Raw genomic sequence first — 44,219 nt, 5'->3', positions numbered from 1 at the left:
TGCACTCGACGCTGGGCTACCTGCCGCCCACGGCCTATGAACGGAAAACCGCAGTACAGCACCCTATCGAGGTGTCCGGTATTACTTGACCACTACATGAGGTCCAATGCTGCACCTAAAAGGTGCAAGCGTGGGCCTTGGCGGTCCGACCTTGCGGGTCTGAGCTGCATGTGTGCAGGTCTGAGGTTCGGCATCGAACCTCCAGGGTGCAGGCGTGCCCAAAAAAGATGCACGCCTGCACCTCAGCGGTCCGACCTCGGATGTCCGAGGTCCGTGCATGCGGGTCTGAGGTCCGGCGCTGCACCTTTGAGGGGCATGGTCGGACCTCCGAGGAGCACGCGCGCCCCTTCGGTCAGTGTTGCAGGATCTTCGCCAGGAACTGCTGGGCGCGTTCGGAGCGCGGGTTGGCGAAGAAGGCTTCCTTGGTGTCGTCCTCGACGATGTGGCCGCGGTCCATGAAGATCACCCGGTTGGCCACCTTGCGCGCAAAGCCCATCTCGTGGGTGACGCACATCATGGTCATGCCTTCCTGGGCGAGCTCGACCATCACGTCGAGCACCTCGTTGATCATCTCTGGGTCCAGCGCCGAGGTGGGCTCGTCGAAGAGCATGCAGATCGGGTCCATCGACAGGGCGCGGGCAATCGCCACGCGCTGCTGCTGGCCGCCCGAGAGCTGGCCGGGGAACTTGTCGGCGTGGGCCTTGAGGCCGACCCGGTCGAGCAGCCCCACGCCCTTGGCGCGGGCTTCTTCCTTGCTGCGGCCGAGCACCTTCTCCTGGGCGATGGTGAGGTTCTCGGTGATGCTCATGTGCGGGAAGAGCTCGAAGTGCTGGAACACCATGCCCACCCGGCTGCGCAGCTTGGGCAGGTTGGTCTTCGGGTCGCCCACCGAGATGCCGTCCACGTGGATGGTGCCGGACTGGAAGGGCTCGAGGCCATTGACGCACTTGATGAGGGTGGATTTGCCCGAGCCGGACGGCCCGCAGACGACCACCACCTCGCCCTTGGCGACCCGGGTGCTGCAGTCGGTGAGCACCTGGAAGCTGCCGTAGTGCTTGGAAACCTTGTCGATCGTGATCATCTGGATTGAGTCCTAAACCGTCGCCATCCGCTTCTGCAGCCGCCGCACCACCTGCGACAGGGAGAAGCACAACACGAAATACACCGCGCCCGCAAAGAGCAGCAGCTCCACCAGCCGGCCGTCCCGGTCGCCCACCTTGTAGGCCGCGCCGAAGAAGTCGGCCAGCGCCGACACATACACCAGCGAGGTGTCCTGGAACAGCACGATGGCCTGGGTGAGTAGCAGCGGCACCATGTTGCGGAAGGCCTGGGGCAGCACCACCAGGCGCATCGCCTGGGCGTAGGTCATGCCCAGCGCCGACGCCGCCGACACCTGGCCCTTGGGCACGCTCTGGATGCCGGCGCGGATGATCTCGGAGTAATAGGCCGACTCGAACAGCGCGAAGCCCACCATCGCCGAGGTGAGCCGCACGTCGGTGTTGGGGGCGAGGTTGAGGAAACCCTTGAGCAGCTGCGGCACGATCAGGAAGAACCACAGCAGCACCATCACCAGCGGGATCGCCCGGAACAGGTTGACGTAGCCGGCGGCGAACCACGCCAGCGGCTTGATGGTGCCCAGGCGCATCAGCGCCAGCAGGGTGCCCCACACGATGCCGACGATCACCGCAGTGACGGTGATCTCCAGCGACACCTTCATGCCCTCCCATAGGAAGGGCAGCGCGCCGGGGATGGAGGACCAGTCGAATTCGTAGTTCATCGCATGCGTCTCCTCATTTGCCGCCGATGTAGCCCGGCACCCGGGTCCGCGCCTCGACCACCCGCATCAGGCTCATCACCACCACGTTGATGAGGAGGTAGAGCACCGTGACGGCGATGAAGGATTCGTAGGGCTGGGCGGTGTAATCCACCAGCTGGCGGCCCTGGGCGGCGAGCTCGAGCAGGCCGATGGTGGAGCACACCGCGGAGTTCTTGAAGATGTTGAGGAACTCGGAGGTGAGCGGCGGCACGATCAGCCGGAAGGCCATCGGCAGCAGCACGTGGCGGTAGGTCTGGCCGAGGGTGAAGCCCAGCGCGAGGCCGGCGCTCTTCTGGCCGCGGGGCAGGGCGTCGATGCCGGAGCGCACCTGCTCGCACACCCGCGCGCTGGTGAAGAAGGCCAGGCACACCATCGCCGCCACGAACTGCTGGGTGAGCGGATTGAGCTTCTGCTTGAAGGCGTCGCCCAGCCCGAAGGGCAGCAGCTCGGGCAGCACGAAATACCAGATGAACAACTGCACCAGCAGCGGAATGTTGCGGAAGATCTCCACATAGGCGCCGGCGAGCCGCGACAGGCCCTTGTGGGGCACGGTGCGCAGCACGCCCATCAGGCTGCCCAGCAAAAGGGCGATCACCCACGCCGAGAGGGACAGGGCCACGGTGGTCTGCAGCCCGGCCAGCATCCACCCCAGATAGGTGGTCTCGCCGGTCGGTACCGGGCTCGAGAAGATGCTCCAGTTCCAGTTGTAGCTCATGGCTTGGTGGGAAGTGGGAGGTGGGTAATGGGTAATGGGGAGTGGGGAGTGGGCGGGAGGGGACTGCAGGGTGTGGCGCCACCCCATTCCTTATTCCCTGCTACCCAGATGAATGAGTGGGCAATGGGAAATGGGAAATGGGGAGTGGGTGCTGGGAGGCCGGGAAAGGGGCTCCGCCCCCACTCCCTACTCCCCATTTCCCATCACTCGAACGGCTTGTCGTTGGGCGCCTTGTAGAGCTTGAGCATCGCGTCGGAGAGCGGGAAGTTGAGGTTCAGGCCCTTGGGCGGGATGGGCTGGGTGAACCACTTCTTGTAGATGGCTTCGGCTTCGCCGGAGGTCATGGCCTTGGACAGCGCGGCGTCGACCACTTTCTTGAAGCCTGGATCGTCCTTGCGCATCATGCAGCCGTAGGCTTCGAAGCTCTGGGGCATGCCGACCACGGCCCAGTCGGCGGGCTTCTTGGCCTTGGCGAGTTCGCCGTAGAGCAGGGCGTCGTCCATCATGAAGGCGACGGCGCGGCCCGTTTCCAGCGTGAGGAAGGCTTCGCCGTGATCCTTGGCGGAGATGATGTTCATGCCGAGCTTCTTGTCCTCGTTCATCTTGCGGATGAGGCGCTCGGAGGTGGTGCCGGCGGTGGTCACCACGTTCTTGCCGGCGAGATCGGGGAAGTCCTTCACGCCGGAATCCTTCTTGGTCATCAGGCGCGTGCCGATGATGAAGATGGTGTTGGAGAAGGCGACCTGGCGGGCCCGTTCGGTGTTGTGGGTGGTGGAGCCGCACTCGATGTCGATGGTGCCGTTCTGGACGAGGGGGATGCGGTTCTGGGAGGTGACCGGGGTGAGCTTGGTCTGGATGCTGGCGAGCTTGAGCTCGGCCTTCACCGCGTCGACCACCTTCAGCATCAGCTCCTGGCTATAGCCCACCACCTGCTGCTTGTCGTCGTAGTACGAGAAGGGGATCGAGGATTCCCGGTGGCCGAGGGCGATGGTGCCGGTTTCCTTGATCTTCTTGAGGGTCGGCGACTCCTGGGCCAGCACCGGTTGGGCCAGCAGGACTGCGGTGGTGACAAGGGCGAGTTTGGAAAGACGGGACATGGGCAGTTCCTCCGGTTCGGGATCGAGGGTTCGACAGGCTCGTTCGCACCGATTGTGCCCCAGCCGGCGCCGGCTGTGGGCGTCAATTGCAGGCCGGGCGCGGCTCTCAGTGGGCGACGAAGCGGGCCACCGGCACGCCGTCGGCGAGCAGCTCGAGCCGGTCGGCGGCCTGGATGCGGTGGGTGGCCCGGGAGAGCGCCTGGAGGAAGGCCGATTCGACCGCCATCTCCGGGCAGGCCATGCGGGTGGTGGCCAGCGGCAGGATGCTGAGGCCGGTGCCGCCCCAGCTGCGGTATTCGCCGCTCATGCGGTTGCAGCCGGTGGTGCCGGTGACCCGGCGCCGCTCGGCGTCGAACTGGATTGATGGGGCGCGCGGGCCGGCGGGCAGCGTGACGCTGCTGCCGGGCAGGCTATCGAGGGTCCAGCGCGTGGTGGGCAGGTCGGCCGCGTTGGGGCAGCCCTGGCCGGGCAGGGCGGGGTCGAAGCGGCCGACGATCAGCATCTCGATGCGGCCGGCTTCGGGGCCGGGGCGGGTTTCGAGGTGGCCGGCGAGGCTCACCGCCAGCGGGGCGGCGGGCTGGCTGCGGTGGGCGGCATAGGCCCGTTCCAGCGCCAGGTTGGCGCCTTCCTGGGCCACCGGCAGCCGGCGGCCGTCGCTGCAGCGGGTGAACAGGCCGGCATCGGCGAAGTACACGAAGATGCCGGTCTGCACGCCGGCCGGCTTCGCGTGGCTGTCGGGGGCCGCCAGCGCGGGGGCGCTGGCGGCGAGGCTGGCAAGCAGGGCGATGAAGACAGTGGGGCGCATGGCGGGCTCCGGAAGCGGCAAAGCCCCGATTATGCCGCCGTCACCCGCGCGTGGATCGCCTTGAGGTCGGCTTCGTCGAGGGTTTCGCGGGCCAGCAGGTCGCGGGCGGTGTCTTCGAGGATGGCCTGGCGCTCGGTGAGGATCGCCACGCTGCGCTCGAAGGCCCGGGCGACGATCTCGCGCACCGCGCAGTCGATCTCCCGGGCGGTCTCCTCGGAGTAGCTGCGCTCCTGGGGCGGGTTGGCGTTCTGGCCGAGGAAGTTGCTCTTCTCGGTGTCGTAGGCCACGTTGCCGAGCCCGGCGTGCATGCCGAAGCGCATCACGATGGAGCGGGCGATGCTGGTGACCTTCTGCAGGTCGTCGGAGGCGCCGGTGGAGACTTCGCCGAAGACGATCTGCTCGGCGGCGCGGCCGCCCAGCAGCACGGCCATCTTGTTCTCCAGCTCGGCGCGGGTCATCAGGAAGCGATCCTCGGTGGGGCGCTGGATGGTGTAGCCGAGGGCGCCCACGCCCCGCGGGATGATGCTGATCTTGTGCACCGGGTCGGTGCCGGGCAGGCCCATCGCCACCAGGGCGTGGCCCATCTCGTGGTAGGCGACGACGGTGCGCTCGTGTTCGTTGAGCACGCGGTTCTTCTTCTCGAGGCCGGCGACGATGCGCTCGACCGCCACGGTGAAGTCCTCCACCGTCACGCCCGTGCCATTGCGGCGGGTGGCCACCAGCGCGGCCTCGTTGCACAGGTTGGCGAGGTCGGCGCCGGAGAAGCCCGGGGTGAGGGCGGCGACCTTCTCGGCGTCCACGTCCGGTGACAGGGTGATCTTCTTCATGTGCACCGCGAGGATGGCGATGCGGCCCTTCTTGTCGGGGCGATCCACCAGCACCTGGCGGTCGAAGCGGCCGGCGCGCAGCAGGGCCGGGTCGAGCACTTCGGGGCGGTTGGTGGCGGCCAGCAGCACGAGGCCCGAGGACGAGTCGAAACCGTCGAGCTCGACCAGCAGCTGGTTGAGGGTCTGCTCCTTCTCGTCGTGGCCGCCCATCGCGAAGGCGCCGCGGGCGCGGCCCATGGCGTCGAGCTCGTCGATGAAGATGATCGCCGGGGCCTTGGCGCGGGCCTGCTCGAAGAGGTCGCGCACGCGGGCGGCGCCCACGCCGACGAACATCTCGACGAACTCGGAGCCGGAGATCGAGAAGAAGGGCACGCCGGCCTCACCGGCCACGGCCTTGGCGAGCAGCGTCTTGCCGGTGCCCGGCGGGCCGACCAGCAGCACGCCCTTGGGCACGCGGCCGCCCAGCCGGCCGTAGGATTTCGGGTCCTTCAGGAAGCCGACGACTTCCTTCAGCTCGTCCTTGGCCTCATCCACGCCGGCTACATCGTCGAAGGTGACGCCGGTGTTGGCTTCCACGTACACCTTGGCCTTGCTCTTGCCGAGGTTCATGAAGCCGCCACCGCCCATGCCCTGCTTGTCGGCGAACTTGCGCATGGCGAACATCCAGATGCCCACGAAGATCACCGCCGGCAGCACCCAGCCGATCACGTCCTTCAGCAGGGTGTTTTCCACCACGCCGGTGAACTTCACGTCGTACTGGGCGAGATCCTTGGCCAGCGCCGGGTCGACCCGGGTGGTCACGAACTTCTGGCGGCCGTCCTGCAGCGGGGTCTTGAGGCTGCCCTGGATGGTGTTGTCGGCGATGCTGATCTCGGTGACTTCGCCGGCCTTCACCAGCCGCTGAAACTCGCTGTAGGGCAGGGGTTCGACGGTGCGCACCTGCACCCACAGGTCGTGCAGGGTGAACACGGCAAACAGGGCGAACACGAAGTACCAGAGGCTGAACTGGGTTTTCTTTTCCATGGCAGGGCCGGATGAGACAGGTTTCGATTAGATGAGGCCGGTTCGGCCGGGTTCAAGGCGCGTTGCCGGCCGATGGGGCGTCAAAAAGGAAAAAGGCACCGCGAGGGTGCCTTTTTCTGGGTGCCGAGGGCGGCGATCAGCGGTTGTTGCCGCCGTTGCCACCGCCGCGGGGGCTGGTGAACAGCGCGGGCGGCTTCACCTCGCCGGGCTTGCGGCCGGTGAGGGTGACCGGCGAGCGACGGGCTTCGTCCAGCGCGGCGGGGGTGCCGCGGTTGGGGTTGCCGCCGTTGCCCTTGCCGCCAAAGCCGTTGCCGTGGCGGTGACCGCCCATGTTGGCTTCGGGGTCGCGGTAGTTGTTGCGGGCGCGGGGCTGGTAGTCGACGCGGTTGCCGAAATCGTCGTCCACCTGCGAGCCGCCCTCCTTGCGGGCGGGGCGCGGGGCCTGCTGGTTGCCGAGGCCTTCGCCCTGAGCCTGGGCCGGGCGGGCGCGCTGGCCCTGGCCCTGGGGCTTGGCGCCCTGGCGGGGCTGGCCGTCGCCCTGCTTCGGGCCACGGGCCTGGCCCTGGCCTTGAGCCTGGGCTTGTCCCTGAGCCTTGGGCTTGGCCTGTCCTTGCCCTTGTCCCTGGCGCGGGCCTTCGCCCTGCTTGGCGCCCTGGCCTTGCGGCTGGCCCTGGCGGTCGCCGCGGCTGCCACCGCGCTTGCCCTGGCCCTGACGGGGGCCCTGGGGTTCGCGGGGCGGACGCTCGTCGGATTCGGCCGGCGCGGCGGAGGGCACGAAGTCGGGCACCTCGACCTTGTCGATGAGGCGCTTCATGAGGCGCTCGATGTCCTTCAGGAGCGGCAGCTCGTCGCGATCGACCAGCGACACCGCGGCGCCACTGGAGCCGGCGCGGCCGGTGCGGCCGATGCGGTGGACGTAGTCTTCAGGCACGTTGGGCAGCTCGAAGTTGACCACCTGGGGCAGCTGGTCGATGTCGAGGCCGCGGGCGGCGATGTCGGTGGCGACCAGCACCTGCAGCTTGGCGTCCTTGAAGTCGGCCAGCGCGCGGGTGCGGGCCGACTGGCTCTTGTTGCCGTGGATGGCGGCGGACGGGATGTCGTGCTTGGCGAGGTATTCGGCCAGCTTGTTGGCGCCGTGCTTGGTGCGGGTGAACACCAGCACCTGGAACCACTGGTGCTTCTTGATGAGGAAGGCCAGCAGCTCGCGCTTCTGCTTCTGCGGGCACAGGTGCACCGACTGCTGGACGAGCTCGGACGCGGTGTTGCGGCGGGCGACCTCGACGAAGCCGGGGTTGTGCAGCAGGCCGTCGGCCAGGGCCTTGATCTCGTCGGAGAAGGTGGCCGAGAACAGCAGGTTCTGGCGCTTCTTGGGCAGCAGGGCGAGGATCTTCTTGATGTCGCGGATGAAGCCCATGTCGAGCATGCGGTCGGCTTCGTCCAGCACCAGGATCTCGACGCCGGAGAGGTCGATGGTGCCCTGGGTGTTGTGGTCGAGCAGGCGGCCGGGCGTGGCGACGAGGATGTCGATGCGCTTCTTGAGGCGGGTGATCTGCGGGTTGATGGCCACGCCGCCGAACATCACCATCGAGGTGAGGGGCAGGTGCTTGCCGTAGGTCTGGACCGATTCCTCGACTTGGGCGGCGAGTTCGCGCGTCGGGGTGAGGATCAGGCAGCGGGGGCGGCCGGGTTTCTGGTTATGGGCGTGGGCTTCGGAGAGCAGGTGCAGGATCGGCAGCGTGAAGCCGGCGGTCTTGCCGGTGCCGGTTTGCGCGGCAGCCATCAGGTCACCGCCGGCGAGCACTTGCGGAATCGCCTGGGCCTGGATCGGGGTGGGGGTGGTGTAGCCGGTTTCGGCGATGGCTTGCTGAATGGGGGCGCTGAGGGCCAGATCGGCAAAGCCGATCGTCCCTGCCGCTTGCGCGGCGGGCTGGGGTTGGGTCATTGGATTGTGTGCTCCTGCGACGGCCTGACCGCTTGAGATGAGCGGCACCAATCGGGGCGGGCGCAACGAGTGTTCGTGATCGCGTTTGGATCGGACGAAACGAATGATGGGAGGCCGGTACGCTGATTGGTTGGCGTACGGACGGCGGATTGTACGGCTTTGGCGGGGCTTGTGTTGACTTTTTTTGCGGTTTGATATGGCGCGGCGTGGAGTTCGTCCTCCCCGCCGCGCCATCCGCGCGGCCGGCTGGTCAGACCGGCAGGCTGTCGTCGAAGACCTGGTTCCAGAGGGCGCGCACGCCGGCGGCCATGTCGGCGACGAGGTCGGGGTCGACCCGCGAGGCCTGGTTGTTGAGGCGCAGGCCGTGCTGCAGGCGGCGGTACTCGCGGTAGCTGTCGGCGGCGACGGCGGCTTGATCTGCAGGGATCAGGCCCAGCTCGCCGGCCATCCCGAGCAGCGCGATGTTGCCCAGGTTGCCGGTGAGGCTGGGGTGGGCGTGGGAATAGCCGAGCACCAGATACTGGACGATGAACTCCACATCCACCAGCCCGCCGCGGTCGTGCTTGAGGTCGAAGAGGCTGGTCTTGTTGGGGTGGCCATCGAACATCTTCAGGCGCATGGCCATGACCTCTTCGCGCAGCTTGGCGAGATCCCGCTGCTGGCTGAGCACCTCGATGCGGATGGCCTCGAACTTGCGGCCGATGGCCGGATCGCCGGCGCAGAAGCGGGCGCGGGTGAGGGCCTGGTGTTCCCACACCCAGGCGTTCTCGAGCTGGTACTGGCGGAAGGCGTCGAGGGACACCACCATCAGCCCCGAGTCGCCGTTGGGGCGCAGGCGCAGGTCGGTCTCGAAGAGCTGGCCGGCGGGGGTCTGGGTGGATAGCCAGGTGTTGGTGCGCTGGCCGAGGCGGGTGTAGATCTCGGCGGCTTCGGGGGCATCGTCGTCATGGACGAAGACCATGTCGAGGTCGGAGGCGTAGCCGAGCTCCTTGCCGCCCAGCTTGCCGTAGGCGAGCACCGCAAACTGAGGCGCGTCCCGGTGGCGGTTCTTGATCTTGCGCCAGGAGCAGGTGACGGCCAGGTCCACCATGATGTCGGCCAGCGCCGAGAGGAAGTCGGCGTGGCGTTCGACGGTGAGCTTGCCGGCGATGTCCTTGGTGAGCAGGCGGAAGACCTGGGCGTGGTGCTGCTCGCGCATCAGGTCCATCTGGCGTTCCATGTCCGGCTCGAGCTCGTCGAGCTGGCGGGCCAGATCGGTGCGGAAGGCGGGCAGGTCGAGTTCCTCTTCGAGCATCCGCGGGTCGATGGCTTCGTCGAGCAGGATCGGGTGCTGGTTGAGGAACTGGGCGGCCCAGGCCGAGGCGCTCACCAGCTCGGCGATCTTGTGCACGGTTTGCGGATACTGCTGGAGCAGCGCCAGGTAGGCGCCCCGGCGGCTGATGGCGTCGAGCAGGTCGAGCAGGCGCTCGAAGGTGGCGTTGGGATGGGCGGTTTCGGCGGCTGCCTCGATGACCCGCGGGATCAGCGGGTCGAAGCGCTGCTTGATGGACGGCGGCATCTGCTGGTAGCGGTTGCCGCTGCGCAGGGTGGCGAGGCGCCGGGCGGCGGCGGCCGGGTCGGGGTAGCCGAGGCGCTGGAATTCCTCGGTGCCGCGGGCTTCGTCGCAGGCGGAGGCCCACAGGGTGTCGAGGTTGTGGCCGGCTTCGGTGGGGTTGCCGAAGACGCTGTTGAAGTGGCGGCCGACGGCCTCCCGGTGGTCGTCGAGTTCGGTGAGCAGGGCCTCGTAGGAGGCAAAGCTCATCGAGCGGGCGAGGATCGCCTGGTCGGCCGGGTTGGTGGGCAGGTTGTGGGTCTGGGCGTCGTCCATGTACTGCAGGCGGTGCTCGACCCGGCGCAGGAAGTCATAGGCGACGGCCAGCTCGCGCTCGGCCTCGGGCGTGACGATGCCGCGCTCGGCGAGCCGCGCCAGCACCTTGAGGGTGGGCTTGATCTGCAGCGCGGTGTCGCGGCCGCCGCGGATGAGCTGGAACACCTGGGCCAGGAACTCGATCTCGCGGATGCCGCCGGGGCCCAGCTTGACGTTGTTGGCCATGTCCTTGCGGGCCACTTCGCGGCGGATCTGGGCGTGCAGGTCGCGCATGGCGTTGATGGCGCCGAAATCCAGGTACTTGCGGAAGATGAAGGGGCGGGCGATGGCGTTGAGCTCGGCGCCGCGGATGCCGGTCATCACGCGGGCCTTGATCCAGGCGTAGCGCTCCCACTCGCGGCCCTGGGTGATGAAGTAGTTTTCGAGCATGTCGAAGCTCGCCACCAGCGGGCCGGAATCGCCGTTGGGGCGCAGGCGCATGTCGACTCGGAACACCTGGCCGTCGCCGGTGAGGTCGTTGAGGGCCTGGATGATGCCGCGGCCGAGCTTGGTGAAGAACTCGAAGTTGTCGATGATCTTGGGGCCGGCGGTGCTGCCGTCCTCGGGGTAGACGTAGATCAGGTCGATGTCCGACGAGACGTTGAGCTCGCGGCCGCCGAGCTTGCCCATCCCGATGATGATGAACTCCTGCTCCCGGCCGTCGGCCGACAGGGGTACGCCGTGGCGGGCGACGAGCTGTTCGCGCAGGATGTCGTGGGCGGCCTCGACGGCGATGTCGGCCAGCAGCGTCATCGTCTCGGTGACCTCGGTGAGATCGGCCAGGCGGGCGATGTCGCGCACCAGCACGTGGCAGATCACCCAGGCCCGCAGCCGGCGCAGGACGGGCTTGAGGGTGTTGTCGTCCACCTTCTCTTCGCGCAGGAAATCCCGCAGGGCTGCGGCGTCGAGGGGCTGGCCGATGCTGGCGGCGAGGCGCGGGCCGAGCCAGCTGCGGCTGTCGAGCTGGCGGCGCAGGAAACGCGAGCAGGCGAGGGCGTCTTCGATGGGCTTGGGCAGGCTGGCTGCCGGATCTTTGGGCTGTTCGGACATGGCGTGGGCCGATTGGTAGAATGGGCGATTGTCTATGTTCGCCCCGAGTTATGTCTGCCGGACTGATTTTCGTCAAGCCTGATGCCGGATGCGTCGGTGCGCCGCGGTGCGCTGTTGATCCCACCTGCGGCCCGCGCCTGCCTTCCGAGTGACCGAACGGCGATTCTCCCTGTCGTCCCTGCTGCACCTGCCGCGCTTCTGCCTGCATCGCCTGGCGGTGCTGGCGCTGGTGGCGTATTTCGTCGGCGGTGTGGCCTTCCTGGCCGTCCGTCACGGCGTGCTGCCCAACGTGCCGGCCTACCGGGGCGAGGTGGCCGATCTGCTGTCCCGCTCCCTCGGCCGACCGGTGGAGATCGCCAGCCTCACCGCCGACTGGGTCGGCCTGCATCCCACCTTCCGCATCGGCGGGCTCACCATCAAGGATGCCGCCGGCCAGCCTGCCCTGACCCTCGACCACGTGGAGGCGGAGCCGGCCTGGGTGTCGCTCCTGCTGATGCGGCTGCGCCTCAACCGGCTGGAGATCGATTCCCCCGATCTGGCCATCCGCCGCGACGCCGACGGGCAGATCTTCGTCGCAGGGCTGGCCGTGAAGACCGATGGCGAGAAGGGCGACTTCGCCCAATGGCTGTTCGACCAGCGCCGCATCCAGATCCGCAACGCTCGCCTCAGCTGGCGCGACGCCCTGCGCGGGGCTGACGAGCTGGTGCTCGACAAGCTGGAGTTCCGCCTCGACAACAGCGGCAGCCACCACCGGTTCGGCCTCACCGCCCAGCCGCCCAGTCGTCTGGCGGCCACCCTCGACCTGCGCGGCGACCTGCGCGGGCGCGATCCGGCCAAGCCCGCCGAATGGCGTGGCGAGCTCTACGCCGGGCTCGATTACGCCGATCTGGGCGCGTGGCGCCAGTGGGTGGATTACCCGCTGGCGGTCGAAGGCGCCGGCGGGCTGCGGGTGTGGTTCGAGTTCGCCGACGGCCGCGCCACCGGCGTCACCGCCGACTTCGCCCTCAGCAACGCCCGCGCCCGGCTGGCGAACGAGCTGGAGCCCATCCCGCTGGTGCGGGCGTCCGGGCGGCTGCGCTATCACGACGAGGGCGGTGTCACCGAAGCCAGCGGCCGCCAGCTCAGTCTCGAGAGCAAGGACGGCCTGAGCCTCGCGCCCACCGATTTCTTCCTCTCCCTGCGCGACAAATCCGGCGCCACGCCGGCCCGCGGCGAGTTCGTCGCCAACCGGCTCGACCTGGGCGTGCTGTCGCGGCTGGCGGAGCGTCTGCCCCTCGACCCTGCCGTCCGTGCCCGGCTCGCCAGTCTCGCGCCCCAGGGCAGCGTCGCGCCGGTTAACCTCAAGTGGAGCAATGACGCCGGGCGGCTGCTCAGCTACGCGGTGGATGCGCGCTTCGCCGGGCTCGGCATCGAGCCGGTGGGCGCGTGGCCGGGGTTCTCCGGGCTGTCGGGGCGGGTGGATGGCAACGAGCGGGGGGGGCGCTTCAACCTCACCGGCCGCGACGCCACGCTTGAGCTGCCGCAGATCTTCCCCCAGCCGCAGCTGGCCCTGGCCGAGATCTCGGCCGAAGGCAGCTGGAGCCATCCGGACGGGCGGCTGGAGGTGAGCCTCGCCAGCGCCAACTTTGCCAACCGCGACACCCGCGGTTCTGCCGCCGGGCGCTACCGCGCCCACGCCGACACGCCGGGCGAGATCGACCTGCAGGCGCGCCTCTCCGAGGCCGATGCTCGCGCCGTGTGGCGCTACATGCCGACGGTGGTGGGCAGCGCCGCCCGCGACTGGCTGCAGCACAGCCTCGTCGGCGGCAAGGCGCAGGACGCGCGGCTGGTGCTCAAGGGCGATCTGGCGAAATTCCCCTTCCGCAACCCGAAGGACGGCACCTTCCGTGTCACTGCCCGGGTGACCGACGGCCAGCTCGATTACGCCCAGGGCTGGCCGAAGATCGACGGCATCTCCGGCGAACTCCTCTTCGAGGGCGCGGGGATGAACATCAAGGCCCACCGCGGTCGCATCTTCGGCGCCGAGCTGAAGGACGTGAGCGTGGCGCTGCCGGATTTCGAGCACGACGCGGTGCTCACCATCAACGGCGCGGCGAGCGGCCCGAGCCAGGATTTCCTGCGCTTCATCGCCCAGAGCCCGGTGGGCGACAGCATCAACCACTTCACCGACCCCTTCCGGGTCGATGGCGCCGGCAACCTGAGCCTGCAGCTGGTGTTGCCGCTGCACCGGATGACCGAGTCGAAGGTGCGCGGCGAGTACGTCTTTGCCCGCAACCGGCTGCAGGTTGATCCGGCCTTGCCGGTCTTTGCCGATGCGGGCGGGCGGATCGGCTTCACCGAGAGCCAGCTCACGGTGAAGAACGGTGTCGCGAAGGTGCTGGGCGACGCGGTGAGCGTGGCCGGCGGCACCCGCCCGGACGGCAGCGTGGTGCTCAACGCCCAGGGCAGCCTGAGCGTTGCCGCGCTGCGCCAGGAGCTCGACCTGCCGCTCCTCGACCACCTTTCCGGCAGCGCCGCCTGGAAGGGCGCGGTGACGGTGCCCAAGAAGGGCGGCGTCGAGTTCGTGCTCGACAGCAACCTGCAGGGCGTGGTGTCCAGCCTGCCCGACCCGCTCAACAAGTCGGCCGCCGGCAGCCTGCCCTTCCGCTTCGAGATCAGCGTGCCGCCGGGTAGCGGCGGGGTGACGGGCGACGTGCTCAAGCTGGCCGCCGGGCCGGTCTTCCAGGCCCAGTTCCAGCGGCGCTTCGAGCACGGCAAGGCGATCATCACCCGCGGCGGGATCGCCCTCAACGAGCCGGTGCGGCTGGCCGACAAGGGCGTGCTGGTGGCCGCCACCGCCGACCGGCTGGATGCCGACGCCTGGCGCAAGGCGCTGGAGGGCAACCCCGAGCGGCAGCAGCGCCCGGCCGACCCGACGGGCACCGGCGATGCGGGTTTTCCGCTTTCCGGGCTGGCGCTCCGGGCCGGCGAACTTCGCATCCTCGGTCAGCGTCTCAGCGATGTGAATCTTCGGGCGGTGATGGAGGAAGGCGGCTGGCAGGCGCGGATGTCGAGCAAGGAGGCCACCGGCGACATCATGTGGCGCGACCAGGGCCGTGGCCGGCTCCAGGCCCGTTTCCGCCAGCTGGCGCTGGGAAGCGGCGCCAAGGATGGCGCGGCCGACACTTCCCGGCCCGACGAGGAACGCCTGTCCGAGCTGCCCGGGCTCGACGTGACCGCCGACAGCTTCGTGCTGCGTGGCCACCAGCTCGGCCGGCTCGAACTCAAGGCCGCCAACCGGGGCGACCTGTGGCGGCTCGACCAGCTCACCATCACCAACCCGGACGGCAGCCTGGCCGGCAAGGGCGTGTGGCGCCCGGGCGCCCGGGAGGAAACCCGGCTCGGCTTCAAGCTCGACGTGAGCAATGTGGAAAGGATGCTCGCCCGTCTCGGCTACCCCGAGGCCGTGCGGCGCGGCAAGGGCGAACTCGAAGGCGAAGTGGTGTGGCACGGCCCGCCGACCGCGCTGCACATCGCCAGTCTCGGAGGCAAGATGCGCGTGCAGGCAGAAAACGGACAGTTCGCCCAGCTCGAACCGGGCGTCGGGCGCCTGCTCGGCGTGCTCAGCCTGCAGGCGCTGCCGCGACGCATCACCCTGGACTTCCGCGACGTGTTTTCCGAAGGATTCGCCTTCGACCGCATTTCCGGTAGCATCCAGATGAACCAGGGCGTGCTCCGGACTGACGACCTCGAGATCCTCGGTCCCGCGGCGCGGGTGTTCATGAGCGGCGAGGCCGACGCCGGCCGCGAAACCCAGAACCTGCGGGTGCGCGTCCAGCCGACGCTGTCCGAGTCCGTCGCCTTCGGTTCTGCCATTGCGACCACCGGGGTGATCAATCCGGCGGTCGGTCTTGCGGCCTACCTTGTCCAGAAGGTGCTGCGCGACCCGGTGGAAAAACTGTTCAGCTTCGAATACGCCGTGACCGGGGGATGGTCCGATCCCAAGGTTGAAAAGATCTCCGCCGCGCCCGCCCCGGTGCCGCGCCGGGCCCCGGACCGCGCCGATCCATCCCGTGAGGATAAACAATGAGCGACCGCCCTTCCTGCCGTATCGCCGCCGTCCAGATGGTGTCGGGCCCCGATGTGGACGCCAACCTCGCCGAGGCCGACCGGCTGATCGGCGAGGCTGCCGCTGCCGGCGCGCGCCTCGTCGTGCTGCCCGAATACTTTCCGCTCATCACCCCTGACGAAACCGCCAAGGTGCGCATCCGCGAACGGGACAGCGACGGCCCGATCCAGGCCTTCATGAAAGACGCCGCGCGCCGCCACAAGGTGTGGCTGGTGGGCGGCTCCTGCCCGCTCGAAGCCGATGTGCCGGACAAGGTGCGCAACACCACCATGGTCTTCGACGACACCGGCCGGCGCGTGGCCCGCTACGACAAGGTGCATCTCTTTGGCTTTGTGCGGGGCGGCGAGCGCTATGACGAATCCGCCACCATCGAGCCGGGCAGCGATGTGGTCACCTTCGACGGCCCGTGCGGCACGGTCGGTTTGTCGATCTGCTACGACCTGCGTTTTCCCGAACTCTTCCGGGCGATGGGCGAGGTCGATCTGATCGTCCTGCCCGCCGCCTTCACCTACACCACCGGCCGCGCCCACTGGGAAGTCCTGCTGCGCGCCAGGGCCATCGAGAACCAGTGCTACGTGCTCGCCAGCGCCCAGGGTGGTGTCCACCCGGGCGGCCGGCGCACCTGGGGCGACAGCCTCATCATCGACCCCTGGGGCGAAATCGTCGCGCGACTGCCGGAAGGCCCCGGCGTGGTCGTCGCCGACCTGGACCCCGCCCGCATCGCCGAAGTCCGCGCCAGCCTGCCGGCCCTCAAACACCGAAAGATCAGCTGAAAGCCGCACCCGAACATGAGCAAGAATCCCCCGCAGAACCCCCTGAAGATCGCCAGCAAGCTGCTGCTCAAGCCCTACGACCTCGACTTCGAGGATCTCGACAAGGTCTTCGGCAAGCTCTTCCGGCACAAGCTCGACTACGCCGACCTGTACTTCCAGTACCACCGCTCCGAGGCCTGGAGCCTGGAGGAGGGCATCGTCAAGTCGGGCAGCTTCAACATCGAGCAGGGCGTCGGCGTGCGCGCCATCACCGGCGAGAAGACCGCCTTCGCCTACTCCGACGACATCAGCCTGAAGGCCCTGAAGGATGCCGCCGCGGCCACCCGCGCGATCGCCGACAGTGGCCGCCGCAAGGCCCACAAGATCGAGGCCGTCAAGAAAGGTCCGCCGGCCCTGTACCGCGCCGACAACCCCCACGGCTCGCTGGACGACGTGGCCAAGGTCAAGCTGCTGGAGCGCCTCGAAGCCATGGCCCGGGCCGAAGACCCGCGCGTCAAGGAGGTGATGGCGAGCCTGGTCGGCTCGTGGGAAGTCGTGCTGGTGGCGCGCAGCGACGGCCATCTGGCGGCCGACGTGCGCCCGCTGGTGCGGGTGTCGGTGAGCGTCATCATGGAAGAGAACGGCCGCCGCGAGCAGGGTTCCGGCGGCGGCGGCGGGCGCTACGACTACGGCTATTTCAGCGACGACGTGCTGGCGGGCTTCGCCAAGGCGGCGGTGCATCAGGCGCGGGTCAACCTGGGCGCCGGCCCGGCCCCGGCCGGCCTGATGACCGTGGTGCTCGGCAACGGCTGGCCCGGCATCCTGCTCCACGAGGCCATCGGCCACGGGCTGGAGGGCGACTTCAACCGCAAGGAAAGCTCGGCTTTCTGCGGCCGCATCGGCCAGCAGGTGGCCGCCAAGGGCGTGACGGTGGTGGACGACGGCACCCTGCCGGACCGCCGCGGCTCGCTCACCATCGACGACGAGGGCAACCCCTCCCAGCGCACCGTGCTGATCGAGGACGGCATCCTCACCGGTTACATGCAGGACATGCTCAACGCCCGCCTGATGGGCGTCGCGCCCACCGGCAACGGCCGCCGCGAATCCTTCGCCCATCTGCCCCTGCCGCGCATGACCAACACCATCATGCTGGCCGGCCAGCACGAGCCGGCGGAGATCATCGCGTCGGTGAAGAACGGCCTTTACGCCGCCAACTTCGGTGGCGGGCAGGTGGATATCACCTCCGGCAAGTTCGTGTTCTCCACGTCCGAGTGCTATCTCATCGAGGACGGCAAGGTCACCCGCCCGGTGAAGGGCGCCACGCTCATCGGCAACGGCCCGGACTGCCTCACCCGCGTCTCGATGATCGGCAACGACCTGGCGCTGGACCCGGGCGTCGGCACCTGCGGCAAGGACGGCCAGAGCGTGCCGGTGGGCGTCGGCCAGCCGACCCTGCGCATCGACGGGCTGACTGTGGGTGGAACTGGAGGTTGAAATGAAGCGCCGTGAGTTTCTTGCTGCTGCCACCCTCGTGCCGCTGGCGTCGGCACTTCAGGCTGCGCCGACGCCCCCCGCGCCTGCGGGCCTGTCGCTGCCAGGTGCGATCAACCGCGCCGGCCGCCAGCGGATGCTGTCCCAGCGCAGCGCCAAGGCGTGGCTGATGCTGGTCGAGGGCGTGCTGCCCGATCGGGCTAAGAGCATCCTCGACCACTCGGTGCGGCTCTTCGATCAGCAGCTTGTCGAGCTGCGTGGCCTGCAGCCCAACGACGAAGTCCGCTCCGCGTATTTGCTCCTCGAGTCCGAGTGGAACCGTTATCGGCCGCTGCTGGCGGACATCCGCTCCGACGCCAAGCTGGTGTGGGGCGGCAGCGACGCGGTGCTCGGCGCGGCGCAGAAACTCACCGTCGCCTATGAAAGAGTGGCAGGCACGCCGGCCGGCCGGCTGGTCAACCTCTCGGGCCGGCAGCGCATGCTGTCCCAGCGGATGGCCAAGGCTTATTTCTTCCGGCAGGTGGGCGTCAATCCCGAGCCAGCCCGGGAGATGCTTGACGGGGCGATGAAGGAGTTCGCCAAGGCCCTGGACGAGCTCAAGACTGCGCCCCAGAACACCGCTCAGATCAAGTCCGAGCTGGGGCTGGTGGAGCAGCAGTGGTTCTTCTTCCAGAATGCCCTGAGCCTGCGCGCATCCGGTGATCTGAAGAAAGCCGCGGCCGATGTGGCGACCACCAGCGAGCGCATCCTGGAGCAGATGGACGCGGTCGTGTCGCTCTATGAAAAGATCGCCAGCTGAGCCCATGAAGCGTCTTGGATGGCTTGCGGCGGCTGCGGTATCGGTGGCGGTGCTGGCCGGGTGTGCGGCTCCGCGGGTGGCGCCGTCCGCCGATCGATTGAGCCCGGGCGAGCTGGAGGCCATCGCCGCCGCAAGACGTGCCGGGCCGCTGACGGTCGAGCAGATCATCCAGCGCTCCAGGGCGGGCGAAGCGCCCGCCGCGCTGATCGAGGACATCCGCCGCACCGGCACCCATCTTGCGGTGACGCCCGAAGAGCGTGCCCGTCTCGCCGGCCAGGGCGTGGCTCCGGCGGTGCTGGACGAGCTCGCCGCCGCCCAGGCGCGCTGGGCGCAGGATCAGGCCACCGCCGACAAGGTGCGTGCCGACACCGCCCGGATCGAAGCGGCAGACCGCGCCCGGGCCGAAGAGGAGCGCCGCCGTCGCGCCTACTACGGCCCGGCGTACGCTCCCTACTATTCGCCCTACGCCGACCCCATGTGGCCCTATGGCTACCCTGGGCGCCGTGGCTACGGCGGCGGCTTCGGGTGGGGCGTGCAGATCCGCCGCTGAAGGTTGTTGCTCGGGCTGTTTGACGCGCTGATCAGAACAGCGCGAGTTGACCGTCGCCTCGCCCCGGCGGCCGGAAGGCCGTAGTGACCAGCTGACGGCGGTTGCGATTGAGCCCGAGCCGCTCGCAGCAACGCCGCAGGCGCTGGCTGTACAGATCGGCAAACACGCCCTCGCCGCGCATCCGGTGGCCGAAGCGGCTGTCGTTGAGTTCCCCACCCCGAAGCTGGCGCAGCAGGCTCAGCACATGGCCCGCCCGGTCGGGGTAATGGGTGACGAGCCAGTCCTCGAACAATTCCCGCAGCTCCCGTGGCAGGCGCAGCAGCACGTAGCCGGCCGTCTCGGCGCCGGCGGCCTGTGCCGCTTCGAGCACCTTTTCCATCTCATGATCGTTGATCGCCGGGATCAGCGGCGCGAAGAGCACGCCCACCGGCACGCCGGCGCCGTGCAGCCGGGCCATGGCGGCCAGACGCCGGGCCGGGCTGGCGGCGCGGGGTTCGAGCTGGCGGGCGAGGCGCGGATCGAGGGTGGTGACCGAAAACATCACCTGCACCAGCCCGTCCCGGGCGAGATCGGCGAGGAGGTCGATGTCCCGCTCGATCAGCGCCGACTTGGTGACGATGGACACCGGGTGGCGGGTTTCGGCGAGGATCGCCAGCAGCTGGCGGGTCAGGCCCAGGCGCCGCTCGACAGGCTGCCAGCCGTCGGTGTTGATGCCCAGCGCGACGGGCTGGCAGCGGTAGCCGGGGGCGGCGAGCTCCCGCCGCAGCACAGCCGGCGCGTCCGGTTTCCAGGCGATCTTCGTCTCGAAATCCAGCCCCGGCGAGAGGCCGAGGTAGGCGTGGCCCGGGCGCGCAAAGCAGTAGGCGCAGCCGTGCTCGCAACCCTTGTAGGGGTTGATCGACTGGGCGAAAGGCACGTCGGGGGAGGCGTTGCGGACGATCACCGACTTCGCCTTGTCGAGCAGCAGCGTGGTGGCCGGGCCGCGATCGGGCTCATCCGCCGCGTCGTCGGCCCAGTCGTCGTCGAAGGCGGCGCGCTGCCAGTCGGCAAAGCGGTCGCCCGGATTGAGGCGGCTGCCGCGGCCGCGGGGCAGGCTGGGGGGCTTCATCCTGCCAAGATTAAGCTATATAAAAATACAGTTCAAGCCTGCGCGTCGGTGACAGATGCGCCGCAAGTCATGCCGACGGGAAGGGCGTCGTGTTACGGGCCGGGCGCATCGGCTAGAATTGCCGATTCCCTCAAGCAAAGCCGACAGGATTCACCATGCACGCCTCCTCGAAAATCCACATCGACGACGTCCGTATCAAGGCCATCAAGGAGCTCGCCCCGCCGGCCCACGTGCTGCGCGAGTTTCCGGCATCGCCCAAGGCCGCGGCGACCACTTTCGAGGCGCGCACGGCGATCCACCGCATCCTGTTTGGTGCCGACGACCGCCTGCTGGTGGTGATTGGCCCGTGCTCGATCCACGACTACGCCGCGGCGATGGAATACGCCCGCCGCCTGAAGGTCGAGGCCGAGCGCCTGAAGGACGACCTGCTGATCGTGATGCGGGTGTACTTCGAGAAGCCGCGGACCACCGTCGGCTGGAAGGGCCTGATCAACGATCCGCACCTGGATGGCAGCTTCGCGATCAACGAAGGCCTGCGTCTGGCGCGCCAGCTGCTGGCCGAGATCAACGAGCTGGGGCTGTCGGCCGCCACCGAGTTCCTCGACATGATCACGCCCCAGTACATCGCCGACCTGATCGCCTGGGGCGCCATCGGTGCCCGCACCACCGAAAGCCAGGTGCACCGCGAGCTGGCGTCCGGCCTGTCGTGCCCGGTGGGTTTCAAGAACGGCACCGATGGCAACGTGCGCATCGCTGTGGATGCGATCAAGGCCGCCCAGGCGCCGCATCACTTCCTGTCGGTGACCAAGGCCGGCCATTCGGCCATCGTGTCCACCGCCGGCAACGAAGACTGCCACCTGATCCTGCGTGGCGGCGCCGGCCCCAACTTTGATGCGGCCAGTGTCGAGGCGGCCTGCAAGGAGCTTTCCGCGGCCGGCGTGCAGGGCAAGCTGATGATCGATTTCTCCCACGCCAACAGCCGCAAGCAGCACAAGCTGCAGGTGGAAGTGGCGCGTGACGTTGCCGGCCAGATGGCGGCCGGCAACGACCGCATCATGGGCGTGATGGTCGAATCCCACCTGAAGGAAGGTCGTCAGGATCTGAAGCCGGGCGTCGAGCTGGAGTACGGCAAGAGCATCACCGACGCGTGCATCGGCTGGGAAGACAGCCTGGTGGTGCTCGAGGTGCTGGCCGAGGCCGTGCGTCAGCGCCGGGTGCGGCGCGCCGAGCCGGCCTGATTCAGACCGGCAGCGTGGCGAGGCTGGGGGCGACGCCGGGGTAGGCGCCGTCCCGCCCTTCGATGCGCTGCCCGCCGCGCCGCTTGGCGCGGAACATCCGGGTGTCGGCGATCTTGATGAGATCTTCGGCGCTCGTCGCGTCTTCCGGGAAGGACGCCACGCCGATGCTGGTGCTGACCGGATGGCAGGCGGTGTGGGCGGCGAGGGGCTCGTGCAGGGTGCTGAGGATCTTCGCCGCAACCCGGTTGGCGTCGCCGGCTTCGTCCAGCTCGGCCAGCAGGATCACGAATTCATCGCTGCCCAGGCGTGCCACCGTGTCGCAGGCGCGCACGCAGGTGCGCAGGCGGTCGGCGATCTCCAGCAGGGCCTGATCGCCGGCGGCGTGGCCGCCCAGGTCGTTGATGCGCCGGAAATCATCCAGATCGACAAACAGCAGCCCGACCCGCTCGGAATAGCGCTGGGCGCGGGCGATTGCGAGGGTCAGCCGGTCGGTGAGCAGGCGCCGGTTGGGCAGGCCGGTGAGGGCATCGTGGTAGGCCAGATGGCGGATCCGCTCGGTGCTGCGCACCTGCTCGGTCACGTCGACGGCGGTGCCGTGATGGCCGAGGAAGGCGCCGTGCTCGTTGAAGCGCGGTGTGCCGCACAGGCTCAGCCACAGGGGCGGGTTGTTGCCGTTGGGCAGTTCAACCAGCAGGTCGCGAAAGCCATTGCAGCCTTCGAAGGCCGCGCGCACGTCGGACTGACCGGGGCGCGCGTCGCCGCCCTGGCGGTGGAGCTGCCACCACTTGCGGCCCAGGTTGGCCTTGAGGGTGTCGTTGGTGCGCTCCGCTTCGTGGGTGACGTGCATCAGGCGGTGCTGGGGGTCGGTCTTCCAGTACCAGTCGGTGCTCCGGGCGATCAGCGTGCGCAGCTGCGAGGCGAGCAGCTCCTCGCGGGCGCTGTCCATCATCCTCTCTGTCACGTCGAAGGCCACCCAGACTACCTGGGGCGGGTGGCTCTCCGGGTCGATCGCCTGGCCGGTGATCTCGGCCCAGAACACGCTGCCGTCGCGGCGTCGGAGGCGCGTCGAGGCGTGATAGGTGCTGCCGCGCCGGATCGCCGTATCGGCGGCCCGGGCGTGATGGTGCCAGTCGGCCCGGCTCTCGAAACCATCCAGCAGGCGGGAGCCGGCGATGCCGCTCTCGTCGACGCGCATCATCTCGGCAAAGCGCCGGTTGCACAGTTCGACCCGGTTGCCGCGGGACAGCACGATGGCGGCGCGGGCGTTGTCGACCATGGCCTGGTGGGGCATCAAGGTGGTTTCGAACGCGGCCAGGCTATCCTGCGGAGGGCCTTCACGGCCGGTGTGCAGGCCGCGCACGATCAGTGCGAAGGCGGCGAACGCCAGTAGCCAGAAGGCCGCGCCCGGCACCCGCGCCGGTGGGCTCGCCACCAGCAGGATGAACAGTGGCAGCAGTACCGCGGCCGCGAAGGCCGAGTAGCTGCTCACGCTGCGGCTGAACCCGGTACCGGCCAGCGTGACGCTGCACAGGACCACGCACAGGATCGCCTGGGACTGGGGGGTTGCATCGTAGGGGCCGACCAGGGCGAGGGCGCCCCAGGCTGCGCCGCCGATGATCGGGCCGGCGGACGAGAAGTAGCTGCGCAGGGGAACGTCGTCGTGCCGGGGCTGCGGGCTGGCCTGGGCGCCGGGCAGGGACATGCCGAGCATCAGCAGCTGGCTGAGTGTGAGCCCGAGCCACCAGGCGAGCAGTGGGTCCTGGTTGCCCATGTGGGGCCACAGGGCCAGCACGGTTACGATGGCGGCAAACTGGATGCCCAGATGGAGCAGCGGGAGACTCTGTCGATGGGTGGAGGATGTGCCTGTGCCGGTAGCTGGGCTGCGTGGCGATTCCTGGCGGAGAAGGGCAAGCGTGCCAAGTTTCATGCGGCGGGCGTCGGTACGAGGCTTTGGGTTGGGCAGATGCTGCAGGATGTGGGGCAAAACTGGCGTAGACGGAAACGCAGCGCCAGCGCGATTATCAAGGGCCCGCGGGTTTGGTGAAATATGCCGAAAGTCATAGGTTTCCTGCGCTATTTCAGTAACTTGATGATTTAAAAGGCAATGTCAAAATTTGTTAAGGCATGTTTTTGTGAACAGTCATGAACTGGCGGCCGGCGCGGGCCTGCCGGTAGGACGATTTGCGCCCTCGCCCACCGGGCCGCTGCACTTCGGGTCCATCGTTGCGGCGGTGGGGAGCTGCCTGGCTGCCCGGGCGGCGGGGGGGCGGTGGCTGCTGCGCATCGAGGACGTGGATGCGCCCCGCAGTGTGCCCGGCGCGGCCGACGGCATTCTGCGCACGCTGGCGCGCTTCGGTTTTGAATGGGACGGGCCGGTGGTCTGGCAGAGCGCACGGACGTCGGCCTATGAGGCGGCCTTCGAGCGCCTGCGTGCTGCCGGGCGGGTGTTCGGCTGCGCCTGCACCCGCAAGGAGATGGCCGACTCGGCCCTCGCCCGGGACGGCACCCGGCGCTATCCCGGCACCTGCCGCGACGGCCTGCCGGCGGGGCGCGAGGCGCGCGCCTGGCGGCTGCGGGTTGCGCCCGGCGTGGTGAGTTTCGAAGACACGGTGCAGGGGGCCGTGGAGGAGGACGTGGCGGCCGACGTGGGGGATTTCGTGCTGCTGCGGGCCGATGGCCTGTTCGCCTACCAGCTGGCGGTGGTGGTGGATGACGCCGAGGCCGGCGTTACCGACGTGGTGCGCGGCGCCGACCTGCTCGATTCCACGCCCCGCCAGATCCTGCTCCAGCGCGCGCTGGGCTATCCCACGCCGCGCTACGCCCACCTGCCGGTGGCGGGCAATGCCGCGGGCGAGAAGCTCTCCAAGCAGACCCTGGCCCGGGCGGTGGAGGACGCCCGGCCCCAGCAGGTGCTGGCGGATGCGCTGGATTTTCTCGGGCAGGCGCCCCCGGACGGGCTGGCCGACGCGAGTCTCGACGCCCTGTGGGCCTGGGCGCGGGCTAACTGGTCGATGGACCGGGTGCCCCGCCAGCGGCTCGTGCCGGCGCCGCGTTACGGCTGAGGCAGGCGCGACGCAACTCGACTGGCACGCGTCGGCGGATGCACTACGCTGAAAGAAGGGCGGCCCGGCACCGGAGGGGCGCCGGTGTTTCGCGCGGGCGGGGGAGCCATGGGCTGGTTGGGACGCCTCAATACGCCGATCACCAACTGGCTTGGCCAGCGGGTGTGGATCGTCGGTGCCTCGAGCGGCATCGGCGCGGCGCTGGCTGCCGAGCTCAACGCCCGCGGCGCACGGCTCGCCCTGTCGGCCCGTAGCGGGGGCCGTCTGCGGGAGCTGGCGCGGGGCTTTGACGAGGCGCTGGTGCTGCCCCTCGACGTGACCGACTCCGGCGCCTTCACCCTGGCGATGCTGCAGATCCTCGATGCCTGGGGCGGGGTGGATGTGGTGATCCTGAGCGCCGGCACCTACATGCCGATGCGGGCCTGGGATCTCACCGTCGACACCGCCCGGCAGACGGTGCACACCAACCTCCTCGGGGTGGTCGATGGCGTGGCGGCGGTGGTGCCTCAGCTCCTGCGCCAGCAGGGTGGGGCGATCGCCATCGTCGGCGGCGCGGCGGGCTATCGGGGGCTGCCGGAGGCGCTGGCTTACGGGCCGAGCAAGGCGGCGCTGATCAATTTTGCCGAGACGCTGTACCTGGAACTGGCGCCCCACGGCGTGTCGGTGTTCCTCATCAACCCGGGCTTCGTTGCGACGCCACGGCTGATGGCCTGCGTGGATTTCGAGATGCCGGCGCTGGTCGGCGCGCCCGACGCGGCCCGCCAGATCATCGAAGGGATGGCTCGGGGGCGCTTCGAGATCCACTTTCCCCGGCGCTTCACGCTGATGCTCAAGCTGTTGCGCTGCCTGCCCTACCGGATCTACTTCCGGGTGGCGGCCCGGAGCGGGGTGCGCCGGAGCGACGGTTGAATCGTTTGTCAGCCCATATTGGGTTTTTCGGGGGTTGTCCAGACCCGGAATGGGTAAAGTTCGGGTGGTTTGTGTCAATGTGATTCGTGGGTGTCTTTTTTGATGTTGTTTAACTTTCCGGTCGCGCCGTCTCTCTAGAATCCGTTCCGTGACCGCGCCGCTTAGAGGGCGCTTCCTGGACGGAGAGTCTGATGGTGTTGATCAAGCGGGATGTGATCCTCAAGCCCTACGCGGTGCTGCGGCAGGGCCAGAACCGTTGGGACGGGTGGTACGACGTCCTGCACAAGACCGATCGCCGTCCGATCCAGACTTTCGTGCGGGTGCCTTCGCCCGAGGGTTTTGCCAACGCCGAGCTGGCCTGCCAGGCGGCGGAGATCCTCGCCGAATGGGATTTCGAGCGGGGCTACGGGCTGAACCGCCCGAAGCGCTGAGTCTTTCCGCCCCTTCCTTTTCCGTCCTCTTCCTTCGCCGTCCCTGTTTCGGGAGTCATCATGAAGATGCTTGTGCTGGGCGTTCTGATGTTGCCGCTGGCTACCCAGGCCGCGGTTTACAAGTGCGGCGAGGGCGCCAATGTTGTGTTCACCGACCGGCCGTGCACCTACGTGGCGCCGGCGGCCAAGGCGGGCGCCACGGTTGTGCCGGTGGTGGTCACGCCGGCCGAGCTGGGCGCGCGTCCGGTGGTGAGTAATCGTGAGCCTTCGGGCGTCCGTCTGCTGCCGCGCTGATCCCCAGCCATCCCCGCAGTCTTTCCCGCAGTTTCTCCAGTCGCGCCTTCAGCCACCCGCCCGGGCTGGCGTGTGACGGCGCGATGCACACCAGCGAGCACGGCCTGTCCGCGCTCAGCCTGACCCATCCGGTAGCGCTCACCACCCAGTCGTCTCCCGCAGCCAGATGCTGGCGGGGCGTGTGCAAGGTGTCGCCCAGCCAGCAGGGCGGGCCTTCGAGCTGGGCGGCGCCGTCGATCACGACGAGCCGGGTGCCGGCCGTGAGGTGTTTCATCCACTGTTCTCCGCGCTGAAGTTTGAGGCGGCGTGCGTCGTCGGCGGGTTGCTGGTTCATGGTCGTGCTCCTTGCTGGGGACGACGTCAGCCTAAGCGTTACGGGGGTGATCGGTACAGGCACAGGGAAACGCTTCCTGTATCGGTACAGATTGAATATTGCGCATCTGTTATGGTGTGTTTTGCGCCGATCTGTACCTTGGGGCCGATGGCCGGCCTGGGGATCATGGCGCGATGGATGCCGCCACCGTGGATACCCCGCTTTATCTCCAGCTTGCCGCCCATTACCGCCAGGCCATCGCGAGCGGCGTGCTCGCGCCCGGCGCGCGGATGCCGTCGGTGCGGGCGCTGATGCGCACCCACCGGGTCAGCCTGTCCACCGCGCTGCAGGCCTGCCGCAGCCTGGAGGACGAAGGCCTGCTCGAAGCCCGGCCGCGCTCCGGTTATTTCGTGCAGGCACCGCGACGGGCGGTGCTCCAGCCGGTGCAGGAGCCGGAGCCCGGCGCCACCGCGGCGTCGCCAGACCCTGCACCGTATTCCGGCATCCACGACCGCATCTCGGATTTTGTGGTGAAGTGCGAGCGTCATCCGGTGGTCACCAACCTGGCGCTGGCCTTCGGCTCGCCCGAGTGCTACCCCCAGGAAGCGCTGAAGAACGCGGCCCTGCGCGCCCTGCGGCGGCGTCCCGAGGTGCTGGTGAGCCCGGTGCCGCCCCAGGGCGATCCGGGTTTCCGGGCGGTGCTGGCGCGGCGGGCGATGGCGGCGGGGATGAGCCCGACGCCGGACGAGATCGTCGTCACCCACGGCTGCACCGAGGCGCTCAACCTGGCGCTGCGGGCGGTCACCCAGCCCGGCGACACGGTGGCGGTGGAATCGCCCACCTATTTTGGGCTGCTGCAGGTGATCGAGAGCCTGGGCCTCACGGCGCTGGAGATCCCCACCAGCCCCAGCCGCGGGATGTCGGTCGAGGCGCTGGAGCTGGCCTTCGCCACGCACCTCCAGATCCGCGCGGTGGTGGTGGTGCCGAACTTCCAGAACCCGCTCGGCTGCGTGATGCCCGACGAGGAGAAGGCGCGCCTCGTGGCCCTGTGCGACGCGGCGAAGGTGGCGCTGATCGAGGACGACATCTACGGCGCCTTGAGCGATGACGATCTGCCGCTACGCACCGCCAAGTCGTGGGACAGGAGCGGCAACGTGATCCACTGCGGCTCGCTGCACAAAACCCTCGCGCCGGGCATGCGCATTGGCTGGATGCTGGGCGGGCGCTGGCTGGCGCGCATCCGGATGCTCAAGCATGCCCAGAGCCGCGCCAACGATGCCCTGGCTCAGCTGGCGATTGCCGAGTTCATGGGCAGCCACGCCTACGACCGCCATCTGGTGCGTCTGCGCCGGCTGCTCAAGGCCCAGCGGGCGGCCACGGCGGAGGCCATCGCCGCGCATTTTCCGGCGGGCACGCGGCTCAGCATGCCGTCGGGCGGGATGATGCTGTGGGTGGAGATGCCCGGCGGGCGTTCGTCGGGGCAGGTGTTCGACGCGGCGCTGGCGGAGGGCATCCGCGTGGCGCCGGGGCTGATGTTTTCCAACAGTGGCCGCTTCGATCACTTTTTGCGGATCAGTTGCGGCACGCCCTTCAACCCCAACATCGAGGCGGCCATCAGGCGCCTCGGGCAGATCGTTGCAGCGGGCGGCTGAGGGCCAGCCCGCTGCGCGCGGGATCAGATCACCAGCTGGGTGCCCAGCTCGACGACCCGGTTGTTGGGGATCTTGAAGAAGTCGGTGGCGCTGGTGGCGTTCTTCGACATGAAGGCGAAGAGGCGCGCCCGCAGCGGGTGGATCTTGCGGCCCAGCACGCCGGGGATCACGGTCTCGCGCGAGACGTAGAAGGTGGTCTCCATGATCTCGAAGGGTTCGCCGAGGCGCCGGCAGTGCTCCAGCGCCTGGGGCACGTCCGGGTCTTCCATGAAGCCGTAGCGGATCACGATGCGCAGGAAGCCTTTTTCCATGCGGTGCAGGTAGAGGCGATGCAGGTCGTTCACGTAGGGCGTGTCGGTGGTCTCGACGGTGACCAGCGCGACGCGCTCGTGGAGCACCTGGTTGTGCTTGAGGTTGTGCAGCAGCGCGGCCGGCACGCCTTCCTTGGAGCCGGTCATGAACACGGCCGTGCCGCTCACCCGGTGCACGTCGGAGCCGAGCATCTTGAGGAAGGCCGGCATCGGCACGCCCTGCTTGGCCAGCTCGCGACGCACCAGCCGACGCCCGCGGCGCCAGGTGGTGAGCACCGTGAAGGACACGATCGCCATCACGATGGGGAACCAGCCGCCTTGCGGAATCTTGATCGCGTTGGCGGCAAAGAAGGCGATGTCGACGATCAGGAAACCACCGGCCACCAGCGCCACCACCAGCGGATGCCAGCGCCACAGCAGCACCATCACGAAGCCGACCAGGATGGTGTCGATGAGCATCGTGCCGGTGACCGCAATGCCGTAAGCGGCCGCCAGATTGGACGAGTTGCCGAAGCCTACCACCAGCGCCACGACGGCGAAGTACAGCGTCCAGTTGGTGAAGGGCACGTAGATCTGGCCTTCTTCCTTGCCGGAGGTGTGGATGATCAGCATCCGCGGCAGAAAGCCCATCTGCACCGCCTGCCGGGCCACCGAGAAGGCGCCGGAGATCACCGCCTGGGAGGCGATCACCGTGGCCAGGGTGGCCAGCACCACCATCGGCACCAGCGCCCAGTTGGGGCCGAGGTGGAAGAACGGGCTCTCGATGGCGGCGGGCTCGTTGAGGAGCAGGGCGCCCTGGCCGAAGTAATTGAGCACCAGCGCCGGCATCACGAAACCGAACCACGCGAGGCGGATCGGGTAGCGGCCGAAGTGGCCCATGTCGGTGTAGAGCGCCTCGCCACCGGTGACGGCCAGCACCACCGAACCCAGCGCCAGGAACGCAAGCGCCGGATGATTGAGGATGAAGCGCGCCGCGTAGAGCGGGTTAAGGGCCGCGAGCACATCCGGGTGGCGGGCGATCTCGAGGGCGCCAAGCACGCCCAGCACGCCGAACCAGCCCACCATCACCGGGCCGAAGAACAGCCCGACGGTGCCGGTGCCGCGGCTCTGGATGAAGAACAGCCCGGTGAGAATCACCAGCGTGATCGGCAGCACGTAGGTCTTGAAGTCCGGCGAGACGATCTCCAGCCCCTCGACCGCCGACAGCACCGAGATCGCCGGGGTGATCATGCTGTCCCCGTAGAACAGCGCGGCGGCGAAGATGCCCAGCAGCGAGATCACCCAGGTCACCACCCGGTTGCGGGAGTTTTCGGTGATCAGCGACAGCAGCGCCAGGGAGCCGCCTTCGCCGCGGTTGTCGGCGCGCATGATCACGGTGACGTACTTGAGGGTGACCAGCGCCATGATCGACCAGAACACCATCGACAGGATGCCGAGGATGTTGTCGGGGGTGACGGCGATGGGATGATGGCCGTTGAAGATTTCCTTCAGGGCGTAGAGGGGACTGGTGCCGATGTCGCCGAAGACGACACCGATCGCCGCAATCACCACCGGGGCCAGGGTCTTTTGCGAATGATCATGGGACACGGTTGGGTTCTTTCTTTTCTTGTTTGTTTGAACGGAAGCAGGCAAAACACTCCCTCTTTGCCTGTGACACAGCGCAGATTGTCCGCCTTCCGCAGCGCGTCAAATTGACTTGGCTCAAGGGCTGCGCGTACCTGAAAGCCTGTATTGCCCTGCTGGCGGGCCCTTCCGGCAGCCAAGGGTTTTCCCCCGGTGTGCTGCCGGAGCGGGGGCTTCGCACCTACAATGCGGGATTATCGGGCCAAAACGGTCCGGATCTTGTCTTGAGGATGCGGTTATGAAGTCGAACGTGCTGCGTGGGGCCCGGAGCCTGGCGCTGGGAGGGGCCGGTTTGCTGGTTTCGGGGATGGCGATGGCGGCGGGTGCCGAAGGCCCGGCGGTGGCCGGGATTCCGGTGGATTTCATCCTCTTCGCGCTGACCCTGCTGGGCGTCGCCCTGTTCCACGACCACACGTTGAAGGTCGGTCTGGTGGGGGTGACGGTGATCTCGCTCTACAAGATCGTCTTCACAGGCTTCAGCGCCGGCCCGGGTGTCGGCGGGCTGGTGGGGCACTTCGCCCACGAATGGGTGACGCTGTCCAACCTCTTCCTGCTGCTGATGGGCTTTGCGCTGCTCGCCCGCCACTTCGAGAAGACCCGCATCCCGGTGATCCTGCCGCGCTACCTGCCGGACGACTGGAAGGGCGGCTTCGTGCTGCTGGTGATGGTCTTCGTGATCTCCAGCTTCCTCGACAACATCGCCGCGGCGCTGATCGGCGGCGCGATGGCGCACTCGCTGTTCCGCGCCAAGGTGCACGTGGGCTATCTGGCGGCGATCGTCGCGGCGTCCAACGCCGGCGGTTCGGGCAGCGTGGTGGGCGACACCACCACCACCATGATGTGGATCGCCGGCGTGAGCCCGCTGGCGGTGCTCGAAGCCTTTGCCGGTGCGGCGGTGGCACTGGTGATCTTCGGCATCCCGGCCGCCCGCGCCCAGCATCGGCATTCGCCGATCATCCGTCACGCCCACGAGCACACCCACGTGGACATCCCGCGTGTCGGCATCGTGGTGCTGATCCTCGCCGCGGCGGTGGCGGTGAATGTGGTGGTGAATGTCCATTTCACCGCGCTGGCCGACAGCTTCCCCTTCCTCGGCGTGGCGGTGTGGGCGGCGATCCTGCTCACCGTCGGCATCCGCCGGCCTGACTGGGAGGTGCTGCCGGAAACCTTCATGGGCACGATCTTCCTGCTCTCGCTGGTGAGCTGCGCCTCGATGATGCCGGTCGAGAAGCTCCCCGCCGCATCGTGGCAGACGGCTTTCGGGCTGGGTTTCGTGTCGGCCGTGTTCGACAACATCCCGCTCACCGCGCTGGCCCTCAAGCAGGGCGGTTACGACTGGGGTTTTCTGGCCTACGCGGTGGGCTTCGGCGGTTCGATGCTGTGGTTCGGCTCGTCGGCCGGCGTGGCGCTCTCCAACATGTTCCCGGAGGCCAAGTCGGTGGGCAACTGGCTGCGCCACGGCTGGTTCGTGCCGGTGGCCTACGTGGCGGGTTTTGCGGTGATGGTGCTGCTGGTGGGCTGGCATCCGACGGGCGACCTGAAGGCCGCTCTCCCGCACTGAGCCCCAGGCCCCGCCGCCCGGCGGGGCCGCCAAGGAAATCAACGGCGACAACCCGAAACGGGCGCGAGCTGTGCAAGAATAAGACTCATTTGTGGCCCGCCGGGCCTTCGACCGGGAGGCTCCCATGGGGTTGCGTTTCAAGTTCAATCTGGTGCTGCTCGCCGTCTTTCTGGCCGGCTTTGCGGTTGCCGGCTACATCTCCCACGATCTGCTGCACCGTCAGGCCCGCGAGCGCGTGCTCGGCGAGGCGCGGCTGGTGATGGAAGCCGCGCTGGCGATCCGGGGTTACACCGTCGGGCAGGTCAAGCCGCACCTGATCGACCGCATGGAATCCACCTTCCTGCCGCAGACCATCCCCGCCTACGCGGCCACCGAAACCCTGGCCGAGCTCCACAAGAAGTACCCCGACTACGACTACAAGGAAGCCACCCTCAACCCCACCAACCCCCGCGACCGGGCGGCGGACTGGGAGGCGGATCTGGTCAATGTCTTCCGCAATCGCGCCGACAGCCACGAGATCAGCGGCCAGCGCGACACGCCCACCGGCCCGGCGCTCTACATCGCCCACCCGATCCGCATCGAATCGGCCGCCTGCCTCACCTGCCACAGCACGCCGGACGCCGCGCCGGCCAGCATGCTCAAGGTGTATGGCTCGGCCAACGGTTTCGGCTGGAAGCTCGACGAGGTGGTTGGCGCCCAGGTGGTGTCGGTGCCCATGTCGGTGCCGCTGGCCAGCGCCGACCAGGCCTTCCGCACCTTCATGCTGTCGCTGGCGGCGGTGTTCGGGGCGGTCTTCGTAGCCCTCAACCTGATGCTCTCGTGGCTCATCGTGGGGCCCGTGTCGCGCATGTCGGCCGCCGCCGACAAGATCAGCACCGGCGATTTCGACCAGCCCGAGTTCCCCGAACAGGGCCGTGACGAGGTGGCCGTGCTGGCCAGTTCCTTCAACCGCATGCGCCGCAGTCTCGAGAAGGCCATGCAGATGATTGACGGCTGAGGGCCGCGATGACCGACCAGCCGGTTCTGCCTGAAGGGCATCTGCTCAACGAGTACCGCATCGAGCGGGTGCTTGGCGGCGGCGGCTTTGGCGTCACCTACCTGGCCCACGACACCAACCTGGATTGCCCGGTGGCGATCAAGGAATACCTGCCCAAGGATGCTGCGGTGCGCCGGCCGGATTTTGGCGTCGAGCCGCGCTCCGACGACGCCCGGCGCGCCTTCGAGTGGGGCCTGCAGCGCTTCCTGCTCGAATCCCGGGCGCTGGCGAGCTTCCACCACTCGGGCATCGTCCGGGTGCTGCGCTACTTCCTGGCCAACGACACCGCCTACATGGTGATGGCCTACGAGACAGGCCAGCCCCTGCAGCGCTGGCTGGTGGGCCGGCTGCCGCTCGACCGGGCGAGCCTGCTGCGCATCGTGCGCCCGCTGCTCGATGGCCTCGAGGCGGTGCATGGCGCCGGCTTCCTGCACCGGGACATCAAGCCCGGCAACATCTACATCCGCGACGACGGCTCGCCGGTGCTGCTGGATTTCGGCTCGGCCCGGCGCGTGGAGGCCGACAACGTGGACCAGTCGCTCACCGCGGTGGTGAGTCCCGGCTTCGCGCCGGCCGAGCAGTATCACCGCCACGGCAAGCAGGGCCCGTGGACCGATCTCTACGCCCTGGCCGGGGTGATGTACTGGATGGTCACCGGCCACCTGCCGATGGAATCCCTCGCCCGCATGCGCGAGGACACCATGCCGGCGGCGGCGCGGATCGGCAACGTTGCGGTGTTCGGCATCGGGCTGCTCAACGCCATCGACTGGGCCCTGAAGCCCGACGAGAATGCCCGCCCGCGGGACGTGGCGGCCTTCCGCCGGGCCTGCCTCGCTCCGCCGGCCGGGGGCGAAGGGCCCGCCGAGCCGCAGCCGGAGGCGCCGTTTCCGCTCGGGCTGTCGGCGGCGGAGGCGCGCACCTTCATCGCCGCGGTGCTGTTCGCCGATGTCACCGGGCCGTTTGGCGACGACGCCTTGCGCACCGAGGGTCGCACCCGGCTGGCGCGGATGCTCACCCAGGCGGTCGCGCCCCTGCCGCCCACCAGCCGGCTGGCCTTGAACACCAAGGAAGGCTGTGCCGTCTGTTACGTGGGCGATCCGGAAGATGCCCTGCGCGCCGCCTCCTTGATCGGCGACGCGGCCGCCGGCGAAGGCCTGGGGGTGCAGATGGGGATCAACCTCGGCCCGGTGCGGGTGGCGTCGGACGCTGGCGGGCGCTCGCGCATCCTGGGCGACGGCATCGCCACCGCCTGTCGGGTGATGCGCCTCGCGGAGCCCGGTCGGGTGCTGGTTTCGCGGGCGTATTTCGAGGTGATCCACCACCTCAAGCGCAACGCGGCGGCGTGCTTCCAGCACCTGGGGGTGCGGCGGGATGCCGAGGCGCGCGAGCACGAAGTCTTTGCCTACGCGGGCGAGGGGGGCGTGGCGGGCGGTGTGCCGCTCGATCCGTCGATCCCGCGACCGATGGCCGGCGCCGACCTCACTCCGGCGGTGATCGAAGCGGCGGAGCGCAGCCTGGCGCTGCATATCGGCCCGATGGCGAAGGTGCTGGTCCGGCGCACCGTGCCACGGGCGGCCAACGGGGCAGAGCTGCACCGCCTGCTGGCCGAGATGATTCCCGACCCGGCGCCGCGGGCGGCGTTTCTGGCGGGGGTGACGTCGGGCGAGGTGTTGTCCGGCTCACGGCCGGTGAGCACTGCCCGGCCCGTGTCGATGCCGGCCGGGGGCGCATCGCAGGCGCAGCGCGCGCTTGAGCCTGCCGCGGCGCTGGCCGACGAGGCGCTGGCGCGGGTCGAGACGCTCTTTGCCCGCTACATCGGGCCGATGGCGAAGGTGCTCGTGAAGCGCGAGGCGAAGGGCGTCGATTCGGTCGAAGCCCTGTGCCGGGCGCTGGCCGGGCACATCGACAAGCCGGCCGACCGCCTGCGTTTTCTGGCTGACGCGGGCTTCTGAGGGTTTACGCGGCGGGCGCGGGAAAGCCGTGCTTGTGGCAGGCGGCGATCAGGGCCGCCTCGGCGATCTCGAAGTCAAAGCTGCGCAGGGCATGCTCGATGGCGCGGAAGTCGGTGCCGAAGGCGCAGCCGAGGAGGCCTGCGTGGGTTTCGACCACCCGGATCGCCGCCATGTCGCAATCGATCAGGAGCGGCAGCAGTTCGGCGCAGACGGCAGCGAGCTGATCCCGGTCCACCGGGCCGTGCTGCGGCACAGGGGCGGGCTCCGGTGGGAGCGTGGCATCGAGCGCAGCCATCAGCGCCTGCAGTTCGGCGCGGAAGTGCCCCAGGAGGGTGTCCACCTCGGCCCGGGGGCGGGCGTCACGCAGGGCTTGTTCCAGATTCTGGGCAACGGGCTGGAGCCGGTAAGCGCCAAAGGTGCCCGAGAGCCCTTTCACGGTATGGGCGCAGCGCGTTGCCGCAGGGCAGTCGTCGGCGGCAAGGGCGTCGGCGATCACCGTGGCGGCGTTGCGCTCGGTGGCGACGAAATCCCGCAGCAGCGCGAGATACAGCTCGGGATCGCCTTCCATCCGCCGCAGGCCGCTGGAGATGTCGAGGCCGTCGATGGGGCCGGGGAAGCCCGGAATCGGGCTCGCGGACGGCTCGTCCGGCCTGGCGGGTGAAGACATGTCGGGCTCCGTCGGGCGCTTCATGGGAGTGGGGCAGTCTCGGTCGGGATCATGGATTTCCCGGCCACCGTTGCGGCGGTGGGGATGCCGCGGCAGGTCAGACGATCATCGTCTTGCAGGCCTTGGCGCATTCTGCGCAGCTTTCCATGCACTCCTTGCAAGGCTTGTGCTTGGCCGCGTGCTTCTTGCATTCGGCCTCACAGGCCCTGCACACATCGACGCACAGGGCGGCAAGCTTGGGCGCGAACTTCGATTCGGCGCCGGCCAGGGTGATCAGCGCGCGGCAGCTGGCGAGCATCTCGCGCACGCTGGTGGCACAGGCAGCCATGGCCTTGTCGCCTTCGCCCAGCAGCATGATGCAGTGGGTCAGGCAGATCTCGCCCTTCTCGATGCAGATGCCGGCGGTGTCGAGCACGGCCTGCCACGGGTGGGCGCCTTCGTGGTGATGGTGGCTGTGGTCGTCGGCGGCGACGGCAGCGCCGGCGCTGGCAAGCAGGGCGCCAGTGGCGAAGAGGGCTTCACGACGGTTCATGGTGGTTCTCCCTGAGATTACTTGGTGCTGGAATCGGTGCTGCGGTTGGCGCCGTCCAGGCGGCGGGCTTCTTCTTCGCTGATGTATTCGAACACGCGCACCACCTTCTGTACGCCGTTGGTGCTGCGGGCTACTTCGGTGGCGGCGTCGCCTTCGCGCTGGCTCACGAGGCCCAGCAGGTAAACCGTGCCGGCCTCGATGACGACCTTCACGTGGGGGAGGTGGAACTCCTTCTGATCCACGAAGCGGGCCTTCACCTTGGAGCTGATGTAGGTGTCGTTGGTACGGGCGGAGAGGGTGCTGGTGGGGGCCACGCGGAGTTCGTTCACGACTTCGCGGACGTTTTCTACAGAGGCCGCGATGCGTCCGGCCTCCTCGCGGGAGGCGTCGTTGAAGGCTTCGCCGGTGAGGAGCAGCTTGCGGTTGAAGGAGGTGGCGTTGACGTGGACCTTGTCGCCCAGGCGGTCGTTGATCCACTTGCCGGCCTTCCATTCGATGCTCTCGTCGTCCACGTAGGCGCCGGAGCTGCGGCGGTCGGCGGTCATCGCCACGGCCACGCCGGCGCCGCCGACGAAGACCGGAATGCAGCCCTGCATCACCGAGGCGGCGCCCAGGGCGAGGAGGAGCGAGGCGAGCAGCTTGCGGGGGAATTTCATTCTTCTACTCCGAGAAAGAGGCAGTCGATGCCGTCACACAGGCAATGGAGGGTGAGCAGGTGGACTTCCTGGATGCGCGCGGTGCGGTCGGCGGGCACGCACAGGTGGATGTCGTCCGGTCCGAGCAGGGCGCCCATCTCGCCGCCGCCCTTGCCGGTGAGGGCGACCACGCGCATCTCGCGCTCGTGGGCGGCGTGGATGGCTTCGATCACGTTGGGCGAGTTGCCGCTGGTGGAGATCGCCAGCAGCACGTCGCCGGGCTGACCGAGGGCGCGCACCTGCTTCGAGAACACCTGGCTGAAGTCGTAGTCGTTGGCGATCGAGGTGAGCGTGGACGAATCGGTGGTGAGCGCGAAGGCGGCCAGCGGCGGGCGCTCGAGCTCGAAGCGGTTGAGCAGCTCGGCGGCGAAGTGCTGGGCGTCGGCGGCCGAACCGCCGTTGCCGCAGGCGAGGATCTTGCCGTTGGCCATCAGGCTGTGGGTCATCGCCTCGATGGCATGGGCGATGGGGTCGGCCATGAATTCGAGGGCGGACAGCTTGGTGTGGGCGCTGTCGGTAAATTGCTGGGCGATGCGGGCGACGAGATCCATGGGGTATCCGGAAGGCGCGCCAGAGGCCGGCGCATACAGGGCAAGCGATACGGTGAAAGCCGGCACGATTCTAGCATCCGTGCCGAAATGCGCAGTTGCCGGGAGAAATCCGCTTACAAACCGACATATACGTCGACCCGCAGCCGCTTCCAGGGGTTCCGGTCGGTGGTGAGGCGCCCGATGCGCCCGGCGATGGGCGTGCCCCGGTCCATCTCCTCGGCCACGTCGCGGTTGTCGCTGCGGGGCAGGTAGCCGAGCTTGGCGCCACGCCATTCGACGCGCACCGCGAAGGGGTCGTGGCGGTTGTCAGGCTCGCGGACGAGGGCGAGGCGGTCGCCTTCGCGCATCTCGTCCCACAGGATCTTGCCGCCGTAATATTGAAAGCCGGCGAGCGGCGAGCTCTGCACCAGGATGCGCATCTGCTGGGCGCCGGCCGGGGTGGCGAGGGCGCACGCCAGAATCGCCGTACACAAGATTTCACGAAGCATCGAAGGCCCCGCGAATCCACTCGATGCGGGCTGCGTCGAGGCCGTCGAGGAGGATCGCGTCGAAGCGGCAGGCCCGGTTGGCGTGGCGTCGGCCGTCACCGGCCAGCCAGTGCTGCGCGGCGAGGATCACCCGCTGCTGCTTGCTGGCGGTGATGCTGGCTGCGGCGCCGCCAAAGCGGCCGTTCTTGCGCAGGCGCACCTCGACGAAGACCAGGCTGCGCCCGTCGTCGGCGATCAGGTCCACCTCGCCGCCGCGGCAGCGCACGTTGCGGGCGATGATGGTCAAGCCGTGCTGCTCCAGATGCCGGGCCGCCAGCGCCTCGGCGGCGGCGCCGTCCCGCAGGTGGGCGGCTTGCATCGGCGCGCCGTCGCGCCCACAATCGCCCTCCGCCGATATTTGCTGCGACGCCCGTCGCGCCCGCCATGCATCCCACACTGCCGGAATCTCCGCTTGCCAAGACGCCGTCATTGTATGTGGTGGCCACCCCGCTGGGGAACATGAATGACATGGGCTTGCGTGCGCTGGCCGTGCTCAAGGCCGTCGACGCCATCGCCGCCGAGGACACCCGGCACAGCCAGCGCCTCCTCGACGCCTTCGGCATCACCACCCGCCTCGTGGCGCTCCACGAGCACAACGAGCAGGCCGCCGCCAGCCTGGTCATCCGGATGCTCGAAGAGGGCAAGCACGTCGCGCTGATCACCGATGCCGGCACGCCGGCGGTGTCCGATCCCGGCGCGCGGGCCGTGGCGCGGGTGCAGGAGGCCGGTCATCCGGTAGTGCCGGTGCCCGGTGCCTGCGCGGCCATCGCGGCGCTTTCGGCCTCGGGGCTGGCGGATGGGCAGTTCCATTTCCACGGCTTCCTGCCCACCAAGTCGGCGGGCCGCAAGGCCGCGCTGGAAACCCTGCGCAGCGTGCCCGGCACGCTGGTGTTCTACGAAGCGCCGCACCGTATCGCCGAGACCCTCGCCGACATCGCCGCAACCCTCGAGCCGACCCGCCAGATCGTGGTCGCCCGGGAAATCACCAAGCTCTTCGAGCAGATCGTGCGGATGCCGCTCGCCGATGCGCCCGGCTGGCTGGCGGAAGATCCGAACCGCTCCCGCGGCGAGTTCGTGCTGCTGGTCTCCGCCGCACCGCCGACGGAAGGGCTGTCGCCCGAAGCCGAGCGCGTGCTGGGCCTGCTGATGGCCGAGTTGCCCCTCAAGACGGCGGCGCGCCTTGCCGCCGAAATCACCGGCGCCCCCAAGAACGACCTCTACGCCCACGGTCTGCGCGTCAAATCGAGCGCTGACGATGGGGAATGATGTCGCCGGGCTGCTAAAATGTTCCAACCGTTAAATATTGATTCTTTGGACGGAAGCTCATGTCGACCCTGACCCTCACCCGCCCCGACGACTGGCATCTGCACGTGCGTGACGGCGAAGCCCTCGCCGCCGTCGTGCCGGATACCGCCCGCCGCTTCGGCCGGGCGCTGATCATGCCCAACCTGCGTCCCCCGGTCACCACCGTCGACCAGGCCGCCGCCTACCGTGAGCGCATCCTCGCCGCGGTGCCCGCAGGGCTCAAGTTCGACCCGCTGATGACGTTGTACCTCACCGACACCCTCAAGCCCGAGGAGATCGACAAGGCCGCCGACAGCGGCTTCGTGGTCGCCGCCAAGCTCTACCCGGCCGGCGCCACCACCAACTCGGACGCCGGTGTCACCGACATCGCCCGCATCTACCCCGTGCTCGAACGGATGGCGGAGCGGGGCATCGTTCTCTGTGTTCATGGCGAGGTCACCCATGCTGACGTTGATATCTTTGATCGCGAGCGCGTCTTTATCGATCGCGTACTGGCGCCGGTTGCAGCGCGCTACCCGTCCCTGCGCATTGTCTTCGAGCACATCACCACATCCGAAGCGGCGCAGTTCGTGACCGAAGCGGGGCCGAACGTGGGCGCCACCATCACCGCCCACCACCTGCTCTACAACCGCAACGCCATCTTCACCGGTGGCGTGCGTCCGCATTACTACTGCCTGCCCGTGCTAAAGCGCGAAACCCACCGGGAGGCGCTGGTCCGCGTGGCCACTTCCGGCAGCGCCAAATTCTTCCTGGGCACCGATTCGGCGCCCCACGCCAAGAGCACCAAGGAAGCCGCCTGCGGCTGCGCCGGCTGCTACACCGCCCACGCCGGCATCGAGTTGTATGCCGAAGCCTTCGAGCAGGCTGGCGCCCTCGACAAGCTCGAAGCCTTCGCCAGCTTCAACGGCCCCGATTTCTACCGCCTGCCCCGCAACACCGACCAGATCACCCTGGTCAAGGAAAGCTGGGGCGTGCCCGCCGCGGTCGATTACCTGCCCGGCGATCCGCTGGTCCCGCTGCGTGGCGGTGAGACCATCGGCTGGAAACTGAGCTGACCCTATCCCCCTGACTTGACGATGCGCCCGACCTTGAAGCGACTGTTGATACTTGCCCTCCTGCCGCCGCTCACGGCCTGCGAATACGAGGGTGCAGCTTTTCTCATCGACGGTCGTGACCAGTCGATTTCCCTTGTCCGCGAGCAGCAGGTCTTCTGGAACGACGAGGTCAGCCAGGCCATCGTCGTCTCCCGGATGCCCACCTGCCTGCGCCGCTACAGCATCAAGCCGGGCGTGGCAGGCAGCGTGAAGATGGAAGTCTTCGAGGCGGGCGACATGCTGTGGGCGCTCAAGCAGGGCAAGAACTGGTATCTCGCCGGCACCGAACGCTGCGAGCTGCAGGTCTGGAAGGACGCCCCCGCCGAGCCGCCCGGCCGGCTCGTCGGCACCTTCACCCGCAAGGCTGACCGCCTGCAGTTCGTCGCCGCCGACAAGCCCGCCACGCCGATCAAGCCTGCCGGCGAATGAGCCCGGCGGCGTTGGCCGGCCTCCCGCTGTTCGAATCCATCACCGGGCTGCTCGCCCGGTTTTCGTCTGAGCGTCTGCCCGACGCAGCGGCGCTCTCCGCGCTGCTGTCCGAAGTCGCCCCCGACGCCCGCGCTGGCTCCGGCCTGCCGATCCGCTTCACGCTCCCGCCGGCTGGCGACATCGCCTACGAGCAGCACATCCACGCCACCGGCCAGGTGCCCACCCGCGCCGACGACTGGCACGACTTCTTCAACGCGCTGGCGTGGTGCGTGTGGCCGGCGAGCAAGGCCGCCTGCAACGCGCTGCACCTGCGCGAGCAGCAGGCGCGTGAGGCCGCCGGTCTGCCCGGGCGCGGCCCGCTGCGCGATGCGCTCACCCAGTTCGACGAATGCGGCATCGTGGTCGTCTCGACCGATCCGCAGATCCCCGCGCTGCTTGCCTGCCACGAATGGGAAGCCGCCTTCTGGCATCACCGCGAGCGCCTCGCCGACACCACCCGCTTCCTGATCTTCGGCCACGGCAGCTGGGACCAGCTCCGCGCGCCCTTCGTCGGGCTGTGCGCCAAGGCGCTGTATCGGGTCGTTGAGCCCGGCTGGCTGGATCTGCCCGATGCCGAACGCCAGCGCGAGACCGATGTCTGGCTGGCTGCTCGCCTCACCCGCCAAGCCTTCGGCAAGGCCGATCTCTTCCCGCTGCCGCTGCTCGGCGTGCCCGGCGTGACGCCCGACAACGCATCGCCCGATTACTACCGCGACACCCGCCAGTTCCGCCCGCTCCGTGCAGGGCATCGCACCGACATGCACACAAGGCTGTAAGCGCCCCGCGATTTGCGGGAAAATAGCGGGCTCGCCGGATGCCGTCCGGGTGTGCCCGCGCACCGGCCCCGAATTCAATCTCCAGGAACCGCCATGCTGCAGAAATTCTCCGCCTTCCCCGGCGTCGCCGGCCCCGTCGTCGTCATCGTGATGGACGGCTACGGCATCCCCAAGAACGACGCCGGCAGCGCCATCGCCGCCGCCCGCAAGCCGACCCTCGACAAGCTCTTCGCCGAATGTCCGCACATCACCCTGCGTGCCCACGGCACCGCGGTCGGCATGCCGTCGGACGACGACATGGGCAACTCGGAAGTCGGCCACAACGCCATCGGCGCCGGCCAGGTGTATGCCCAGGGCGCAGCGCTGGTGGCCAATGCGATCGCCGACGGCGCCATCTGGGCGGGTGAGGCGTGGAAGGAGATCGTGGCGGGCGCCAAGGCTGGAGTGAACGGAAAAGAGGGCGCGCTCCACTTCATCGGTCTGTTCTCCGACGGCAACGTGCACAGCCACATCGACCACCTCAAGGCGATGGTCGCCCAGGCCAAGGTCGAAGGCGTGAAGACCGTGCGCATCCACGCCCTGCTCGACGGCCGCGACGTGCCCGAAACCAGCGCCCTCGAATACGTCGTGCCCTTCGAGGCCTTCCTGACCGAGATCAGCACCGACGGCTTCGACGCCCGCATCGCCTCCGGCGGCGGCCGCCAGTACATCACCATGGACCGCTACGACGCCAACTGGCCGATGGTCGAGAAGGGCTGGAAGACCCACGTGCTGGGCGAAGGTCCGCAGTTCGCCAACGCCACCGATGCGGTGAACGGCCTGCGCGAACGCAACCCCGGCACCATCGACCAGGACCTGCCCGAGTTCGTGATCGCCGACGGCGGCAAGCCCATCGGCACCATCGAAGATGGCGACTCCGTCGTCTTCTACAACTTCCGCGGCGACCGGGCCATCGAAATCACCCGCGCCTTCGTCGAAGCCGATTTCGACAAGTTCGACCGCGTGCGCGCGCCCAAGGTCACCTACGCCGGCATGCTGCAATACGACGGCGACCTGCAACTGCCCAAGCGTTTCCTCGTCGCCCCGCCGGCCATCAAAGATACGTCCGGCGAGTGGTTCAGCAAGATGGGCCTCGCCCAGTTCGCCTGCTCCGAAACCCAGAAGTTCGGCCACGTCACCTACTTCTGGAACGGCAACCGCTCCGGCAAGTTCGACGGCGAAACCTGGCAGGAAGTCCCGAGCGACGTGGTGCCCTTCGAGCAGCGTCCGTGGATGAAGGCCGCCGAGATCGCCGACGCGATGATCGCCGCGGTCAAGTCCGGCCAGTACAAGGTGCTCCGCTGCAACTTCGCCAACGGCGACATGGTTGGCCACACCGGCAACTTCCGCGCCGCCACCATGGCCGTCGAAGCCGTCGATCTGGCCCTCGCGCGTCTCCTGCCCGCCATCGAGGCGGCCGGCGGCGTGGCCCTCATCACCGCCGACCACGGCAACGCCGACGAGATGTTCGAGCTCGACAAAAAGACCAAGCAGCCCGCCCAGAACAAGGACGGCAGCTTCAAGGCCAAGACGGCGCACACCCTCAACCCGGTGCCGTTGGTGCTGTTCGACAAGGTGACCGGCGGCAAGCTGGGCCTCAAGCAGACGGAAACCGCCGGCCTCTCCAACATCGCCGCCACCGTCGCCAATCTGGTCGGGCTCGAGAAGCACGCCAAGTGGGACGACAGCGTGCTCGAGGTGAAGTAAGCCGGATCGGCCGCAGTCTGGCCACAAAGAGCAAAGGGCGCGTACCGCAGGGTGCGCGCCCTTTGTCTTTCAGCCTGCCACGTCTACGCGGCGCTCTTCGAGCCCGACGGAAACAGCCTGTCCAGCACCGCCATCAGCGCCGCCGGCTTGAAGGGCTTGATGAGGTAGCCGTTCACCCCCAGGTCGCGCAGTTCCATCACCCGCCCGGGGTCGTTCTCGGCGGTCACCATGATGATGGGCAGTTTCTTGTCGGTGGCGCGGATGCGCTGGACGAGCTCGCTGCCGTTCATTTCCGGCATGTTCCAGTCGCTCAGCACCAGATCGAACTGCTTCTTCGAGAGCAGATCGAGCGCAGCCTGCCCGTTGCCTGCGCCATAGGCCTCGTAGCCCTCGCTCTTCAGCAGCGCCATCACGACACTCCGTATGGACGCCATGTCATCAACCACCAGAACGCGTCGCGCTGCCTTGTTCATGCAACTGGCTCCCGTCGGCTAAGCCTCATCTCCCCGCTGCGCCCGGTGCCAGCCGTTGATCCCGATCCACAGCACGAAGACCAGCACCCACAGGCCGCACACCGCATCCGTCAAAGGTTTGCCAAAAGGCCCACCTTCAACGGCACCTAAACTCCAATAGCGGCTGCGGCTACGACGATCTTGAACCGCATGCCAACCGCGGAACGCGGCGCCTTCTTTCGGATGCGCGCCCTCTGTGCCCTGCGCCGTGTCTCCACCCGCCCACGCCAGCCCTCACCGGGCATCAGCCAAACGCTATTTCTGCAACTTCAAACTGAGCAAAAAGTGCATGGCCACACCACAGGCAACCGCAAGGAAGGCGCAGATGAATGCTGGAATCAAGAACAGAATGGAGAAAATGGTGACGGCCGCCTTATTTACCAAGATCTCGGTGCTTTCGCCAAAAATGAACAGGAGAATTCTTGAGGTGGCCGATATGGAGCCGACCAGAATCACGAAACAGACAAATCTGGCGATGAAAACAGCCGACACAGAGGCGGCATTCGACTTGATCTTGAGAAATGTAATCTTCTGGGAGAAAAACGAGATGGCAACAACCAGAAGGATGGAGAGTGCAAATGAGAAGAGCAGGAAAGCGTCTGGCCAATAAATCACTTCAAGCAGCGGGGATCGTGAGGCAAGTGGTTCGACGTTCGTTCCGAAGATTATTTGTTTTATGTCTTCCAGGCTCACGCCAGTTTCCTTCGCTGCAAGTTTTCCCGATATCGATGTTGCCCGATGGCTTGTCGGCCGCGCTGCCGTTGCGCTGTGTCGGGCAACCCGACATCCGCCAGCCTAAGCCGCGCCTCCCCGCCGCGCCCAGCGCCAGCCGTTGATCCCGATCCACAGCACGAAGACCAGCACCCACAGGCCAAACACTGTAGTGGTCAAGTAATACCGGACACCTCGATAGGGTGCTGTACTGCGGTTTTCCGTTCATAGGCCGTGGGCGGCAGGTAGCCCAGCGTCGAGTGC

Annotated in this window: 38 protein-coding genes; 19 read left to right on the top strand and 19 right to left on the bottom strand. The window is 68.2% G+C overall.

Going from position 1 to position 44,219, the window contains the following annotated elements; genetic code table 11:
- Positions 1–352: 352 nt before the first annotated feature.
- The 8 genes from QQK25_RS13730 to glnE form a co-directional block, all read right to left on the bottom strand.
- Positions 353–1,081, bottom strand: a complete 729-nt coding sequence (locus QQK25_RS13730; protein ID WP_284188420.1) for an amino acid ABC transporter ATP-binding protein — start codon at positions 1,079–1,081, stop codon at positions 353–355.
- Positions 1,082–1,093: 12 nt separating this feature from the next.
- Positions 1,094–1,777: a glutamate/aspartate ABC transporter permease GltK gene (gene gltK, locus QQK25_RS13725; RefSeq protein WP_284188419.1), complete on the bottom strand. Its 684-nt coding sequence runs from the start codon at positions 1,775–1,777 to the stop codon at positions 1,094–1,096.
- A 13-nt stretch (positions 1,778–1,790) separates the two neighbouring features.
- The gene (locus QQK25_RS13720; RefSeq protein WP_284188418.1) at positions 1,791–2,531 is read right to left on the bottom strand and encodes an amino acid ABC transporter permease; all 741 of its coding nucleotides are present in this window, start codon (positions 2,529–2,531) and stop codon (positions 1,791–1,793) included.
- A gap of 203 nt (positions 2,532–2,734) precedes the next feature.
- Positions 2,735–3,628, bottom strand: a complete 894-nt coding sequence (locus tag QQK25_RS13715) for a glutamate/aspartate ABC transporter substrate-binding protein (RefSeq protein WP_284188417.1) — start codon at positions 3,626–3,628, stop codon at positions 2,735–2,737.
- Positions 3,629–3,734: 106 nt separating this feature from the next.
- A complete protein-coding gene (locus QQK25_RS13710; protein ID WP_284188416.1) occupies positions 3,735–4,433 on the bottom strand; it encodes an META domain-containing protein in 699 nt (232 codons plus the stop codon).
- A 29-nt stretch (positions 4,434–4,462) separates the two neighbouring features.
- A complete protein-coding gene (gene ftsH / locus QQK25_RS13705; protein WP_284188415.1) occupies positions 4,463–6,283 on the bottom strand; it encodes an ATP-dependent zinc metalloprotease FtsH in 1,821 nt (606 codons plus the stop codon).
- Positions 6,284–6,419: 136 nt separating this feature from the next.
- Positions 6,420–8,225 carry a DEAD/DEAH box helicase gene (locus tag QQK25_RS13700; RefSeq protein WP_284188414.1) on the bottom strand — a complete coding sequence of 602 codons (1,806 nt, stop codon included), beginning with the start codon at positions 8,223–8,225 and terminating at the stop codon, positions 6,420–6,422.
- A 250-nt stretch (positions 8,226–8,475) separates the two neighbouring features.
- A complete protein-coding gene (gene glnE, locus QQK25_RS13695; protein WP_284188413.1) occupies positions 8,476–11,181 on the bottom strand; it encodes a bifunctional [glutamate--ammonia ligase]-adenylyl-L-tyrosine phosphorylase/[glutamate--ammonia-ligase] adenylyltransferase in 2,706 nt (901 codons plus the stop codon).
- Between the two features lie 148 nt (positions 11,182–11,329).
- On the opposite strand from glnE, the gene QQK25_RS13690 reads away from it, so the two are divergent.
- Genes QQK25_RS13690 through QQK25_RS13670 form a run of 5 tightly spaced genes read left to right on the top strand, consistent with a single transcriptional unit; the run spans position 11,330 to position 18,881 of the window.
- Complete coding sequence (locus QQK25_RS13690; protein WP_284188412.1) at positions 11,330–15,250, top strand: YhdP family protein; 3,921 nt, start codon at positions 11,330–11,332, stop codon at positions 15,248–15,250.
- Positions 15,247–16,062, top strand: a complete 816-nt coding sequence (locus tag QQK25_RS13685) for a carbon-nitrogen hydrolase family protein (RefSeq protein ID WP_284188411.1) — start codon at positions 15,247–15,249, stop codon at positions 16,060–16,062. Before QQK25_RS13690 ends, QQK25_RS13685 begins: the two co-directional genes overlap by 4 nt.
- A 15-nt stretch (positions 16,063–16,077) precedes the next feature.
- Positions 16,078–17,535 carry a metalloprotease TldD gene (gene tldD, locus QQK25_RS13680; protein ID WP_284188410.1) on the top strand — a complete coding sequence of 486 codons (1,458 nt, stop codon included), beginning with the start codon at positions 16,078–16,080 and terminating at the stop codon, positions 17,533–17,535.
- Between the two features lies 1 nt (position 17,536).
- On the top strand, positions 17,537–18,331 hold the full coding sequence (locus QQK25_RS13675; protein WP_284188409.1) for a type IV pili methyl-accepting chemotaxis transducer N-terminal domain-containing protein: 795 nt from the start codon (positions 17,537–17,539) through the stop codon (positions 18,329–18,331).
- Between the two features lie 4 nt (positions 18,332–18,335).
- On the top strand, positions 18,336–18,881 hold the full coding sequence (locus QQK25_RS13670) for a hypothetical protein (RefSeq protein WP_284188408.1): 546 nt from the start codon (positions 18,336–18,338) through the stop codon (positions 18,879–18,881).
- 31 nt (positions 18,882–18,912) lie between these two features.
- Here the strand turns inward: QQK25_RS13670 and QQK25_RS13665 are convergent, their stop codons facing one another.
- On the bottom strand, positions 18,913–19,989 hold the full coding sequence (locus QQK25_RS13665) for a PA0069 family radical SAM protein (protein WP_284188407.1): 1,077 nt from the start codon (positions 19,987–19,989) through the stop codon (positions 18,913–18,915).
- 155 nt (positions 19,990–20,144) lie between these two features.
- Here QQK25_RS13665 and aroG point away from each other — a divergent pair, with 155 nt between their 5' ends.
- Positions 20,145–21,227 (top strand): 3-deoxy-7-phosphoheptulonate synthase AroG, encoded by a 1,083-nt coding sequence (aroG, locus tag QQK25_RS13660; RefSeq protein WP_284188406.1) that lies wholly within the window; start codon positions 20,145–20,147, stop codon positions 21,225–21,227.
- Between the two features lies 1 nt (position 21,228).
- Here aroG and QQK25_RS13655 read toward each other — a convergent pair whose 3' ends face one another.
- Positions 21,229–23,154, bottom strand: coding sequence for a diguanylate cyclase domain-containing protein (locus QQK25_RS13655; protein WP_284188405.1), 1,926 nt, complete (start codon positions 23,152–23,154; stop codon positions 21,229–21,231).
- Between the two features lie 205 nt (positions 23,155–23,359).
- Between QQK25_RS13655 and gluQRS the strand changes: the two genes are divergently transcribed.
- From gluQRS to QQK25_RS13630, 5 genes are all read left to right on the top strand, one after another.
- The gene (gene gluQRS, locus QQK25_RS13650; RefSeq protein WP_284188404.1) at positions 23,360–24,289 is read left to right on the top strand and encodes a tRNA glutamyl-Q(34) synthetase GluQRS; all 930 of its coding nucleotides are present in this window, start codon (positions 23,360–23,362) and stop codon (positions 24,287–24,289) included.
- Between the two features lie 108 nt (positions 24,290–24,397).
- Positions 24,398–25,198 carry an SDR family NAD(P)-dependent oxidoreductase gene (locus tag QQK25_RS13645; protein WP_284188403.1) on the top strand — a complete coding sequence of 267 codons (801 nt, stop codon included), beginning with the start codon at positions 24,398–24,400 and terminating at the stop codon, positions 25,196–25,198.
- A 191-nt stretch (positions 25,199–25,389) separates the two neighbouring features.
- The gene (locus tag QQK25_RS13640; protein WP_153163213.1) at positions 25,390–25,629 is read left to right on the top strand and encodes a hypothetical protein; all 240 of its coding nucleotides are present in this window, start codon (positions 25,390–25,392) and stop codon (positions 25,627–25,629) included.
- Between the two features lie 60 nt (positions 25,630–25,689).
- Positions 25,690–25,923: a DUF4124 domain-containing protein gene (locus QQK25_RS13635; RefSeq protein WP_284188402.1), complete on the top strand. Its 234-nt coding sequence runs from the start codon at positions 25,690–25,692 to the stop codon at positions 25,921–25,923.
- A 507-nt stretch (positions 25,924–26,430) separates the two neighbouring features.
- The gene (locus QQK25_RS13630; RefSeq protein WP_284188401.1) at positions 26,431–27,888 is read left to right on the top strand and encodes an aminotransferase-like domain-containing protein; all 1,458 of its coding nucleotides are present in this window, start codon (positions 26,431–26,433) and stop codon (positions 27,886–27,888) included.
- A gap of 23 nt (positions 27,889–27,911) precedes the next feature.
- On the opposite strand, the gene QQK25_RS13625 is transcribed toward QQK25_RS13630, so the two are convergent.
- Positions 27,912–29,786: a potassium transporter Kup gene (locus QQK25_RS13625; protein ID WP_284188400.1), complete on the bottom strand. Its 1,875-nt coding sequence runs from the start codon at positions 29,784–29,786 to the stop codon at positions 27,912–27,914.
- A gap of 274 nt (positions 29,787–30,060) precedes the next feature.
- Here QQK25_RS13625 and QQK25_RS13620 point away from each other — a divergent pair, with 274 nt between their 5' ends.
- The 3 genes from QQK25_RS13620 to QQK25_RS13610 all read left to right on the top strand — a co-directional run bounded on the left by QQK25_RS13620 (position 30,061) and on the right by QQK25_RS13610 (position 34,371).
- Positions 30,061–31,383 (top strand): citrate transporter, encoded by a 1,323-nt coding sequence (locus tag QQK25_RS13620; protein ID WP_284188399.1) that lies wholly within the window; start codon positions 30,061–30,063, stop codon positions 31,381–31,383.
- A gap of 124 nt (positions 31,384–31,507) precedes the next feature.
- Positions 31,508–32,380, top strand: a complete 873-nt coding sequence (locus tag QQK25_RS13615; protein ID WP_284188398.1) for a Tll0287-like domain-containing protein — start codon at positions 31,508–31,510, stop codon at positions 32,378–32,380.
- Between the two features lie 8 nt (positions 32,381–32,388).
- Complete coding sequence (locus QQK25_RS13610; RefSeq protein ID WP_284188397.1) at positions 32,389–34,371, top strand: protein kinase domain-containing protein; 1,983 nt, start codon at positions 32,389–32,391, stop codon at positions 34,369–34,371.
- A 4-nt stretch (positions 34,372–34,375) separates the two neighbouring features.
- Here QQK25_RS13610 and QQK25_RS13605 read toward each other — a convergent pair whose 3' ends face one another.
- From QQK25_RS13605 to QQK25_RS13580, 6 genes are all read right to left on the bottom strand, one after another.
- A complete protein-coding gene (locus tag QQK25_RS13605) occupies positions 34,376–35,038 on the bottom strand; it encodes an Hpt domain-containing protein (protein ID WP_284188396.1) in 663 nt (220 codons plus the stop codon).
- A gap of 97 nt (positions 35,039–35,135) precedes the next feature.
- A complete protein-coding gene (locus tag QQK25_RS13600; protein ID WP_284188395.1) occupies positions 35,136–35,570 on the bottom strand; it encodes a four-helix bundle copper-binding protein in 435 nt (144 codons plus the stop codon).
- Between the two features lie 17 nt (positions 35,571–35,587).
- Positions 35,588–36,226 (bottom strand): BON domain-containing protein, encoded by a 639-nt coding sequence (locus QQK25_RS13595; RefSeq protein ID WP_284188394.1) that lies wholly within the window; start codon positions 36,224–36,226, stop codon positions 35,588–35,590.
- Entirely contained in the window at positions 36,223–36,816 is a 594-nt protein-coding gene (locus QQK25_RS13590) for a phosphoheptose isomerase (protein WP_284188393.1), read from the bottom strand. The genes QQK25_RS13595 and QQK25_RS13590 overlap by 4 nt, the downstream gene beginning before the upstream one ends.
- 113 nt (positions 36,817–36,929) lie before the next feature.
- Entirely contained in the window at positions 36,930–37,304 is a 375-nt protein-coding gene (locus tag QQK25_RS13585; protein ID WP_284188392.1) for an HIRAN domain-containing protein, read from the bottom strand.
- Complete coding sequence (locus QQK25_RS13580; RefSeq protein WP_284188391.1) at positions 37,294–37,662, bottom strand: YraN family protein; 369 nt, start codon at positions 37,660–37,662, stop codon at positions 37,294–37,296. Before QQK25_RS13580 ends, QQK25_RS13585 begins: the two co-directional genes overlap by 11 nt.
- A gap of 65 nt (positions 37,663–37,727) precedes the next feature.
- Here QQK25_RS13580 and rsmI point away from each other — a divergent pair, with 65 nt between their 5' ends.
- From rsmI to gpmI, 5 genes are all read left to right on the top strand, one after another.
- On the top strand, positions 37,728–38,609 hold the full coding sequence (gene rsmI, locus QQK25_RS13575; RefSeq protein WP_284188390.1) for a 16S rRNA (cytidine(1402)-2'-O)-methyltransferase: 882 nt from the start codon (positions 37,728–37,730) through the stop codon (positions 38,607–38,609).
- A 59-nt stretch (positions 38,610–38,668) separates the two neighbouring features.
- A complete protein-coding gene (gene pyrC / locus QQK25_RS13570; protein ID WP_284188389.1) occupies positions 38,669–39,703 on the top strand; it encodes a dihydroorotase in 1,035 nt (344 codons plus the stop codon).
- A gap of 33 nt (positions 39,704–39,736) precedes the next feature.
- Positions 39,737–40,171 (top strand): hypothetical protein, encoded by a 435-nt coding sequence (locus QQK25_RS13565; RefSeq protein ID WP_284188388.1) that lies wholly within the window; start codon positions 39,737–39,739, stop codon positions 40,169–40,171.
- Positions 40,172–40,182: 11 nt separating this feature from the next.
- Entirely contained in the window at positions 40,183–40,986 is an 804-nt protein-coding gene (locus QQK25_RS13560) for a DUF3025 domain-containing protein (protein ID WP_306664086.1), read from the top strand.
- 93 nt (positions 40,987–41,079) lie between these two features.
- Positions 41,080–42,732, top strand: coding sequence for a 2,3-bisphosphoglycerate-independent phosphoglycerate mutase (gene gpmI, locus QQK25_RS13555; RefSeq protein WP_284188386.1), 1,653 nt, complete (start codon positions 41,080–41,082; stop codon positions 42,730–42,732).
- Positions 42,733–42,815: 83 nt separating this feature from the next.
- Here the strand turns inward: gpmI and QQK25_RS13550 are convergent, their stop codons facing one another.
- Both QQK25_RS13550 and QQK25_RS13545 read right to left on the bottom strand, forming a co-directional pair.
- The gene (locus tag QQK25_RS13550; protein ID WP_284188385.1) at positions 42,816–43,205 is read right to left on the bottom strand and encodes a response regulator; all 390 of its coding nucleotides are present in this window, start codon (positions 43,203–43,205) and stop codon (positions 42,816–42,818) included.
- A 294-nt stretch (positions 43,206–43,499) separates the two neighbouring features.
- Positions 43,500–43,937, bottom strand: coding sequence for a hypothetical protein (locus QQK25_RS13545; RefSeq protein WP_284188384.1), 438 nt, complete (start codon positions 43,935–43,937; stop codon positions 43,500–43,502).
- Positions 43,938–44,219 lie beyond the last annotated feature (282 nt).

The sequence above is a fragment of the Zoogloea oryzae genome (genome assembly GCF_030161255.1).
Lineage (GTDB): Bacteria > Pseudomonadota > Gammaproteobacteria > Burkholderiales > Rhodocyclaceae > Zoogloea > Zoogloea oryzae.
Note: the sequence above shows the minus strand (reverse complement) of the source record. Positions and strands in the feature narration are given on the sequence as shown.

What these genes read in the sequence shown, in the direction of transcription:
- QQK25_RS13730 (WP_284188420.1), bottom strand. Translation starts at nt 1,081, where the DNA reads ATGATCACGATCGACAAGGTTTCCAAGCACTACGGCAGCTTCCAGGTG.
- gltK (WP_284188419.1), bottom strand. Translation starts at nt 1,777, where the DNA reads ATGAACTACGAATTCGACTGGTCCTCCATCCCCGGCGCGCTGCCCTTC.
- QQK25_RS13720 (WP_284188418.1), bottom strand. Translation starts at nt 2,531, where the DNA reads ATGAGCTACAACTGGAACTGGAGCATCTTCTCGAGCCCGGTACCGACC.
- QQK25_RS13715 (WP_284188417.1), bottom strand. Translation starts at nt 3,628, where the DNA reads ATGTCCCGTCTTTCCAAACTCGCCCTTGTCACCACCGCAGTCCTGCTG.
- QQK25_RS13710 (WP_284188416.1), bottom strand. Translation starts at nt 4,433, where the DNA reads ATGCGCCCCACTGTCTTCATCGCCCTGCTTGCCAGCCTCGCCGCCAGC.
- ftsH (WP_284188415.1), bottom strand. Translation starts at nt 6,283, where the DNA reads ATGGAAAAGAAAACCCAGTTCAGCCTCTGGTACTTCGTGTTCGCCCTG.
- QQK25_RS13700 (WP_284188414.1), bottom strand. Translation starts at nt 8,225, where the DNA reads ATGACCCAACCCCAGCCCGCCGCGCAAGCGGCAGGGACGATCGGCTTT.
- glnE (WP_284188413.1), bottom strand. Translation starts at nt 11,181, where the DNA reads ATGTCCGAACAGCCCAAAGATCCGGCAGCCAGCCTGCCCAAGCCCATC.
- QQK25_RS13685 (WP_284188411.1), top strand. Translation starts at nt 15,247, where the DNA reads ATGAGCGACCGCCCTTCCTGCCGTATCGCCGCCGTCCAGATGGTGTCG.
- tldD (WP_284188410.1), top strand. Translation starts at nt 16,078, where the DNA reads ATGAGCAAGAATCCCCCGCAGAACCCCCTGAAGATCGCCAGCAAGCTG.
- QQK25_RS13675 (WP_284188409.1), top strand. Translation starts at nt 17,537, where the DNA reads ATGAAGCGCCGTGAGTTTCTTGCTGCTGCCACCCTCGTGCCGCTGGCG.
- QQK25_RS13670 (WP_284188408.1), top strand. Translation starts at nt 18,336, where the DNA reads ATGAAGCGTCTTGGATGGCTTGCGGCGGCTGCGGTATCGGTGGCGGTG.
- QQK25_RS13665 (WP_284188407.1), bottom strand. Translation starts at nt 19,989, where the DNA reads ATGAAGCCCCCCAGCCTGCCCCGCGGCCGCGGCAGCCGCCTCAATCCG.
- aroG (WP_284188406.1), top strand. Translation starts at nt 20,145, where the DNA reads ATGCACGCCTCCTCGAAAATCCACATCGACGACGTCCGTATCAAGGCC.
- QQK25_RS13655 (WP_284188405.1), bottom strand. Translation starts at nt 23,154, where the DNA reads ATGAAACTTGGCACGCTTGCCCTTCTCCGCCAGGAATCGCCACGCAGC.
- QQK25_RS13645 (WP_284188403.1), top strand. Translation starts at nt 24,398, where the DNA reads ATGGGCTGGTTGGGACGCCTCAATACGCCGATCACCAACTGGCTTGGC.
- QQK25_RS13640 (WP_153163213.1), top strand. Translation starts at nt 25,390, where the DNA reads ATGGTGTTGATCAAGCGGGATGTGATCCTCAAGCCCTACGCGGTGCTG.
- QQK25_RS13635 (WP_284188402.1), top strand. Translation starts at nt 25,690, where the DNA reads ATGAAGATGCTTGTGCTGGGCGTTCTGATGTTGCCGCTGGCTACCCAG.
- QQK25_RS13630 (WP_284188401.1), top strand. Translation starts at nt 26,431, where the DNA reads ATGGATGCCGCCACCGTGGATACCCCGCTTTATCTCCAGCTTGCCGCC.
- QQK25_RS13620 (WP_284188399.1), top strand. Translation starts at nt 30,061, where the DNA reads ATGAAGTCGAACGTGCTGCGTGGGGCCCGGAGCCTGGCGCTGGGAGGG.
- QQK25_RS13615 (WP_284188398.1), top strand. Translation starts at nt 31,508, where the DNA reads ATGGGGTTGCGTTTCAAGTTCAATCTGGTGCTGCTCGCCGTCTTTCTG.
- QQK25_RS13610 (WP_284188397.1), top strand. Translation starts at nt 32,389, where the DNA reads ATGACCGACCAGCCGGTTCTGCCTGAAGGGCATCTGCTCAACGAGTAC.
- QQK25_RS13605 (WP_284188396.1), bottom strand. Translation starts at nt 35,038, where the DNA reads ATGTCTTCACCCGCCAGGCCGGACGAGCCGTCCGCGAGCCCGATTCCG.
- QQK25_RS13600 (WP_284188395.1), bottom strand. Translation starts at nt 35,570, where the DNA reads ATGAACCGTCGTGAAGCCCTCTTCGCCACTGGCGCCCTGCTTGCCAGC.
- QQK25_RS13595 (WP_284188394.1), bottom strand. Translation starts at nt 36,226, where the DNA reads ATGAAATTCCCCCGCAAGCTGCTCGCCTCGCTCCTCCTCGCCCTGGGC.
- QQK25_RS13590 (WP_284188393.1), bottom strand. Translation starts at nt 36,816, where the DNA reads ATGGATCTCGTCGCCCGCATCGCCCAGCAATTTACCGACAGCGCCCAC.
- QQK25_RS13585 (WP_284188392.1), bottom strand. Translation starts at nt 37,304, where the DNA reads ATGCTTCGTGAAATCTTGTGTACGGCGATTCTGGCGTGCGCCCTCGCC.
- QQK25_RS13580 (WP_284188391.1), bottom strand. Translation starts at nt 37,662, where the DNA reads ATGCAAGCCGCCCACCTGCGGGACGGCGCCGCCGCCGAGGCGCTGGCG.
- rsmI (WP_284188390.1), top strand. Translation starts at nt 37,728, where the DNA reads ATGCATCCCACACTGCCGGAATCTCCGCTTGCCAAGACGCCGTCATTG.
- pyrC (WP_284188389.1), top strand. Translation starts at nt 38,669, where the DNA reads ATGTCGACCCTGACCCTCACCCGCCCCGACGACTGGCATCTGCACGTG.
- gpmI (WP_284188386.1), top strand. Translation starts at nt 41,080, where the DNA reads ATGCTGCAGAAATTCTCCGCCTTCCCCGGCGTCGCCGGCCCCGTCGTC.
- QQK25_RS13550 (WP_284188385.1), bottom strand. Translation starts at nt 43,205, where the DNA reads ATGAACAAGGCAGCGCGACGCGTTCTGGTGGTTGATGACATGGCGTCC.